The organism is Buttiauxella izardii (assembly GCF_003601925.1).
GTDB classification, from domain to species: Bacteria; Pseudomonadota; Gammaproteobacteria; order Enterobacterales; family Enterobacteriaceae; genus Buttiauxella; species Buttiauxella izardii.
Window position 1 is genome coordinate 1 of record NZ_QZWH01000004.1, and the last position, 57,671, is coordinate 57,671.

A 57,671-nucleotide genomic window follows, 5' to 3' on the forward strand; every position below is an offset into this window, starting at 1 on the left:
CTCCCGGCGATCGCACCCTCCAGCCGTTCCCGACGGCTGGACCCGGCCACCTGGAGTCAAAATGGAGGCGATTGAAGCCGGAACCAGAGGTCAACGTCAAAACCTAAAGACAACACCGAGCCGGTTTTGACCTTGTTCCCGGTATAAATTGCCCCAGTGTTCCCCATAAGTCAGGGTTGAGCTGCCGGGAGCAGCGAAAGAGAGCGATCCGCCGGGAGCGAGTCGCGAACGACCCTGATGTTGGGGATAAGCTGGGGTTTACCGCGCAGCGGCAATTTAATCACCGGGCGACGGGGTCGCCAGGGGGATGTCGTTATCCCACTGGCACGTTCACCGTTTTCTGGAATTAAAGAGATAACTGAACGCACGGGTGAACGGAAAATCAGCAAGGCTTGCAAATCTCACCCTGACAAGATTGCCAGGGTGGACTTGTAACTCCCCAGGGAGAACGAGAAAACGTAGGGTGATGGCCAATTTCAGACATAAAAAAAGCGGCGACCTAAGGTCACCGCTTTTTATTTGAACAGTCGATTATTCGCGGAACATTTACTCGCGGAACAATGCTTCGATATTCAGACCTTGAGTCTGCAAAATTTCACGCAGACGACGCAGACCTTCAACCTGAATCTGACGAACACGTTCACGAGTCAGGCCAATTTCACGACCCACATCTTCCAGTGTTGCAGCTTCATAGCCTAACAGTCCAAAACGACGAGCCAGCACTTCACGCTGTTTGGCGTTCAGTTCAAACAACCACTTAACGATACTTTGCTTCATATCGTCGTCTTGCGTGGTGTCTTCCGGGCCGTTGTCTTTTTCGTCAGCCAGAATATCCAGCAGCGCTTTTTCAGAATCGCCACCCAGCGGGGTGTCGACTGAAGTAATGCGCTCGTTGAGACGCAGCATACGGCTAACATCATCAACCGGTTTATCCAGTTGCTCGGCGATTTCTTCTGCACTCGGCTCATGGTCGAGCTTGTGAGAAAGTTCGCGAGCGGTACGCAGATAAACGTTCAGCTCTTTGACGATATGAATCGGCAAACGAATCGTACGGGTTTGGTTCATGATTGCCCGTTCGATGGTCTGACGAATCCACCATGTTGCATACGTCGAGAAACGGAACCCACGTTCTGGGTCAAACTTCTCAACAGCACGAATCAGCCCCAGATTCCCCTCTTCAATCAGGTCCAGCAGAGCCAGACCACGATTGCTGTAACGACGGGCAATCTTTACCACCAGACGCAAGTTACTTTCAATCATGCGACGGCGGGAAGCGATATCACCACGCAGAGCGCGGCGGGCAAAATACACCTCTTCTTCGGCTGTCAATAACGGGGAATAACCAATCTCCCCAAGATAAAGCTGAGTCGCGTCAAGCACACGCTGAGTGGCCCCTTGTGACAACAACTCCTCTTCGGCTATGTCGTTATCACTGGGTTCCTCTTCTACGAGGACTTTTTCGTCAAAGACCTCAACTCCATTCTCATCATATTCCGCGTCTTCATTTAACTCGTTAACTTTCAGCGTATTCTGACTCATAAGGTGGCTCCTACCCGTGATCCCTGGGCAAAATACTCACACGAATGTCAGCATTTTGCCGGCTTATCGCTGCGGTAAATAACGCAGCGGGTTGACGGATTTCCCCTTGTAACGAATTTCAAAATGTAAACGTGTTGAACTGGTTCCGGTGCTACCCATGGTAGCTATCTTCTGCCCCGCCGTGATTTCTTGTTGTTCCCGGACCAGCATTGTATCGTTATGGGCGTAGGCACTCAGGTAATCATCATTGTGTTTAATGATGATCAAATTACCGTAACCACGCAGCGCGTTACCGGCATAAACCACTCGCCCGGAGGCGGTAGCAACAACAGCCTGGCCTTTGCTGCCTGCGATATCGATCCCTTTATTGCCACCTTCGGTAGCAGCGAAGTTCTCAATAACCTTGCCTTCAGTCGGCCAGCGCCAGGTCGAAATTGGCGCGCTATCGGACGTGCTGCTGGCAGTTGGTACAGTAGTTGTAGAGCTAACCACAGGTGCCGTAACCGGTGCTGTGACGACTGTCGCAGTACCTTTATTATTCGGCAACATTTTGTTAGCACTCTGTTCACCTGAATCCTCAGAATACGTAATTACAGGTTTAGAAGCAACCACCGTGGTGGTATTTTGCGCAGCGATAGGCGCAACGCCTTGCGCATTGGCATCTGCCGTGGTTACGGCATTGCCACCGGTAATTGGCGTACCCGATGCGTTACCGATCTGCAGCGTTTGCCCTACATTCAAGCCATACGGTGCCGGTACATTGTTGCGCTGGGCTAAGTCACGGAAATCGTTTCCGGTAATCCATGCGATGTAGAACAGCGTATCGCCGCGTTTAACGGTATAAGTGCTGCCGCCGGTGTAACTGCCTTTCGGAATATCGCCATATTTGCGGTTATAAACGATGTGGCCGTTTTGAGTTTGTACCGGCGTGGAAGCGACCGGCACCGGCTGCGTTTGCATTGGCTGAATCGTCGGTTGCTGCTGTACGGGTTGAATTTGTGGAGTCTGACTTTGGGTGGACATTTTCGGTGGCTGGGTTATCAGCATGCCACCAGAAGAACTGCTGCTGGCATCGCTGTTGCCGCCCACAGAACTGATAGGCGCCTGGCTGTTATTGCTGGTACATCCAGCTAACCACAAGCTCACCAGCGATAACGCTGCAATACGGCGTAAAGTAAAAGTTGGGCTTCCCGCGCTCATTAATCCCCCAAAAACTATCATATGCTTATGTGTGAAAATACGGCAGAACTGGCGCTTGCGGCCAGTTATCAAAAATCTCGCTGCGCGTAACGTTACGCCAAAATCCTTAGAAAAAAAGCAGGATATTTCCGGGTTATGCCAATTCGCCTTTCACTAAAGGAACAAAACGAACGGCTTCTACCGTATCAATAATGAATTCTCCACTCAGTCTGCGGACACGTTTCAAAAACTGCCTGTCTTCGCCAACCGGGAGAACTAAAACACCACCTTCATCCAGCTGAGACAACAGTTCAGTTGGAATCTCTGGCGGAGCCGCCGTAACAATAATAGCGTCAAATGGGCTGCGCGCATGCCAGCCCTGCCAGCCATCACCGTGACGGGTGGAGATATTGTGCAGATCGAGCTGCTTTAAACGTCGCCTTGCGTGCCATTGCAGGCCTTTGATGCGTTCAACTGAACAAACATGATGCACCAGATGCGCCAAAATGGCCGTTTGATAACCAGAACCGGTGCCGATTTCCAGCACGCGCGACTCGGGCGTCAATTCCAGCAGCTCGGTCATTCTGGCAACCATATAAGGTTGTGAGATGGTTTGGCCGGAGCCAATGGGCAATGCGGTGTTTTCCCAGGCTTTGTGCTCAAACGCTTCGTCGACAAATTTTTCTCGGGGCACCTGCGCAATCGCATCCAGAACTTTTTCGTCCGTAATGCCTTGATGGCGAAGCTGATCGAGAAGGGCTTGTACGCGTTTGCTTACCATTGCTCATCCACTCCTGATTTATTCAACCAGTGGCTGACAACCTCACGAGCGCTGTGGGCGGTGAGATCAACATGCAATGGCGTCACCGACACGTAGCCTTCATCAACGGCGGCGAAATCGGTATCCGGGCCTGCATCGAATTTGTCCCCCGGAGGCCCAATCCAATACAGCGTATTTCCACGGGGATCTTCTTGCGGAATGACTTTATCTGACGGATGGCGGCTGCCACAGCGCGTCACGCGAATACCCTTGATTTGATCAAGCGGCAAGTCCGGCACATTAATATTCAAGATACGACTGGTGCGCAGCGGCTCACGCATTAGCGCGCGCAAAATAGTGCACGTCACCGCGGCTGCCGTTTCATAGTGCTCATGACCGTTGAGTGACACAGCCAATGCTGGAATACCTAAGTGCCGCCCTTCCATTGCCGCCGCAACGGTGCCGGAGTAAATAACGTCATCACCGAGGTTTGGCCCGGCGTTGATACCGGAAACCACCACTTCGGGAGCGGGACGCATCAACGCATTCACGCCAAGATAGACACAGTCCGTCGGCGTGCCCATTTGCACGGAAATATCACCGTTAGGCAAAGTGAAAGTTCGTAATGAAGATTCGAGCGTCAGTGAGTTTGAAGCCCCACTGCGATTACGGTCAGGGGCGACAACCTGCACTTCGGCAAATTCCCTTAGTCGGGCCGCCAGAACTTGAATGCCCGGCGCATTGACCCCGTCATCGTTACTCAAAAGTATTCTCATATTGAATTTACAAAGCTTCTTATTGTTGTATCCCAGTGAGCTGATTTTAGTGCAGCCGTCATGAAATTGTTGCTGTTTTTGTAACATTCACAACAAAGATCTGTCCAGGATTACTATTCGGCAATATCGGCGTAGCCGCCTGGAGCGTTCATCAGTTCACGCACCACACTGGTGGCAAAGCTTCCGGCTGGCAGCCAGAATTTCAGCTCAACGGTCGCGTCATCCCACCAGTCCCAGCTTAACTCTTTCGGCATCACCAACATGGCACGGCGAGCGGCTTCTACGCGCTCACGTACCAGCAAACCCTGCAAATCCGTTTCCTGCGCGACACACTCTTGCTCAAATGCGAGTGCAGCATTTAGCGTGCCCCACGCGCCATCGCCCGGCAATGGTGCGGTAATCAGCAATTCACCCGCATCGACACGCTGTTGCAACTCTGGCATTTCTTCCGGCGTTGCTACAAACCAGCTTCCGCGCCCGGCGAGCTGCAAAGCGTCACCGTCGATGACCTGGTTAAAGTCCGGCTTTTTCAGCCTTTCGCTGACAATCTGGTTAAACATCGCGCTGCGAGCCGCTGACAAATAAAAGCTGCGTTTGTTGCGGTCACGAATGGGCGCATTACTCTGCGCCCAGCGTACGGCCTGATGCAAGTTATTGCCTGCGATGCCAAAACGCTGGCTGCCGAAGTAATTCGGCACACCGTTATGCAGAATCGTATTCAGACGCTGCTCAAGCTCAGCGCGGTCGCTCACGTTACGCAACACCAGCGTAAAGCTATTGCCTTTCAGTGCACCGAGGCGCAGTTTGCGACGGTGACGGGCATATTCCAGCACCTGGCAGCCTTCAAGCTGGAAGGCTTTCATAACTGGCATTTCTTTGCCCGGCAGACGCACGCAGAACCATTGTTCGGTGACCGCATGTTTGTCTTTCTGCCCTGCAAAACTGACTTCACGCGCAGGAACTTTCAAAAACTTCGCCAGCGCATCCGCCACAAAACGCGTGTTACAGCCGTTTTTCAGGATGCGCAACAGCAAGTGTTCGCCATCGCCATCCGGGCCAAATCCTAAGTCTTCGATAACCACAAAGTCTTCTGGATTGGCTTTGATTAAACCGGTGCCCTGCGGCTTACCGTGCAGCCAGGTCAGATTCTGCATATCCATTATTTGCGAGCCTTATGCAGTAGCGCGACCGCTTCGCACGCAATGCCTTCGCCACGGCCAGTAAAACCGAGCTTTTCGGTAGTTGTCGCTTTGACGTTCACATCATCCATATGGCAGCCGAGATCTTCAGCAATAAACACGCGCATCTGCGGGATGTGCGGAGCCATTTTCGGTGCTTGCGCAATAATCGTCACATCGACGTTACCCAGCGTGAAACCTTTCGCCTGAATACGACGCCACGCTTCGCGCAGTAATTCACGGCTATCCGCGCCTTTAAACGCCGGGTCGGTGTCCGGGAATAATTTACCGATATCGCCTAACGCCGCCGCGCCGAGCAGAGCATCCGTTAATGCGTGCAGCGCCACATCGCCATCTGAGTGAGCGAGCAGCCCTTTTTCGAACGGGACACGCACGCCGCCAATGATAATCGGGCCTTCGCCGCCAAAAGCGTGTACATCAAAACCATGTCCAATACGCATTATTCAGTCTCCGTTTGGGTTAACCGCGTGAGGTAAAACTCCGCCAACGCCAGGTCTTCAGGACGAGTCACTTTGATATTATCGGCGCGGGCGCTAATTAATTCGGGATGGAAGCCACAATACTCAAGAGCCGAAGCTTCATCAGTAATTGAGGCGTGTTCATCGAGCGCACGCTGCAAGCAGCTGCGCAGGAGTTCCAGAGGGAAAAGTTGCGGCGTTAAAGCGTGCCAGAGGTCTTCACGATCGACAGTATGGGCGATGAGATTTTTGCCCGGTTCGCCGCGTTTCATGGTGTCGCGCACCGGAGCGGCCAGAATACCGCCGATTTTGCTGGTTTCAGTAATCGCCAATAAACGCGCTAAATCATCCTGATGCAAACACGGGCGCGCGGCATCGTGCACCAAAACCCATTGCGCACCTTGCACCACATTTAAGCCAGCAAGCACCGAATCAGCACGCTGCGCGCCGCCTTCAATCACCGTCACATTGGGGTTTGAAGCAAGGGGCAAAGAGGCAAACCAGGTGTCGGTTGGGCTAATGGCGATCACGACATGAGCCACGCGTGGATGGGCCATCAGGCTCGCCACCGCGTGTTCAAGAATAGTTTTATTGCCGATTTTAAGATATTGCTTAGGACATTCCGTTTGCATGCGGCTGCCGATACCTGCTGCCGGCACCACGGCAATTACGTCCGGGGAGGAGTCTGCCATGTAGTTTCACTTACGCTTGATTATCGATTGTTCTGCCCGGCATTGTTGCCTAAGCGCTTAGAGCTATCGGGTACCAGGCGGTAGAAGGTTTCACCCGGTTTAGTCATGCTGAGTTCATTACGTGCGCGTTCTTCAATGGCTTCCTGTCCGCCATTAAGATCGTCGATTTCCGCAAAAAGCTGATCGTTACGCGCTTTGAGTTTAGCGTTCGTCGCCTGTTGAGCGGCAACGTCGTCATTCACTCGCGTGTAATCGTGTACGCCGTTTTTTCCAAACCACAGCGAATACTGCAACCAGACCAACAAGGCCAGCAATAGCAGCGTTAGTTTACCCATCCTGCCCCCTGAAAAACGGCACAATCATCGCACAAAATTTTATCGAGTCTCGCTCCGGGTACAAAGCGACCCTGCGTATTTGCGGCAGAATTTATCACAGATAGCGGCAACATGCGCGTTTGCAGGTGAGTTAGCGAACTTACGGTCATAAATAGTCTGTTACGGTTTGTTGAATATTTAGCGGTTAGCCCATAAGCCACAAGAATAAGATGCCGAACATCAGTGCCACGGCTAACACAGTCGCCGCGCAGCTATACACCACGCGTCCACGCAACAAGGAGTGCAAAGCAATCCCTACGACCACCGCAACAGGTAACAGCGCAAGGAAGAATGGCCAGGTATAGAGGAAGAAAAACAGGGTGTTAGGGCCATAGACCAGAAATGGAATGCCCAGCGCCAAGAGCCACGACAAAAACCCGATAAACGCCCCAGCCAATGACCAGGTCGTTTCTTCGATGTCAGAGCCAGCTTCAGCCGATGTAATAGCGATGTTGGAACTATTGCGCATAACAAATCCATAACCCTGCAAGCCAGGCGCGAAACGGCCCTGGCAATGTCTTAGGTTTTGATAATAACGTCACGCCGCAACAGGTCTAATAATTGCGCAACCAAATTTGTTACTAATTGTTCGCCGCCTAAGTGTATTTCCGGGTTCACTGGCGCTTCGTAAACCGAATCAATTCCGGTGAAATTGCGCAGCTCACCGGCACGGGCTTTTTTGTACAAACCTTTCGGGTCGCGGGCTTCGCAAATAGAAAGCGGAGTATCAACAAACACTTCGATAAACCGCCCTTCTCCAACGAGGTCGCGCACCATCTGGCGTTCTGCACGATGAGGCGAAATAAACGCGGTCAACACCACCAGTCCCGCGTCGGCCATTAACTTAGCCATTTCACCCACACGGCGGATGTTTTCCTTACGATCGGCATCGCTAAAACCCAGGTCGCTGCACAAACCGTGGCGCACGTTATCGCCATCGAGCAAATACGTGCTGACGCCCAGTTTGTGTAACGCCTCTTCCAGCGCGCCTGCGACGGTGGATTTACCCGAGCCGGAAAGCCCGGTAAACCACAGCACCGCGCCGCGATGCTGATGAAGTTCTTCGCGTTGCTCAACCGTGACCGGATGCGCATGCCAGACGACGTTTTCGTCGTGCTCAGCCATTATTTGCCTCCCAGCAAATCGCGCGCGCCCCAGTGAGGGAAGTGGCGACGCACCAGCGCATTCAGTTCCAGCTCAAATGCGCTGAAGGCTGAAGGTTCCTGATACACCTCTTCTTGCGGCTCACGCACCATACCGGCACCGACCGTGACGTTGGTCAGTCGGTCGATGAAAATCAGCCCGCCAGTTACCGGATTTTCCTGGTATTTATCCAGCACCAACGGTTCGTCAAAGGTTAAATCCACCAGGCCGATACCGTTGAGCGGCAGGCTTTCGACCGCGCGCTGGGTCAGGCTGTTAATCTCAACCTGATAGTGAATGTTATCCACGCGCGCGCGGGTTTTCTTGCCTGCGACTTTGATGTCGTAGCTTTGGCCCGGCACCAGCGGCTGCTCCGCCATCCACACCACGTCGACTTTCGCGGTTTGCACCGCAGGCTGTGAATCAGCAGCATCCACCAGCAAATCGCCACGGCTGATGTCGATTTCATCTTTCAGCACCAGCGTAATCGCTTCGCCCGCAGCGGCTTGTTGCAAATCGCCATCGAAAGTGACGATTCGCGCAATGGTTGATTCAACGCCCGACGGCAGTACTTTCACGCGCTGCCCGACGTTCACCACGCCAGATGCGAGCGTTCCCGCATAACCACGGAAATCCAGATTCGGGCGGTTCACATACTGAACCGGGAAACGCATCGGCTGTTGTTCAACGATACGTTTCACTTCTACGGTTTCCAGAAGCTCCAATAAAGTTGGGCCGGTGTACCACGGCATACTCGCGCTTTGGGTCGCGACGTTGTCGCCTTCAAGGGCGGAAAGCGGCACAAAACGAATATCCAGATCCGACGGCAGTTGCTCAGCGAAAGTCAGGTAATCCTGTTTGATCTGCTCGAATCTTTCTTCGCTGTAATCCACCAGATCCATTTTGTTCACCGCGACCACCAGATGTTTGATCCCCAACAGCGTGGAGATAAAACTGTGGCGGCGGGTTTGATCCAGCACGCTTTTACGGGCGTCGATCAATAAGATCGCCAGATCGCACGTCGAAGCGCCGGTCGCCATATTACGGGTGTACTGCTCGTGCCCCGGCGTGTCGGCGATAATAAACTTACGCTTTTCCGTCGAGAAATAACGGTAAGCCACGTCGATGGTAATGCCCTGCTCGCGCTCGGCTTGCAGGCCGTCCACCAGCAAAGCGAGATCCAGTTTTTCGCCCTGCGTACCGTGGCGTTTGCTGTCGGTATGCAGTGAAGAAAGTTGATCTTCATAAATCTGGCGCGTGTCATGCAGCAGGCGGCCAATCAGCGTACTTTTGCCGTCATCGACGCTGCCGCAGGTCAGGAAACGCAGCAGGCTTTTGTGTTGTTGCGCGTGCAGATAGGCTTCAACGCCGCCTTCATCAGCAATTTGTTGTGCAATCGTAGTGTTCATCTGGCGGCTCCTTAGAAATAACCCTGGCGTTTTTTAAGCTCCATGGAGCCTGCCTGGTCGCGGTCAATTGCCCGCCCTTGACGTTCACTGGTGGTTGAAACCAGCATCTCTTCGATGATTTCCGGCAGCGTCTGCGCTTCGGACTCAACGGCCCCCGTCAGCGGCCAGCAGCCCAGGGTACGGAAGCGCACCATTTTCTGCTCGATCACTTCACCAGGTTGTAAATCGATGCGGTCGTCATCAACCATCAACAACATGCCATCACGTTCCAGCACCGGACGCGGTGCGGCCAGATACAACGGCACGATCTCGATATTTTCCAGGAAGATGTACTGCCAGATATCCAGCTCCGTCCAGTTAGAAAGTGGGAACACGCGAATGCTCTCGCCTTTGTTAATCTGGCCGTTGTAGTTGTGCCACAGTTCCGGGCGCTGGTTTTTTGGGTCCCAGCGGTGGAAACGGTCACGGAAAGAATAGATACGTTCTTTCGCACGAGATTTTTCTTCATCACGACGCGCACCACCAAAGGCGGCATCAAAACCGTACTTGCTCAGCGCCTGCTTCAGCCCTTCAGTTTTCATGATGTCGGTATGTTTGGCGCTGCCGTGCACGAACGGGTTAATCCCCATCGCCACGCCTTCCGGGTTTTTATGCACCAGTAACTCGAAACCGTAGTTCTTCGCGGTACGGTCACGGAAATCGTACATCTCGCGGAATTTCCAGCCGGTATCAACATGCAGCAGCGGGAAAGGAAGCGTGCCTGGGTAGAAGGCTTTACGGGCCAAATGCAACATCACCGAGGAGTCTTTGCCGATGGAATACATCATCACCGGATTGGAAAATTCGGCGGCAACCTCACGGATGATATGGATGCTTTCTGCCTCCAGTTGCCGTAAGTGAGTAAGTCGTTTCTGGTCCATAACCTTCCCTAACCGAGGTTTAGTACGGCGGGGACGCCGCCCCACCGTTTAAAAATTCATTGGACGACTATACGGCTGAGGTTTCTTCGTTATGAAATTACGATTTGGCATGAGTAGTTCCAGAAAGGAATAACGCGCTGGCAATGCAAATCACAAAATGTGCTTTAGCCACGAGAGAATGCGGGTTTCAGAGCAATTGAAATTGTGTAACGCCCATCACAGTTTCATACTATGCGGGCAAAATTTTTCCTCTTTGAAAGGGACCCACTATGTTTTCCGCATTGCGCCACTCGCTGACCAGCCTGGCGCTAGGCATTTGCTGTACTTTGCCAGCCTTTGCAAGTAGCTCGCCTATCGGCGAAATTGCCAGTCAACAAACGCGCCACATTGCGACGGTATACCAGGGGCGAATGGCCGGTAGCCCTTCGGAAATGCTGGCTGCGGATTACATCAAACAGCAATTTGACCAGCTAGGCTACCAAAGCAATATTCGCCGTTTTAATACCCGCTACCTTTACACCACCAAAGACGGTCATCAGAACTGGCATAACGTTAGCGCAAGCTCAGTGATTGCTGCCCGTGAAGGAGTTGAGCCACAACAAATTATTATCATGGCGCACCTCGATACCTACACGCCGCTCAATGATAACGACGTCAATAACAACCTCGGTGGTTTAACGCTGCAAGGTGTGGACGACAACGCTTCTGGCCTTGGCGTGATGCTTGAAATCGCAACCCGCATGAAAGACATTCCCACGCTGTACGGCATTCGTTTTATCGCCACCAGCGGTGAAGAACTGGGCGCGTTGGGCGCGGAAGATATCCTCAAACGCATGAGCGCCAACGAGAAGAAAAACACGCTGCTGGTGATTAATCTCGACAACTTAATTGTCGGCGACAAACTCTACTTTAACAGCGGTAAATCCACGCCGACCGCCGTCAGCAAATTAAGCCGCGACCGCGCGTTAAAGCTGGCACATCAGCTGGGCGTTCCGGCCACGACCAATCCGGGCCTTAATGCCAAATTCCCAAAAGGCACCGGTTGTTGTAGCGATGAAGAAGTGTTTGATGAAGCGGGCATTCCGGTGCTTTCCGTCGAAGCCACTAACTGGTCGCTGGGCGAAAAAGACGGTTTTCAGCAACGCGCAAAAAGCAAAGCCTTCCCGGATGGGACCAGCTGGCATAACGCCCTGATTGATAATCAACAATATCTCGATAAATGGCTGCCGCATCGTATCGAAAAACGCAGTCATGACGTGGTACGCGTGATGCTGCCGCTGGTGAAGGAACTGGCTAAGGTCAGGCATTAAGCCTTCCCTGATTGAAAGGCCGGTGCTTAACGCACCGGCCTTTTAGTATGACTAATAAAGACGCAATTTTGTGACTCACCCGACTCATTTAGCCTTTCATTCTGGACATAACCGCGACTCCGAAACTTAAATAGTCATACTAATAAGTATCAGAGAGAAGATTATGCCTGCCTGCTCCCCGCTGTTTATTGATAACGACGATGCCGCCGCACTGCGCATCCATTTAAAGCGTCATTCTCTGCTGGGCGACACCTTGCGCCATCAACAGCAACAAGTTGAGCAATGGTTGAATGCGCCGCTGTCAGTGCCTGGACATGGTGAAGGCGGCGGGCCGGAACACGCTCAGCACAAACTGAATTACCAGATGATGAATCTGGCTGGGCGTTTGTGGCTCATCACTCATGATGCGCGTTACAAAGAGCGGGTGATTCAGATTCTCAGCGCTTATGCCGACCTTTATCCGCAATTAGGCGACGCCATCAGCCATGACTCCAACCCGCCAGGGCGTTTATTCCATCAGACGCTCAATGAACATATGTTTTTGCTGTATGCCGCTGAAGCCTGGCACTGCGTAAAAGCGGAATCGACGCCGCAGCAAATCCAGAATATTGAAAACAATTTGCTGCGTTTAATGGTGCAAGACGCCACGCATACTCACGCCGCGACCTTCGATATCGTGCACAATCACGGCATGTGGTCGGTTGCTGCCGTGGCGATTTGTGGCTACGTGCTGGGCGATGACGAAATGGTACTGGACTCGCTTTATGGCCTGGCGCGAGACAGCGTCAGCGGCGGCTTCTTCGCACAACTCGATCAGCTTTTTTCATGCGATGGCTATTACATTGAAGGGCTTTATTATCAGCGTTTTGCCCTGCGCCCTCTTCTCTTATTAGCCGAAGCCATTTCACGACGCCAGCCTGAGCTTGATATCTGGGAATATGGCCAGCGTATTATTCAACGCGCTTGCTACACGCTGTTCGCGCTGGCCTTCCCTGACGGCACGATGCCCGCGTTGAATGACGCCTCAAAAACAATGGATTTACGCGATGAAGGTGCGGTTATCGCCGTCAGCCTTTGCTGGCAGCATTACGGCGCGGACTCCCGCCTGGCTGAATTAGCTCGCTGGCAATCAATCGTATGGCCTGGGCGCGGGGCGTTATCACTTTGCGATCATCTTGAAACCTCACCACCGCAATCTTCCTCCTGGCCGAGCCAGTTAGTGCGTGACGGGCAAGAGGGTGAGCGCGGTGCCATCGGCGTGTTGCGTGTGCGGGATAACCAACAAGACGACAATATGGCGCTGATGTATTGGGGCGGGCACGGCAATATCGCCGGAATGCATTCGGCATTAAATCATGGGCATTTCGACAGCTTACACCTGAGCCTTTTTAACCGTGGCCGCGAATTTTTACGCGATTACGGTTTCGGGCGTTGGGTCAATATCGAACCGAAATTTGGCGGGCGCTACATCCCGGAAAACAATAGCTACTGCAAGCAAACCGTCGCCCACAATACCGTGGTGGTGGATGAAGGCTGCCAGCATTATTTCGATAAAGACCAGGCCGCACTGCATCATGGCGAAACGCACTTCTTTATTACAGACAACCCACACGGCCAGGGCATGAGCGCCCGGTGTGATAACTACTGGCCTGGCGTCCGTCAGCAACGCACGGTGTTATTACTTAATGTGCCGCAGTGCAAAAAACCACTGGTGCTCGATTTGTTCAGTCTGAGCAGTAGCGATCAACATCAGTATGATTATTGCCTGCACGGGCGCGGGCAACTGATCAACGCGTCAATGCCGCTGAATAGCAACAAATCATGGCAGCCATTAGGCGAGAAAAACGGTTATCAGCATTTATGGGATTGTGCGCGTGGCGAGATAATTACCGGTGAAAATGGGCAACTCACCTGGCTTGATGGCGATACTTTTTATACCGCAACGGGAGCATTACCCAACGGTGGCGAGCTGATTGTGGCTCAAACTGGAGCCAGCGATCCGAACTTTAATTTACGCGTGGAACCGGCGTGGTTATGGCGCACCCATGGCGACAACGTATTGTTTGCTACCGCGATTGAAAGCCACGGCTACTTTGATGAAGCCAGCGAAACTTCGCGCAATGCGCGTGGGCAAGTCAAACGAGTGGAAGTGCTTGAGCATGATTTGAATTCGCAAACGAAAGTCGCGATCTATTTTGTGGAAGGTGAAGCGCTGGAAATACGCGTCGATAACCGCCCAGGGTTTGGGCAGTTTTCGGTGCAACCTTTATAGGCGGTGCTTGCTGGCAGTCATCAACGCCAGCGATGCTTCATAGGCGGCGTCACCATCGCCAATCATAATTGCGCGATAAATGCGGTGATGGTCTTCCAGACACATGCCGCCTTCTTTTGAGGAATGGCTGATAAACCATTTAAAGACGGTAGTCAGCACATTGCCAAACGGGGCGTAGAAGCAGTTGCCCGAGGCCAGGAAAATAGCGCGGTGGAAGCGAGTATCCACATCAACCCAACGGTCGGGGTCGAAGTCTTTCGCCACAATACACATTTCTTCATGCACGCGGGACAGCTCAATACGCTGTTCGCTGGTCGCATTCAGCGCTGCAAGGCGTGTCGCATGCGGCTCAATAACGCGGCGGAACTCGAGAAACTGGTGATACATTTCCAGCGTCCCTTCCATACCGTTCATCCACTCAAGCAACTGAACATCAAGAATGTTCCAGTTATTACGCGGACGAACGCGGGTTCCCACTTTCGGACGCGATTCCAGCATCCCTTTTGATGACACAAGTTTTAACGCCTCACGCAATGCTGTGCGGCTCACGCCGAGTTGTTCGCAAAGCTCCACTTCGCTGGGCAAAATATCACCCGGCAAAAGTTGCCCGGAAAGGATCTTGCGGGCGATATCGCTGGCAATAAGTCCGTCCAGACCGCGTTGCGTCGAAGCAATGGTTGTGAATTGCATGCTTTTGTCATACCTGAAATGGGAAGGAAAATAGTGTATCACTAAATTGTGGAGGCTCTAAATGCCTCCACATATCGCCGTTATGGTGCCATTTGGCCGCCATTCACATCTAAAATCTGGCCGGTAATGTAGCCACTCATTTTATGAGACGCAAAGAACAGGAAGCTCGGCGCAACCTCTTCACTGCGGCCAAAACGCCCCATCGCAATGGAACCAGCAATTTTGTCGCGCAACTCCTGCGGCTTATCTTCATGGAAAGCAGTGTCGATAGTGCCCGGTGAAACGATATTGAAACGGATATTGTCTTTGGTGAACTCTTTCACCCAGTTGCGATGGATGTCGTGCAACCAGGCTTTTGATGCAGCGTAAATCCCCGCGCCAATACCACCGCCTTCGCGCCCTGCAATGGAACCGGTGCTAATGACCGAGGCAGTTTCACCGCTGATTTTTGCGGATTCACGCAGGTGAGGAATGGCATATTTGGTCATCATTAATGCCGAGCGTGCGTTCAAGTTCATAACGCGGTCATAGAAGTCGTCGTCGATGCTTTCAAGGCCAGCACGCCCGCCTAAACCCCCGGCGTTATTGATAAGCACATCAAGCCCACCAAATTGTTCGACAAAAGCGCTAACCAGTTGCTGACAGGCGTCTGACTGAGATAAATCAGCCGGGAAATAGCAAACTTCGCCACCCAATGCGCGAAGCCCGGCAAGCTGCGGTTCCATCTCCTGCGCTGAACGACGGCCATTAATACCCACTTTTGCGCCACAGCGTAAAAATGCCTCTGCCGCAGCCAAACCCACACCTGCCGAAGCACCAGTGATTAACACGCGTTTATTCCGTAAATCAGAAAACATCGGATCACCTCTATTTGTCATTTAGTATTACAAATACTACCAACCCCATTCTCTTATGCAAACGAAAAGCGCCCGATAAAAGGCGCTTTTGCGAGTCAGAGCGTATGTTTCGCTTGTTGCGGGGAATCCTGCACCACCCGGCAACTCAGGCGCAGCAAATAACCCACGAGGAATATCGCCGCCGCACAGCCCAGGAACAGCAATCGCCCCCACATTGGGTTGGGAATCAGCACCATCAACACCATACCGCCACTCATTAACATCGTGATAAAACCGATCTTTTCGCGTTGCAGTCGATCAAACTCACTCTGCTGAGAGTCTTCCACCACTTCGGTTTCGATGTTCTTGAAGAAGGTTTCAATCTGCTGCTGCTCTTTCGCAGAATATGACGTTTCGCGGTAGAACAATTTGGTGCAGATAAAGAATCCCCCGGTGAGAACCAAATGCGCAACGATGTTAATGATGACGTTGATTTCGCTCAGTTCGCGTTTGGTAAACTCAATTCCCAGCAACTGGCCGAGCGCTTTCGAGGTCAGCACATCCATACACAGCCACGACACAAAGATACCGAAAACCACCGTTCCCCAAGCCGCCCAGCTCGGCGTGCGCTTGATAAACATGCCGAAGAACAGCGGCACAAGTAGCGGAGCCTGAGCAAGTGTTGAAACCGACATCATGAGGTCAAACAAACTCATGCCTTCAAGATGACTGAAGAACAGCGAAACAATAATCACCAGCAAGCCATTCACAATGCAGAACATTTTCCCGGCAAACAGTTCTGCACGGTCACTGATCTTTTTGTTACGGCAAACCACCGGCACCCAGAAGCTGCGCACGAAAATGCCACTGTTACGGTTCAACGCTGGATCCATTGTCGACATGGTGGCGGCAAATAAACCAGCGACCAGTAAACCCACCGTTCCCGCAGGCATTGCACGTTCTACAAAGCTCAAATAAATGGTATCCGAAGCTTTATTTCCAAGTGCGGCATATTGTGCAGTGGCATCTGGATAAAGGCTTGCAGACACCCACGGCGGAATAAACCAAATTAGCGTCCCCACAGCCATTAATATCATGGCAAAGAAAGCTGCCTTTTGGGCATTCTTCGAGTCTTTGGCATTCAGGAAACGGTAAGAATCCTGCATGTTATTTATATTCTGTAATTGTTTAACAATAAAGAATATCACCGAGCCTAATATCACCACACCGTAATTCATATTCGGGCCCATAATAAAGCCAGAAGGGAAATGAGTGATCATATTAACCGGCCCGCCGACATTCACTAATGCAACAATGGCACAGGCAACAGAGATAACCGCAACAATTAATGTCTGCACAAAGTCGGAAGCGACAACACCCCAGGCCCCGCTTAATAATGAGATCATTAATACCACAATGCCGGTTACCCAAATAGTAACCGAAAGATCCCAGCTAAATACGGTACTCACAAATATCGCCAGCGCATTCATCATTACCGCGCCGCTCAGTATACTCAGCGGAATAATCACCCATGTGAAGAAGTGTTCATTCTGTGAACCAAAGCGATGACGAATCACTTCTGTGGCCGTATCAACGCGTACCTGGCGGAAACGTTTAGCAAACCATAACCAGGAAATTCCGTATGCGATGGTATTCCCGAGGAATATGGCTGCCACCATAAAGCCATCGCTAAACGCTTTCCCGGCGGCTCCGGTAAAAGTCCAGGCGCTAAACTGCGTCATAAACGCCGTCGCCCCCACCATCCACCACAACATACGGCCACCGCCACGGAAATAATCACTGGAGGATTTACTGGCCATTTTTTTAAATATAAAACTGATCAACACCATTAAGATGAAATAACCACAAATTACAGCGGTATCATAGATCATAATCGTACCCTTAGGTCAGAGGATTACCAGTTCCAGAGCGTTCCGTCTTCGAGGCGGCTAACAGGAAGATAAGATCTGACATAGGGATAATTCCCCATGGCGGCTTCATCTATATCTATTCCCAAACCTGGTTTGTCAGAAACCAACAACATTCCATCCTTGAGGGGCAATTCATATTTAAAGATATTGTTTACTTCAGGTGTGCCAAAACCAACAAATTCCTGGATACCAAAATTCGGTGCCCAACTATTAAGGTGAAGATGAGCCATTGTTGAAATAGGCGATAAATCCGGTGCGCCGTGCGGTGCCATACGCACATGATAAAGATCGGCGAAGGCACTGAGTTTACGCATTGGTGTTATTCCACCACCGTGGGAAACCGCAGTGCGGATATAATCTATCGATTGCGTTTCAATTAACTCTTTTGCATCCCAGATGGTATTGAATATTTCACCCACTGCCAGCGGCGTCGTAGTGTGCTGGCGAATGATTTGATAACCCGCTGGGTTTTCTGCCGTAACGGTATCTTCTAAAAACAGCAAGTCATACGGCTCGAGCAATTTACCCAGGCGCGCCGCTTCTATTGGCGTCAGACGGCTATGAACATCATGTAATAAATCAATGCCATAACCAAAACGCTCGCGGGCTGCTTTAAATAGCTCCGGGATAAAATTCATATATTTGCGCGTTGACCACGATTGTTCCGGTGGCAATGGGCGATTGCCTTGCAACTCGTAGTAATTTTTCTTCCCTTCCAGCGTGCCGTAAGTGCCTTTGGTAGAAGGAATAGCGCATTGCAGACGGATGGCTTTATAGCCCTGTTCAATATAATTTGCTGCGTTATCCAGCACTTCGTCGATGCTTTCGCCGTTGGCATGAACATACACCGTCACACCCTGGCGGCTTTTCCCGCCCAGCAGTTGCCAGACTGGCAGCCCCGAGTGTTTGCCCAGAATGTCCCACAATGCCATATCGATTGCGCCAATCGCCGTCATCGTCACCGGGCCTTTACGCCAGTACGCACCGCGATAAAGGTACTGCCAGATATCTTCGATATTACGCGGATCTTTGCCGATAAGACACGGAGCAATATGCTCTTCCAGATACGCTGCGACGGCCATTTCCCTGCCATTCAATGTGGCATCACCCACACCATAAATCCCTTCGTCCGTTTCAATCTTTACCGTAACAAAATTCCGTCCAGGCCGGCTCACCAGCACTTTGATGCGTTCGATCTTCATAGCGACTCTCGTAAGGTAGAGAAAAGACAGGGTCAGTAAATTATTCTATTTGTCGTACTATAGTATTTATAAACTGATTATTGTGTGAACAATGTCGTAGTTTTTAAGTTACGGAACGAGGGATTATTTGTTGCTAAATAGTAAATATTAGCGATATTTATGAATGCGCCTGCAGTAAATCCAGCTAACACATTGATTTTATTGGTTGATATTTAAACCAGTTAGAATGCTGAATTTATAATGGCGAGGGGATTTGTGAAGTGTTCTGAATTAATTAGTATGACTAATAGAAATATCCATGCATTATGATGCATAAAAAAAGCCCTTCTGCAGTGCATGAAGGGCTTGGGGATTATTGTGCTTTCTGGGGTCACTCGTGCAAACCGCACTCACGTTTCAAACCAAAGAAACGCGTTTCTTCTTCCGCCATGCCTTCTTCCCACTTACGTGTCGTGTGGGTGTCGCCCACGGAAAGGTAGCCTTGATCCCACAACGGATGGTATTTCAGGCCGTTGGCGGTGAGGTATTGGTAAACCTGGCGGTTGTCCCAGTCGATGATCGGCAGAATTTTGAAGACTTCACGTTGAATCGCCAGCACCGGTAAATTCGCGCGGCTGCCAGATTGCTCGCGGCGCAGGCCAGCGAACCAGGTTTGCCCGTTTAGTTCACGCAGCGCACGGTTCATCGGCTCGACTTTGTTGATGTCATTGTATTTCTCAATGCCTTCAACGCCCTGCTCCCACAGCTTGCCGTAACGCGCTTCCTGCCACGCCGCACTTTCCTTCGCGCTGAACACTTTCAGGTTCAGTTTCAGCTTGTCGGTTAGCTCATCGATAAACTGGTAGGTTTCCGGGAACAGATAACCGGTGTCGGTGAGAATAACCGGGATATCTGGAAACTGTTGAGTGACCAGATGCAGGCTCACCGCCGCCTGAATACCAAAGCTTGAGGAGAGCACAAACTCACCCGGCAGGTTTTCCAGCGACCAAGTTACGCGCTGCTCCGCAGTGAGTTTTTCAAGCTGGCTGTTGACCTCGCCCAGCGCCATGATGCGCTCGACTTTTGGGAGTTCATTCAGCGCTTTTAGATCGAGTACTGACATAGGAGCCTCGCTTTGTTGCTAAATATCATGGTGGACTTGTCCACCCTACAACGGCTTTTCGTAAGTCGGATAAGCGTTAGCGTCATCCGACATTAAATGGCTAGTCCCACAAATCCCGAGCGGGATCCAACACCGGGCGAACAATCCCGGCACGGATGGTGAAATCGCCAAAGCCTTCATCGGCCTCACGCTCTTTCGACCAGCGCCCTACCAGCTCATCAATCGAAGCCAGGATTTCCGGCTCGGTGATGTTTTCACGGTACATACGCGGAATACGCGTGCCGATGCGGTTGCCGCCGATGTGCAGGTTGTAACGCCCAGGCGCTTTCCCCACCAGGCCGATTTCCGCCAGCAACGCGCGGCCACAGCCATTCGGGCAGCCGGTCACACGCGTGACGATGTGTTCATCTGGCACGTGATGTTTTTCCAGCACTTCTTCAACTTTAGTCACAAACTGCGGCAAGAAGCGTTCTGCTTCCGCCATCGCCAGCGGGCAAGTCGGGAATGCCACACACGCCATCGAGTTTTCACGCTGCGGTTTCACCGCGTTCATCAGGCCGCTTTCTTTGGCAATCTTCTCGATTGCGGCCTTCTCGCTGGCCGGAACGCCAGCCACGATCAAGTTCTGGTTGGCAGTCAGGCGGAAATCACCTTTGTGGATCTTCGCGATTTCCATCAGGCCGGTTTTCAGCGGACGATCCGGGTAATCCAGGATACGGCCGTTTTCGATAAACAGCGTCAGATGCCATTTGTCGTCGATGCCTTTTACCCAACCGATGCGATCGCCACGCCCGGTAAATTCATACGGGCGAATCGGCTCGAATGTGATGCCCGCGCGGCGTTCAACTTCCGCTTTGAACACGTCAACGCCGACGCGCTCAAGGGTGTATTTGGTTTTGGCATTTTTACGATCGGTACGGTTGCCCCAGTCGCGTTGTGTGGTGACAACGGCTTCAGCTACCGCCAGCGTATGCTCCAGCGGAATGTAGCCAAACTCGCTGGCGGTGCGGGCGTAAGTCGCTTTGTTGCCGTGTTCGATAGACAAACCACCGCCGACTAATAAGTTGAAGCCCACCAGCTTGCCGTCTTTGGCAATCGCGATGAAGTTCATGTCGTTGGCATGAAGATCGACATCGTTCTGCGGCGGCACCACAACGGTGGTTTTAAACTTACGCGGCAAATACGTTTCACCGAGGATCGGCTCTTCGTCGGTGGTCGCTACTTTCTCTTTATCCCACCAGATCTCCGCGTAAGCACGGGTGCGTGGCAGCAAATGTTCAGAGAGTTTTTTCGCCCATTCATAGGCTTCCTGGTGCAGTTCAGACTCCACCGGGTTGGACGTACACAGCACGTTGCGGTTGACGTCGTTGGCGGTTGCCAGCGCGTCCAGCCCGACTTCATGCAGCATTTCGTGCGCCGGTTTCACGTTCTTTTTCAGAATGCCGTGGAACTGGAAAGTCTGACGGTTAGTCAGGCGAATGCTGCCGTAAATGGTTTTATCTTCGGCGAATTTGTCTATCGCACGCCACTGCTCGGTGGTGATAATCCCGCCCGGAAGACGGCAGCGCAGCATCATGGCGTGGCGCGGTTCGAGCTTTTGCTCAGCACGTTCTGCACGGATATCGCGGTCGTCTTGCTGGTACATACCGTGGAAGCGAATCAGCAGGAAGTTGTCGCCTCGGAAGCCGCCGGTCAGCCCGTCCTGCAAATCTTCTTTGATAGTCCCGCGCAGGAAATTACTTTCGCGTTTCAGGCGCTCGGCATCACTCAATTTGCCTTCGACCACTAATGGTCCTGGGTGTTTTTCGCTCATTAGTAGACATCTCGCTGATAACGGCGCTCAACGCGCAGCTCACTTAAAAATTCATCTGCCGTTTCGAGGTCCATGCCACCGAACTCGGCTACCACTTCCAGTAATGCTTGCTCGACGTCTTTTGCCATGCGATTCGCATCGCCGCAGACGTAAATGTGGGCACCTTCATTAATCCAGTTCCACAGTTCCGCGCCTTTTTCGCGCAGTTTGTCTTGTACGTATATTTTATGTTGCTGGTCGCGAGACCAGGCCAAATCGATGTTGGTCAGCAGGCCGTCTTTGACGTAGCGCTGCCATTCAACCTGATACAGGAAATCATCGGTAAAGTGCGGGTTGCCGAAGAACAGCCAGTTTTTGCCGCTCGCCCCGTCGTTTTCACGCTGCTGCATAAAGGCGCGGAATGGCGCGATACCGGTGCCTGGGCCAATCATGATCACCGGGGTTTCCGGGTTGGCTGGCAGGCGGAAGTTGTCGTTATGTTCAATGAACACGCGCACTTCGCCATCTTCTTCCAGACGGTCGGCCAGGAAGCCCGATGCGCCACCCGTGCGGGCGCGGCCTTCGATGTCATAACGCACCACGCCAACCGTAATGTGCACTTCCGTTTCGGCTTCCGCCTGGGAAGAAGCGATGGAGTACAGGCGCGGCGTCAGCGGGCGCAGTAAATCAATCAGTTGTTCGGCATTTAATTCAGCCGGAGCGTAACGCACCATGTCGACAATCGGTGTGTTCTGGGCAAAGTGTTGCAGCTTGGTTTTATCGCCAACCAAGTCCAGCAGCGCCGCATTGCGCGTGATTTGCGCGTATTTCTCAACGATGTTGGCGGTGTTGATGGTCAGCTCGAAATGCCATTCCAGCGCTTCACTTAACGGCAGCGTTTTGCCATCAACCGTGACGCTTTCGTCACCTTTCAGCCACAGCAGTTCGACCAGTTCTTTGACCAGAGCGGCATCGTTTTGATACCAGACGCCCAGCGCGTCGCCCGGCTGGTAACGCAGGCCGGAATCGCCGAGATCAATTTCAAAATGGCGCACGTCTTTTTCAGAATCGCGACCGGTGATTTTCTGGTTAACCGCAAGCGTCGCCGTGAGCGGCGCTTCTTTGGTGTACGGGCTGGTGAAGACTTCGTTAACCACGCCCGTTGCCGTCACCGCCGCTTGCGCCGGAGTTTCTGCCGGAACGCGAGATTTCAGCACTTCGACAATTTTTGCCCGCCATTGCGTAGCGGCTGGCTGGAACTCAACATCGGTATCGACGCGGTCAAGCAGGCGTTCGCCGCCCAGTTCGGCCAGTTTGGTGTCAAAATCTTTACCGGACTGGCAGAAGAATTCGTAAGAAGTGTCGCCAAGGCTGAATACCGCAAACGCGGTGCCTGCGAGTTTTGGCGCTTTTTTCGAGAACAGGAACTTGTGCAACGCCACGGCTTCTTCAGGCGGCTCGCCCTCGCCTTGTGTGGAAGTCACCACGACCAGCAGTTTTTCCTGGGCAATTTGTTTGAATTTATAGTCGCCCGCGTTAACCAGGTTAACGTTCAGTTTTGCTGCCAGCAAATCGTCACGCAGTTGCTCGCTGACGCGGCGCGCGTTGCCGGTTTGGGATGCAGAAATCAGAGTAATCACCGGCACTTCAGCAGCCGCAGGCTGTGGCGTGGCGACTGCGCCCGGTTGTTGATTAATCATTCCCCAGAAATAGCCGGATAACCAGGCCAGTTGTGTCTGCGAGAAATCCGTTGTCGCCGCCTGGAGGCGTGCCAGTTGCTCCGGGGTAAGCGGCAGCAAAGCGGTCGGTGGAGCCTGAGTTGTCATGCGTTTTGAGTTCCAGTAGCAAAAGGTCCGTTTCAACAATCAACGGTAAAAAGCATTCATAGGTGTAAGGTTAACCATCGGGATAATAACAATTAAAGAAGGGATAGAAATATGAAATAACCAAAATGACTAACCGCTTTTACGGGTAATGGATAACGTAAAAAGTGGTTAACTAACCCACTGAAAGATAACGACTAAAACAACAAAAAATATCAGTAACAAGCCTTTGGGAAAGGTCGCAGGGTATTGTTGATGCGTGAAATAGTCATTTCCTGTACTATGCCGCGGTTATTTTGTATGAAAGAGACTCAATCATGTCCACCACCCTGTTTAAAGATTTTACCTTCGAAGCCGCTCACCACCTGCCGCATGTGCCGGAAGGCCACAAATGCGGTCGCCTGCACGGCCATTCATTTATGGTGCGTCTGGAAATCACCGGCGAGGTTGATCCTTATACCGGCTGGATTATGGATTTTTCAGAGCTGAAAGCGGCGTTTAAACCGACTTATGATCGTCTGGATCATTACTATCTGAATGATATTCCAGGGCTTGAGAATCCAACCAGCGAAGTGCTGGCGAAATGGATTTGGGATGAAATGAAGCCACTTGTGCCGCTGCTAAGCGCGGTGATGGTGAAAGAAACCTGTACCGCCGGTTGCGTGTATAAGGGTTAATTAAGTTTCCCCATTCCCTCTCTTGCCTGAGAGGGAACTAAATCGTTGTGCCCCCCTTCAAATAAATCATTTCTTATCAATGCTATGTTGAGCCATTGCCTCACAAGGTTATCAAAATGGACACAACAGACTTTGATGTTATTGTCGTTGGCGCAGGGATGGCAGGCTCCAGTTGCGCATTGCTTTGCGCGCGCGCCGGGCTTTCAGTTCTGCTGCTGGAACGCGCGACGCAACCCGGCGGCAAAAACCTCTCTGGTGGGCGGCTTTATAGTTACGCCCTGGAAAGTATTATTCCTGACTTTGCACAACACGCCCCGCTAGAACGCGAAGTGATACAGGAAAAAATCTCGCTACTCAGTGGGCACATCGCCACAACATTTGATTATCGCCACCTGCCGTTTTCTCCCGCATCCACTTCCCATACTATTTTGCGCGCACGATTTGATCCCTGGCTTGCACAGCAAGCTGAGCTGGCGGGAGCTGAATGCCTGAACAGCGTGATGGTCGAAGAATTATTGATGGAAGGAGAGACCGTTCGCGGTGTGAAAGTGGGCGGCGAAGTGCTGCGCTGCAAAACAGTGGTATTGGCTGAAGGCGCAAATAGCCTGCTGGCTGAGCGCCACGGGTTAATCCCAAAACCCACGCCGCACGATATGGCGCTGGGGATTAAAGAGGTTTTGACGCTGCCACAAGATGTCATCGACAGCCGCTTTTCTCTTGAAGCAAATGAAGGAACAGCGTGGTTGTTCAGCGGCGAGCTAAGTGAATCACTACCCGCTGGTGGCTTTCTGTATACCAATAAAAACACCCTTTCACTGGGGATTGTTGCCCCGCTTTCTACCATTCAAGCATCAGCCGTCGCTGCCCCACAATTGCTGGAAAACTTTAAACAACATCCTTTGTTGCGCCCGCTGCTCAAGCAGACTGAATTACTTGAGTACGGAGCGCATCTGGTGCCAGAAGGCGGTTTAAAAAGCGTTCCTAAAAACCTTGCGGGAAAAGGCTGGATGATTGTCGGTGACTGCGCCCGTTTTTGCGTGAATACCGCCCTGACTATTCGCGGAATGGACTTAGCGATCCTCTCAGCAAAAGCGGCGGCGCAAACTCTGGCGGTTCAAGCAAGTGCGGGTTCATTGCGTGAGATTTACCACCAACAATTGCACACCAGCACACTTTGGGCAGTGTTAAAACGCTATCAGCATTTGCCTGATTTGTTGCGGACTTCCGCGCTCTTTTCAGCTTATCCACAACTGCTGGCGGAGTTGCAACGCGAGCATTACGAAGTGGGGGAAATTAGCCCTGAATTTCTGAGAAAACGATTGTGGAAACACACGCGAAAGCAAGGAATTGCCAGCGTGCTCACAGACCTTGTAAAAGGTGCCAAAAACATATGAATGCGGATCATAAAGTTGCTAAAAATCACTATCAGCCAGAGGCACAAGCGCACATCATTCCTGCTGCAAACCTTGACCCAGAAACAATGGCGCTGCTGGTGAAATGCTGCCCTGCCGGGTTGTATCACATTATGGGAGACGGCAGCCTGCGGGTCGATGTTCATGGCTGCCTCGAATGCGGAACCTGCCGAATGCTGGTAGATGAGCAGGCGCTAAAACTCTGGCGTTACCCTGCCGCAGATTACGGCATTCATCTACGCTTTGGCTGATTGATTATGGAGAACTTGCTGTGCCCTTAATTCATTTATTAAAACAGAATCCTGTTATTGCGGCGGTCAAAGATCAGGAGAGTTTGCAGCTCGCGTTGCAATCCGACAGCCTGTTTATCTCGGTGTTGTACGGCAACATTTGCACCATCACCGGTATTATTCAGCAGATCAAGAAAGCGAAGAAATACGCTTTTATTCATGTCGATTTGCTGGAAGGCACCTCGAATAAAGAGATTGTGATTAACTTTCTCAAAATGGTGACCGACGCGGACGGGATTATCAGCACTAAAGCATCGATGGTAAAAGCCGCCCGCACGCAGGGTTTCTTCGCCATTCACCGCATGTTCCTGGTGGATTCAATTTCGTTTCACAATATTGATAAACAAGTTGCCCAATCGAACCCGGACTGCGTGGAAATTCTGCCGGGTTGTATGCCAAAAGTGTTGGGTTGGGTGGCGGAGAAAATCAATTTGCCGATTATTGCCGGGGGCCTGGTTTGCGATGGCGAAGATGCAAACGTGGCGCTAAGTGCCGGGGCGCTGGCTATTTCAACCACCAACCGAGGTGTCTGGGAACTGGCAAGTTCACTGCGTTGAATATTCTGCCAGTGCCTCCAGCACTGGCATCATTTCATCAACAATCACCACGTCAGCCTGAGAAAAAATAGCCGCGTTTTCGTCGTTGTTGATAGCCACAATCAGAGTGCTGTCTCGAATCCCTGCGCTGAATGCCGCAGCACCTGAAACACCCGCAACAATGCAAACATCCGGGGAAATCATTGCCCCTGACATCCCGATAAGCCGGTCCATTTCGCACCACGCATTCATCACGACCTGGCGGCTGGCCCCAGTTTCGGCACCCAGTTTTTGCGCCAGCACTTTTACCCGTTCCATATTATGCAAAGTTTCAACGCCTTGCCCCACTGCCAGTACGCATCGGGCGCGCTGGAGTGCCGGGCGGGGAATATCCTCAAGGCGATTTATCTCCAGCAACCACGGCGGAAAATCATTACTTAGTTGCAGCATTTTTTGAGTAGCAGCAGCAGGAAGAGCGCCAGGCCGCGACGAGCGGGAAACGCAAACACACCACGGCTTTTCACCCGCGCTAAAACACCCCACCATCGCGTTACCGTAAATCGGGCGTGAAAACGTGACTTGTTCAGCTGAAATCATCTTTGTTGCGCCACAAAACGCCAGCCCTTGCAGCCGGGATGCGAGGCGCGTCGCAAGTTCCGTTCCGCGCAGGCCGGAGGGAAAGAGTAATAAATCTTGTGGCGCGGTGAGAAAATGAGTTTCCAGGGCGACGAGATTGTTTTCTGCAATCCAGGGAGCCGCCCCTGCCAGCCGCCAGATTTCAAATTCAGGGTCAACCAGTTCAGATTGGTTAATAAAATAACTGATTTCCCCCAACTGGCGTTCGCCCAACTCCCCCTGAGCGGTAATGATTAAAGCTATTTTCATCGCGGTAATCTCTCACGCAGGAAATTTTCATACAGTAATCGGGCTTTCTCTTGAGGAGTTGCACCGTCAATTTTTTGTGCGCGGCGTGAATAGTGCTCGCGGGTTAGCACCACATTTGGCGATGAATTTGCAGCGTGCTTCGCTGCGGCTGCCGTAATAATTGGCGCTTTGCTGGCGGCAAGTTTCTGGCGAATACCGGGTATACGCAGACTGTAGCGCCCATCGTTCATGACGATAAGCACCACCGGTAGCGCCACGCGGCAGCGCAACCGTTCGCCATCCTGAAGCAGTTCGACTTCGAGTTGATGATTGGCAGCGTCCACCACAAAATCCACCACGCCTGCAAGAACAGGCCAATCCAGCCGTTCCGCAAGCAAAAAACCGGTTTGTGCGTTGTTGCCTTCACTGCTCTGGCTGCCTGTTAAAACAAGTGTTTGCGGGTGTTGTTTCACCCATTGAGCCAGCGCGTCTGCCACCTGTTTGGGTGAAAATCGTAAATCGCACGCACTTTGAGGCTCAAGCCGCGCCAAATGGCTAAAACCCAATGCGTTAAGCTGGCGTAAAAACGGCTCACTGTGCGCGCCACCCAGTGTCAGTGCGGCCAGGTTAACAGCCTGCGAATGTGTAAGCTGGCGCAGCGCAAGTTCAGCTGCCACTTGTTCATCCAGCCCTATTTGATAGCGGGCGTAACTGAGATCAAGCGGCCCGGATGTGGCTTCTTGCCATGCCTGTTCCGGCAACATGGAAAGATCAGGTTCCGCTTTAAATGCCAGAAGTATGTTCATTGATTTCCCCCGGTAACTTCTCCTTGTTTCCTGAGGCTGCAACCAGCGTCAGATCCTTAGTTTCTGGTGCCCAAAGTATCGAGACAACCAGCCCGAGCAGCAGAACGCCCGCCAGTATCAGCATTGTGTGTTGCAAGCCCCACGCCGCAAGCGTTAATGGCAGCAGGCCAGTGCTAATCGCTGAACCTAAACGGCTCATGGACGTGGCAAAACCCACGCCGAGGGAGCGAATATCCGTCGGGAAGCTCTCCGCAGGCAACACGCCTACCAGGTTGCTAATGGCGGAAATCGTGGCGGTAAAGGTGATAAACAGCGCGAAAATCAGCGAGGTATTGGTGAGAGACGTGAATGCCAGCGCAATCAGGCAAAGAGAGAGAATGGCAAATCCGTTAATCAACAGACTACGCCGGGAGCAATATTGCGTCAGCACTAAGCCCACTACCGCGCCCACCACCAGCAGAAGATTCAGCAGCAGATTGGCCTGAAGCGAATGCTCGAAACCCACGGTCTGCATGATTGTCGGCAGCCAGGTGTAAATCACAAAATAAGGGATCACGAGGCAGACAAAAAACAGGCTGTTAAACGCCGTGCGCCGCCAGTATCGCGATGAAAATAGCGTGCGTATGTGGCGCGAAGTGGAAACTGCCATTTCGTCGCCCAGCAAGACATTCGGCCCAAGGTGGCGACGCACAATGGCATGAGCTTCCCGGAAACGCCCCTGGCGCATCAACCAGCGTGGTGATTCCGGCGTCCCCCAGCGTAACAGTGTGATGATTGCCGCAGGCAGCGTTGCTGAGGCAAGCAACCAGCGCCAGATGTCAGGGGAAAAATCAGCAAAATAGTGGCCAACGAGATTGGCAATAACATAACCCACGGTCCAGACCACGCTGAACGCGCCCAGCAATGTACCTCGATGACGGCGTGGCGCAAATTCCGCCAGTAAAGTGTGACCAACGGAATAATCACCGCCCAACCCAATCCCCACCAGAACGCGGAGCCAGAAGAGTTGCTGCGCGGTTTCGGCAAAAAATTGTAAAAACGAAGCTAAAGTGATCACGACAAAACTGAAGGTAAATATTTTCTGGCGACCCACAAAATCAGAAACCCATCCCAGCACCAGGCTGCCAAAAAACAGCCCAAATAGCGCCGCGCCGCCGATCATCCCTTCCTCCAGGGTGGTCAACGAGATTTGTGATTTCAAAGAGATAAGTGCAAAACCAATAATACCCAGCACATAGCCGTCAGTGAGATGAGCGCCGAAAGTCAGACCGGCAATGCGACAATGAAAACGGTTGAGCGGCAGATCGTCCATGCGGACTGTTGATGCAGACATAGCAGCTTCCTTCTGACTCACGGCCAGCAGAAGTGCGGCCTCAAACGAGACCGCACAATATCCTATTTTTCAATAGGATAAATCGTTCCTGTATTCATAATGCCATTCGGATCAAATTGTTCTTTCAGTCCTTTGAGAAGCAGATATGCGCTGCCGTGCTCAAGCTTCGTCCATTGGGTACGATGCTTGCCGATGCCGTGGTGATGCACCATCGAACCGCCCTGCCGAATCGTCTCTTCAACGATGATTTTATTAAGCGGATTATGGTACTTATTGATCTCATCTTCCGGCTTGCAGTCCACCACGTTGTAGTCGTACACGAAGTACATATTGGTGCCGTTAATGTAGCTGTGCGATGAGTGACCGCCGAGCATGGTGATGTCGTCTGCATGCGGGAATTCATTGCGGATACGGTCAATAACACGATGGTAAATCTCGTTAATGCAGCTCCAGCTTCCTGAGACTTCGGTGGTAAAGCCCATGTTGCCGGTATTCATAATCTGCACGCGTTCTGCAGCCACTTTTTCCGGCCCCCAGTTCAGGTTATTGAACCAGTTTTCGATCAGTTTACTGTCGACACGTTTGCATTCAGGATAGCGGGCCACAACTTCTTCAATGCCTTGACCCGTGGCTTGCGCCAGGCGTTTGGTGCCTTCGGCCATGAAAATCAGCACACATTTTCCATCGGCAAAATGTGTGAAGTGTTGGGTGCCATCTTCGGCGTCATATAAACGCGCAATCGACGGACGATACCCTTCCACCATCACTTCGCGCAGGATGTTGAAGCCGGTTTTCATGTTGTCGAGAATGTAGCCGTAGAACAGATTATTTTCCGGCATATATTTGAAGATTTTCACTGTGACTTCAGTGATATAGCAAAGCGCACCTTCGTTACCGATGATGATGTGGCGGATATCAGGGCCAGCCGCGCGGCGTGGAACATTTTTGATGCGCGTGATAGTGCCATCCGGCATCACGGCTTCCAGCCCGACCACCATGTCTTCAATCGCGCCGTACAAAGTAGAGAATTGCCCGATGCTACGTGTAGCCACCAGACCGCCCATTTGTGCCAGCGGTTTGGACTGTGGCGAATGCCCGGTAGTGTAACCTTTGGCACGTAGCGCGTTTTCCAGCACTTCAAGCGGTACGCCACACTGCGCGGTGGCCTGCATGTTTTCGATATCCAGGCTGATAATTTTGTTCAGTCCTGAACCATCGAGCACCACCGAATTTCTGACAACAGTTTCTAACCCCCCTTCAGTAGCAGATGCGCCAGTACGCGGCACGCAGTTAATATGGTGCTTATTCAAAAAGGCGAGAACCCGTGAAACCTGCTCGGCGCTGGTTAATTTAACTACCGCAGCGGGAAGCGGCAGCGTAAATACGCCATGGATATCGGCATATTTTCTGAAACGATCGATACTATTTTTTTGCAGCACTTTCTCGTCGGTAATAACCTGCTCAGGGCCAACAATTTCCTGCAAATGTTCAACTATCGCTTCTCGATTTAAAGACATGACTTGACCTTCCTGCAACGTGAATGGAATTATTAAATAATAAAGTTGGGGATATTAAGCTATCTCACTAAATAACCGCCATCGACAACCAACAAATGCCCATTAACATAATCAGATGCACGACTTGCCAAAAATACCATTGCCCCCATTAAGTCCTGAGTTTCACCCCAACGATTTGCCGGAATATGGTCAAGTACGCGTTTATTGGTTTCAGGATTTTTACGAGTTTCAGTGGTGATTTCTGTTGCGTAATAACCTGGGGCAATCCCATTGACCTGAATATTATATTGACCCAACTCATCACAATAGGCTTTGGTAAAACCAGCCAGAGCATGTTTGGTCGCGGAATAAGCCGGTGACCATTGCCCACCTAAATAGGAGAACAAAGAACAGATATTAATTATCTTTCCGGATTTTTGCGGAATCATTAATTTTGCCGCCTCGTAGCTCAGCTCAAATGCCGCAGTCAGGTTGATGTCAATCATCGGGTCCCAGTCTTCGCGCCCGAAGTCCAGCACCTTGTTTAGCTTACAGATCCCGGCGTTGTTAACCACAATATCCACGCGACCAAATCGTTCTTTACAGGCTGCGATAACACGAGCGGGCGCACCTTTTTCAGTAATGTCTACCTGCATAATTTCGACGCTAACACCTTGTTGCTCAATGATTTCCTTTGTCTCGCCGTTATCCAGAATAAAGCTTGGAATAAACACATTCGCACCACCTTTGGCCAGTGCGACAGCAAATGCCTGCCCTAGTCCACTGTTGCCGCCAGTAACAATCGCGGTTTTGCCTTTTAACGAGAAGAAGTCGAGTGAAAATTCATTCAGTAAATTCAGTGACATACATCACCCCATAAGATTAAGGACAAAAAAAATGAGAAAAGCAATCTCCCCCCTGAAGGGAAGCTACTTTTCTCATCGTCTCTAGTAACTGGCTTAAATATTTAACACAGCCGCGAAATCAATTACGTGACTTCTATCACACTCTTTTATTTCCCCCATTACAAAACACGTATCTGTCGTTATTAATTTTAATTCGTGATAATTCTCACACTAAAAGACTAATTGCTGTGATACTAATTTTAGATATTACTAGAGACCCCGAGAAAAGTAATCCGCCCGCAAGGGTTGATTCCTTTTCTCTTTTTTTTGCCTGTAAATAACGCTATCAACGACGAGAAAACAACATGCAACAATCAAATTTTCGCCGCTGGGTCACCCTGGCAATAATAAGTATTAGTGGTGGTGTTAGTTTTGACTTGGCCTATCTTCGCTATATTTATCAAATTCCGATGGCAAAGTTTATGGGTTTTTCCAATGTAGAAATCGGATTAATCATGAGTACCTTCGGAATTACCGCAATTATTCTCTACGCGCCAAGTGGAATTATTGCCGATAAATTCTCCCACCGTAAAATGATGACTAGCGCGATGATCGCAACCGGAATATTAGGTTTCATCATGGCATCATATCCCCCGTTATGGGTAATGCTGGCTATTCAGGTCGCCTTTGCGATTACCACAATTTTAATGCTGTGGTCGGTGTCGATAAAAGCAGCGTCATTGCTGGGCGATCACCGTGAGCAAGGCAAGATTATGGGCTGGATGGAAGGGCTGCGCGGCGTAGGTGTGATGGCGCTGGCCGTTTTCACCATGTGGATATTTTCGCGCTTTCACCCCGATAACAGTAACAGCCTGAAGACCGTCATCCTGATTTACAGTGGTGTTTATATCGCGCTGGGGATTTTGTGCTGGTTCTTTGTCACCGACGGTTTTACCGCTCGTGAAGCCAGTGCCGAAGAGGTCGCAAAGCCGGCGTTTAAACTGAGCGATATTATCGCGGTGCTAAAAATTCCGACCACCTGGTATTGCAGCATGATCATTTTTGGCGTCTATACCATTTACGCCATTCTCAGTTACTCCACGAACTATCTTACTGAAATTTATGGCATGTCCCTGGTTGCTGCCAGTTATATGGGCATTGTCATCAATAAGATTTTCCGCGCGATGTGCGGCCCACTCGGTGGACTTATCACGACATACAGCCGTTTTAAATCGCCGACCAGGGTCATTCAATTTTTAGCCTTAATCGGCATTATTACGCTGGTTGCACTGCTAATAACCAACCAGAACCCGCAATCGGTAGCGGTCGGAATCGGGCTAATTTTACTGCTTGGCTTTACCTGTTATGCCTCGCGCGGGCTGTACTTCGCCTGCCCAGGGGAAGCCCGCACGCCAACATTCGTGATGGGGACGACCGTCGGAATTTGTTCGGTCATTGGCTTTTTGCCGGACGTATTTGTGTACCCCATTGTCGGTCACTGGCAAGACACGTTGCCCGCCGCCGAAGCCTATAAAAACATGTGGTTGATGGGATTGGGCGCGCTTTGCGTGGTGGTGGTCTTTACCTTTTTGCTGTCCCAGAAAATACGACATCAGCAGCCGCGTGAGCATGTTGAATCATTACAGGAGAATGGAAATGCCTAAAAAATATATCATCGGAATTGATGGTGGGAGCCAGAGCACTAAAGTCGTGATGTATGATTTACAAGGAAATGTGGTGTGCGAAGGCAAGGGTTTGCTGCAACCGATGCACACTCCAGATGCTGATACGGTTGAACATCCTGACGACGATCTCTGGACGTCTTTATGCGACGCGGGAAAGGATCTGATGAGTCAGTTTAAAGGCGATGCCGGGGATATTCTCGGCATTGGGCTTGGATCGATTCGTTGTTGCAGAGCTTTGCTAAAAACCGATGGCACGCCCGCCGCACCGTTAATTAGCTGGCAAGATGCCCGTGTAACACGCCCTTATGAGCATACCAATCCCGAAGTGGCTTATGTCACTTCGTTTTCAGGGTATTTGTCGCACCGCTTAACGGGCGAGCGTAAAGACAACGTTGCCAACTATTTTGGCCAGTGGCCGGTGGATTATAAAACCTGGGCGTGGAGCGACGATCAGGAAGTGATTAAGAAATTTAATCTCCCACGCCATATGTTATTTGATGTGCAAATGCCGGGCACTGTGTTAGGTAAAATCACTCTCGAAGCATCGCTTGCGACCGGTTTCCCGGAAGGCTTGCCTGTCGTGTGCAGCACCAGCGATAAAGCCGTTGAAGCGCTGGGTGCAGGATTGCTGGATGACGAAACAGCAGTGATTTCATTGGGCACCTATATCGCGTTGATGATGAACGGCAAGGCGTTACCAAAAGATCCGACCTGGTATTGGCCGATTATGTCATCCATTCCTGAAACGCTAATTTATGAAGGATATGGCATCCGCAAAGGGATGTGGACGGTCAGCTGGTTGCGAGACATGTTGGGCGAGTCCCTCATTAAAGATGCACAAGCGCAGGGGCTTTCGCCGGAAGATTTGCTCAATCACAAAGCAGCCAAAGTTTCTCCGGGTTGCGACGGTTTAATGACGGTGCTGGATTGGCTGACTAACCCGTGGGAACCGTATAAAAGAGGGGCGATGATCGGTTTTAACGCCAACATGAATTACGCCTGGATTTATCGCTCTATTTTAGAAAGCGTGGCGCTGACCTTAAAAAATAACTACGACAATATGTGCGGTGAAATGGGTCGCCATGCGAAGCACATCATTATTACGGGCGGCGGCTCAAACAGTGATTTGTTTATGCAAATCTTTGCCGATGTATTTAACCTACCCGCAAAACGAAATGTGATTAACGGCTGTGCAAGCCTCGGGGCGGCCATTAACACCGCCGTTGGTCTGGGCGTTTATTCCTCCTGCGAGCAGGCGGTGGAGAAAATGGTGCGGGTAAAAGATACTTTTGTGCCAGTCGAAAAAAATGCCGCGCTGTATGAAGCGATGAATAAGGAAATATTCAAGGATCTCACCAAACACACCGATGTGATATTGAAAAAATCCTATGAAGTGTTTCATGGCAATTTGAATGAAGTGGATTCGATTCAGAGTTGGTCGAACGCGTAACGGGATAATGTTGTTTTGTCGGGGGCGCTGCGCTTGCCCGACCTACGAAAACGACTATGGTTTTGTAGGGCGGATAAGTGCAGCTTCTTCTATCATTTTCTAAGCGATATTCAAATACTTATGCGTTTGCATCGAAAACCGCCAGTTGCGGGCGATACAGGTTTCAATGCACAGACGCGTGGCGTCTTCTTTCTGGCTGATAGGCTGGAGCGCAATCACCCGCTTTTTATCATCCACCAGCGTTGCCAGTAGCTCATCCAGCGCTTCAATATCTCGCATACGCCCGACCGGATGCTTAATTTCATCCGCGCGTTCTAACGCCTGAGACAACACGTCGTAACCGCCGCGCATGTTCACTTTCGGGGAAACGGTGACCCATGTGTCTGCGGTGCAGCGCACTTCGTGAGTGCCGCTGGTTTCAATCTGGCAGCTATAACCGTGGTGCTCAAACAGCGACGTTAACGGCGTGAGATCGTGAATACACGGTTCGCCGCCAGTAATCACCACATGGCGCGCGGTGTAATCCTGGCGCTGGAAAATCGCTAACAGGTCTTCAGCGCTGGCGCTGCCCCATTTATCGGTTTCTTTGGTTTTAGCCAGAATACTGAACAGAGAGACTTCACGATCCGCGAGTTTATCCCAGGTGTGTTTGGTATCGCACCACGCGCAGCCCACCGGGCAGCCTTGCAGGCGAATAAAAATGGCGGGCACACCAGTAAAATAGCCCTCCCCTTGCAGGGTCTGGAACATCTCGTTAATCGGATACTGCATAGTCATCTCAAAATAGGTGTAAAGAGTAATTATCGCAGAAGTGACGGTTGAGATCATGCGTAACGCGGCTGCGAGGGCTATTTGTTCTGCAATAAGCGCCTCATCCCCGCCGAGATACCCATAAAATAAACATGGCCTTTGTGCTTACCATCACAACATTCGGACTTATCTCAGCTCTTAGCCCTCTGGCTTGATCATCATCATATTCCAGGTGCCCCCACGCTCTTAGCATCAACCCTGAATTATCCCCTCACAATCACATAAGGAAGTGAAATATGGAAAGTTCTGTTGATACAGACACGCAACGCGTCGGGCCGGGTGCCTATATCGCGCTGTTGTTCGCAATGGTGTTTTTCTCTGGCCTGTTGGGTGGCAAAGAGTGGTACGGCGTCTTCGATTTCACCACGCTAAACGGTGCGTTTGGCAAAGTGGTCACCGATGTCAATCTTTCGGGCGATGCAATCGACGCCGCCAAAAGTGCTTTTCGCGGTAAGGGCGGGCATGGCGCAATGGACGGGTTCCTGTTTGCCTTTGGCTTAATTCCCGCAGTCATGTTTGCGTTGGGGATGATCAACGTACTTGAGCATTACGGCGCGCTGAATGCGGCTCGTAAACTGCTGACCCCGCTATTACGCCCGCTTCTCGGCATTCCTGGTTCAACCGGCCTTGCGCTGATTGGCAGCCTGCAAAGTACCGACGTCGGCGCATCGCTGACTCGCGTATTAGCCGATGAAGGGCAGATAACCGAGAAAGAAAAAACGGTTTTCACCATGTTCCAGTTTTCAGCCGGGGCCATGATCACCAACTTTTTCTCCTCCGGTGCGGTGCTGTTTACGCTGGTGGCGATTGACGGAACGAGTGCCGTTCCCGCATCCATCGGCCTGTGTGTGGCGGTGATGTTCATTATGAAAATTGTCGGGGCGAATGTGATGCGCCTGATTCTGAACGTTTCAGAGCGCAAACAGAGTGTGGAGGTGCAACATGGCTGATACCGCTAAACCGATGATCACCGACGTTTTCGTTGCCGGTGCCCGCAAAGGCTGGAATATCGCGACCACCAGCACGCTTCCTAACGTGTTGATGGCCTTCATTATTATTTATGCACTGCAAATTACCGGCGCGCTGGATGGCCTGGCGTGGATATTTGGCCCATTGATGAAAGTGTTTGGCCTGCCGGGTGAAGCGGCTGCCGTGCTAATCGGTGGCTGGATGTCGATGGGTGGCGCAATCGGCGTCGCTGTCACTCTGTTTGAAAAAGGTATTCTCACCGGCGCACATCTTGCGATTCTTGCTCCCGCCATTTATTTGATGGGCTCACAAATCCAATATGCAGGCCGCATTCTTGGCGTTGTCGGCATCCCGGCAAAACGTATTCCCTTAATGATCGCAATTTCGGTGCTGAACGCCTTTGGCGCCATGTTAATTATGCGACTTTTGATTCTGGAGTAAGACATGGATTTAAAACAGTATCTTCACGAGCTCAAAAAGCTGGTCAATATCGACTGTGGAACAGCAACCATTGATGGCGTTGAGGAAGTCAGCCAGATTATTCAACAGTGGTATCAGAACGAAAATTGGCATTGCGACCGAATCAGCCTTGGCGAAAAAGTCGGGCCGGGATTATTTGCTACCAACAAACCTGACGCTGACCGTTTTGATGTGTTGCTGGTCGGGCATATGGACACCGTATTCCCGGTGGGAACCGTGGCTGAGCGCCCGTTCAGCATCGAAGGCAACCGAGCTTACGGGCCTGGTGTTTCAGATATGAAAAGCGGGTTGCTGAACATTCTCTGGGCGCTACGTGGGATGGATAAAGCCACGCTTGCGCGTTTATCCATTGGCGTAGCCATGAACCCGGATGAAGAAACAGGCTCGGCGCATTCGCATCACTGGATTGGCGAACTGGCAAAACGCAGCCGCTGCGTGCTGGTGTGTGAAGCCGCAAGAGCGGATGGCTCGCTGGTGAAAGCGCGAAAAGGCATCGCGGGCTATAAGTTGACGTTTAAAGGTGTGGCGGCACATGCGGGTAATGACCCGGAAGCGGGTCGCTCGGCGATTAAAGCGCTAGCGCGGGCGGTGCTGGAAATCAGCGAACTGGCCGATATGGCCAAAGGCACCACCATCAATACCGGCGTCATTTCCGGGGGCGTGGGGGCGAATATCGTTCCGGAACATGCGGAGATGATTGTTGATGTTCGCTTCCAGGATAACGACGAATATGCGCGTGTGCATGCCGCCATTCAGGCTTACGGCCAGCGGGAATTTGAACGCGATGTGAAAACTACCGTTCACCAGCAAGCGCATAAACCGGCGATGGCACCGACGGCGGATACTGAAGAGCTGATGCGAATGGTTGAGCAAGCCGGTGTTGCGGAAGGTGTCGATGTGCGCTGGAAGTCCGTCGGCGGCGGTTCTGATGCCAATCATACCGCAGCGTTGGGCATTCCTTCACTGGATGGTTTCGGCCCGATTGGTGCCGGTTTCCACAGCGCATCAGAATACCTGGAAATCGACAGTATTGAGCCACGTATTCGCTTGCTTAAGCGGGTGATTCAGTCGCTTTAAACGCTCCTGGTTAAAACAGATGGCCGGGGAAATCCCGGCCAAATTTAATGCTTCTTACTTCTTCGTTTTAAAATCAATTACCATGCGGCCTTTGATTTTACCCTCTTCCATTTCCTTGAAAATGGCATTGATATCTTCAAGTGGGCGCATCGTCACTTTAGGCACCACTTTGCCTTCGGCGGCAAACTGGAAGGCCTCCGTCAAATCCATACGCGTGCCGACCAATGAACCGACAACTTCAATACCATCCAGCACCAGGCGTGGAATATTCAGGCTCATGGACTCAGAAGGCAGGCCGACCGCCACAATGCGAGCGCCGGCACGAACGGCATCGACCGCCGAGTTGAACGCCGCTTTCGCCACGGCAGTGACGACCGCCGCATGAGCGCCGCCCACTTTTTCCTGGATAACCTTCGCCGCATCTTCGTTTCGCGAGTTGATGACTAAATCCGCCCCACACTCTTTAGCGAAATCGAGCTGGGCGTCATTCACGTCGATGGCAATGACTTTGGCGTTAAAGACGTTCTTGGCATATTGCAGCGCAAGGTTGCCCAGCCCGCCGAGGCCATAAATCGCAATCCACTGACCCGGCTGAATATGGGAAACTTTTACCGCTTTATAAGTGGTGACGCCGGCACAGGTCACGCTACTGGCAGCGGCTGATTCGAGGCCGTCAGGGACTTTCACGGCGTAATCGGCGACGACGATACATTCTTCGGCCATGCCGCCATCAGCGGTGTATCCTGCGTTCGTCACGCTGCGGCACAGCGTTTCGTTGCCGGTATTGCAATATTCACAGTTGCCACATCCGCGGAAGAACCAGGCGACGCTTGCACGATCCCCGACTTTCAGCGATGTCACGCCAGGGCCGATGGACTTCACCACCCCGATCCCTTCATGGCCCAGAGTGATGCCAGTAACATCCCCAAAGTCTCCGTTTTTCACATGTAAATCGGTGTGGCAAACACCGCAACACTCCATTGTCAGTAATGCCTCGCCGTGTTTCAGTGCACGAACGGGTTTATCAATGATGCCGACAGAGTGGTCTTTGTTAACAACTGCAGCTTTCATGGCGGTCTCCTGACCTGTGAGTGAAATAACCCGGTAATCCTGGTCGAGAGAAGGAGCAACCGCAAACTGCATTCCCGGTTTATGCGAGAGTGGCTCAGGTTTCGCCAAATAATAGGCACAAAAAAACCCACCGAAGTGGGTTTTTTAATCAGAATTTAAAGCAGTAACGAATTACTGACCTTTAACTTCTTTCAGACCGTTGAACGGAGCTGGTGTGCCCGCAGCAGCCAGAGCTTCTTCGATACGAATCAGCTGGTTGTACTTAGCAACACGGTCAGAACGGCTCATAGAACCAGTTTTGATCTGGCCTGCAGCAGTACCAACAGCCAGGTCAGCGATGGTCGCATCTTCAGTTTCGCCTGAACGGTGAGAGATAACTGCAGTGTAGCCAGCATCTTTCGCCATTTTGATCGCAGCCAGAGTTTCGGTCAGAGAACCGATCTGGTTGAATTTGATCAGAATGGAGTTAGCGATACCGTTGTCGATACCTCTTTTCAGGATTTTGGTGTTAGTAACGAACAGGTCATCACCAACCAGCTGAAGTTTGTCGCCCATGACTTTGGTCTGGTATGCGAAACCATCCCAATCAGACTCGTCCAGACCGTCTTCGATAGAAACGATTGGGTACTGTTTGGTCAGGTCTTCCAGGAAGTGGGTGAATTCTTCAGAGGTGAAAGCTTTGTTGCCTTCGCCAGCCAGAACGTATTTACCGTCTTTGTAGAATTCAGAAGCAGCACAGTCCATAGCCAGAGTAACGTCTTTACCCAGCTCGTAGCCTGCAGCTTTAACCGCTTCAGCGATTACAGCCAGTGCTTCAGCGTTGGAACCCAGGTTTGGCGCATAGCCACCTTCGTCACCAACAGCAGTACCCATACCTTTAGATTTCAGAACTTTAGCCAGGGTGTGGAAAACTTCAGAACCCATACGGATGGCTTCTTTCAGAGTTTTCGCGCCAACTGGTTGAATCATGAACTCTTGGATATCAACGTTGTTATCAGCGTGCTCGCCACCGTTGATGATGTTCATCATTGGCAGAGGCATAGAGAATTTGCCTGGGGTGCCGTTCAGTTCAGCGATGTGTGCATACAGCGGCAGGCCTTTAGAGGCAGCAGCAGCTTTAGCAGCAGCAAGGGAAACAGCCAGGATTGCGTTAGCGCCGAAGTTGGATTTGTTTTCGGTACCGTCCAGGTCGATCATGATCTTATCGATGTTTGCCTGGTCTTTCGCATCTTTACCAGTTACAGCCGCAGCGATCGGGCCGTTAACTGCAGCAACGGCTTTCAGAACGCCTTTGCCCAGGAAGCGAGATTTGTCGCCATCGCGCAGTTCCAGCGCTTCGCGGGAACCAGTTGAAGCACCTGATGGTGCAGCAGCCATACCTACGAAACCGCCTTCCAGATGAACTTCAGCTTCAACAGTCGGGTTACCACGGGAGTCGATGATTTCACGACCGATGACTTTAACGATTTTGGACATTAGATTTTCCTCAGTACAAGTTAAACTAAAACTCCAGACAAACAACGCGCGAAACATTCGCGCGTTGTCGTTCTAACTATCTCTTACTTCGCTTGACGCTTCTGGAACTCACCGGCAGCTTTCACAAAGCCTGCGAACAGTGGGTGCCCATCACGCGGAGTAGAAGTAAATTCCGGGTGGAACTGGCAAGCAACAAACCACGGATGATTTGGCACTTCGATGATTTCTACCAGTTGGTCATCACCGGAACGGCCCGCAACGCGCAGACCTGCTGCTTCAATTTGCTTCAACAACATGTTGTTGACTTCATAACGATGGCGATGGCGCTCAGTAATTGTCGGTTCACCGTACATCTGGCGCACCAGACTACCATCGGTCAACTGACACTGCTGGCCACCAAGACGCATGGTGCCGCCTAAGTCGCTCTTTTCAGTACGAACTTCAACGTTACCTTCTTCGTCGCGCCACTCGGTGATTAAGGCGACCACCGGGTATTTACAGTCTGGCACAAATTCAGTTGAGTTGGCGTTAGCCATGCCTGCAACGTTTCGTGCGAACTCGATAAGCGCGACCTGCATACCTAAGCAAATGCCCAGATAGGGAATGTTTTGCTCACGAGCATAACGCGCGGTGGCGATTTTGCCTTCCACACCACGGTAACCAAAACCGCCAGGGATAAGGATAGCATCCAATCCCTTCAGCACTTCTTCAGCACCGCGAGTTTCAACATCCTGCGAATCAATCAGCTTGATGTTGACGGTCAGACGGTTTTTCAAACCACCGTGTTTCAATGCTTCAATCACAGATTTGTAGGCATCTGGCAGTTCAATGTACTTGCCAACCATACCAATCGTGACTTCGCTTGTCGGATTCGCTTCTTCATAAATAACTTGTTCCCATTCGGACAAGTTAGCTTCAGGAACGTTCAAGCTGAATCGTTTACAAATATAATCGTCCAGACCCTGTGATTTCAACAGACCTGGAATTTTATAGATGGAATCGACATCTTTTAGAGAAATAACCGCTTTCTCCGGGACGTTACAGAACAATGCAATTTTTGCACGTTCGTTAGCCGGAACAACGCGGTCAGAGCGGCAGATCAGCACATCTGGCTGAATACCGATAGAAAGCAGTTCTTTTACGGAGTGTTGAGTCGGTTTAGTTTTCACTTCACCGGCAGCAGCCATGTACGGCACCAGAGTCAGGTGCATATACAAAGTGTGCTCACGACCCACTTCAACCGCCATCTGACGAATCGCTTCGAGGAACGGCAGGGATTCGATATCACCTACCGTACCGCCGATTTCAACCAACACGACATCGTAGCCTTCGCCACCTTCAAGGATGCGTTCTTTGATTGCGTTCGTGATGTGTGGAATAACCTGAACGGTTGCGCCCAGGTAGTCGCCACGGCGCTCTTTACGCAGAACTTCTGAGTAAATACGGCCAGTGGTGAAGTTGTTACGACGCGTCATTTTGTTGCGAATGAAACGCTCGTAGTGACCTAAATCCAGGTCGGTTTCAGCGCCGTCTTCTGTAACGAACACTTCCCCATGTTGAATAGGGCTCATGGTACCCGGATCGACGTTGATGTACGGATCGAGTTTCATGATGGATACGTTGAGGCCACGGGCTTCGAGAATAGCTGCGAGGGAGGCTGCGGCAATGCCTTTACCCAGAGAGGAAACGACCCCGCCGGTCACAAAAATATAGTTCGTTGTCATGCTGAACCTGAAGAGTTAGGTTTAAAGACGATGGAAGTACCAGGACGGGAAAGTAGTATACCCGAACAGTATCGGCGCCACAAACTTTCATTCTGTCTGCAAAGCCGTGACCTCGCGCTTTGTCAGGGCAATGAAAATAGCCCGTCTGGTATAAATGTTTTTGACGTAAATCAAGCGCTTGTTAAATTGAAATTGCCATTAAAAGCGCTTGACCACAAAAATGCGTTAAATTTCAGTTTCCTGGCGTTTAACCTGTTGCCAGACTTGTTCCATGATTTCCAGGTCAACTCCAGTCATTGTCAGCCCTCTGTCGGCAATAATCCTTTCCACTTCGCGGAAACGTCGCTCAAATTTCAGGTTGGCTTTTTGTAATGCTGTCTCAGCTTTGGTGCCTAAATGGCGCGCCAGATTGACGGTGGCGAACAATAAATCACCGACTTCTTCTTCCAGTTTTGCTTCATCGACGACGACTTGTTTTGCTTCATGCATCACTTCGTCGATCTCTTCATAGACTTTGTCTAAAACCGGGCCAAGTGTGGTCCAGTCAAACCCCACCGTCGAACAACGCTTCTGGATTTTGTGCGCCCGCATTAATGCCGGCAGCGCGTGAGGAATGTCATCAAGTGCGGAATGCTGTGCTTTTTCCGCACGTTCATCACTCTTGATTTGCTCCCAGCGCTCCAGCACTTCGGTACTGTTTTGCGCCGTGCCGTCTGCAAAAATGTGTGGGTGGCGACGTTCGAGTTTGTCGCTAATTGATTTGCAGATATCGTCGAAATCAAAGCGCCCTTCTTCCTGTGCCATTTGGGCGTAGAACACCACCTGGAACAGCAAATCACCAAGCTCACCGCGCAAATCATCAAAATCTTCGCGATTGATAGCATCAAGCACTTCGTAGGTTTCTTCCAGGGTGTACGGCGCGATAGTGGCGAAGGTTTGCTCTTTGTCCCACGGGCAACCGGATTCCGGGTCACGCAGGCGCTTCATGATGCCCAGTAGGCGGGTAATTTGATTCATTTTGGATCCTTGTGAATAAAACAACCCTCACCCTAGCCCTCTCCCTGAGGGAGAGAGAACAAGCTTTCCCCCTCGCCCCTTTGGGGAGAGGGTCGGGGCGAGGGGCAATCAATCAGCCGTGCAACCGCCTCGCGTCGATAATATCCGGCACCTGGTTCAATTTACCCAGTACGCGCCCCAGCACCTGCAGGTTGTAGATCTCGATATTCATATCGATGGTCGCCAGTTGCTGCTTGGTGTCGCTGCGGCTGGCAACGCCCAGTACGTTCACCTTTTCATTCGCCAGAATGGTTGTTATGTCACGCAACAAACCACTACGATCGTTGGCTGTGACGCGCACCACCAGCGAATAACCGCTGGAGTAGCTTTCGCCCCATACTGCATCAACGATACGTTCCGGCGCGTGGGATTGCAGTTCAGCAAGCTGGTCGCAGTCTGCACGGTGAATCGAAATACCGCGCCCTTGCGTGATAAAACCAACGATCTCGTCACCCGGAATCGGCTGGCAGCAGCGCGCAATGTGGTGCATCAGGTTGCCAACCCCTTCCACTACGACACGTCCATTGTCTTTGCTGCGCGACTGCGGCGTGTAGGATTTCTTCTCCAGTTGGCGAAGCGCTTGCTCATCCTGTTCCGCAGCAGTCGGCTTGTTAAACTGCGATTGCAGGTAGTTACTCATCTGGTTAAGACGAATATCCCCGCCGCCGATGGCCGCCAGTAACTCTTCAACATCATTGAAGTTATAGCGCGGCAACAACGATTTCTCGGCCTCTTTCAGGCTGATCCCCAGATGTTCAATTTCATCATCAAGGATCTGCCGCCCGGCCAGGATATTTTTGTCACGATCCTGTTTGCGGAACCAGTTGTGAATTTTAGCTCGCCCACGGCTGGTGGTGATGTAGCCAAGGTTCGGGTTCAGCCAGTCGCGGCTTGGGTTCGGCTGCTTCTGGGTGATGACTTCAATTTGGTCACCCATTTGCAGTTGATAGGTAAACGGCACAATGCGCCCACCGATTTTCGCGCCAATGCAACGGTGCCCAACATCGCTGTGAATATGGTAAGCAAAGTCCAGTGGCGTAGAGCCAGCCGGTAAATCTACCACGTCGCCTTTTGGCGTAAACACATACACGCGGTCATCAAACACCTGGCTGCGCACTTCATCCAGCAGCTCGCCGGAATCCGCCATCTCTTCTTGCCAGGCGATCAGTTTACGCAGCCACGCGATGCGATCTTCATGACTGGAACTGCCGCTCTTGGCATTGCCCTCTTTGTATTTCCAGTGAGCCGCAACGCCGAGTTCTGACTCTTCGTGCATCTGCTTGGTGCGAATCTGGATTTCAATGGTTTTGCCGTTTGGCCCCAGCACCACGGTGTGAATGGATTGGTAGCCATTCGGTTTCGGGTTGGCGACGTAATCGTCAAATTCGTCCGGCATATGGCGATAATGCGTGTGCACAATACCGAGTGCGGCATAGCAATCCTGCAAACGCTCAGCCACCACGCGCACCGCGCGCACGTCAAACAGCTCATCAAAGGCGAGAGATTTCTTCTGCATCTTGCGCCAGATGCTGTAAATGTGTTTCGGGCGGCCATAAACTTCTGCCTTCACGCCCTCTTCTTTCATCGATTTGCGCAGCGCACTCACGAACTCGTCGATGTAATGCTCACGGTCGATGCGACGCTCGTGCAGCAGTTTGGCGATACGTTTGTATTCAGCAGGATGCAGATAACGGAAGCAGTAATCTTCCAGCTCCCATTTGAGCTGGCCAATACCCAGGCGGTTAGCAAGCGGCGCATAGATATTGGTGCACTCTTTCGCCGCCAGCACACGTTCATCTTCCGGCGCGTCCTTCACTTCACGAAGGTGCGCGATACGTTCGGCGAGTTTGATCACCACGCAGCGGAAATCATCAACCATCGCCAGCAACATGCGGCGAACGTTATCGACCTGTTCCGCAGAGACAGAATCGGTATGTGCGGCTTTCAGCTGACGAATGGCAGCCATATCGCGCACGCCGTGAATCAGCGTGACGACCTGGTTATCAATGCTTTCGCGCATCACTTCTTCGGTGACTACGCCCGCATCCGCCAGCGGGAACAGCAAAGCGGCACGCAGCGTGTCGTTGTCCATGCTCAGCATCGACAGGATTTCTACCATCTCGACGCCGCGCCACAGCAACAACTCCGCGTTAGGATGGCCTTTCGTCTGTTGCTCGCAATACCGCCAGGTTTCGGCTAAGCGTTCACATGACTGCTGGTTGGTGATCCCGAGGCTCGCAATCCATCTGTCGGGCGCAAATTCGCCAGCTTTATTGAGATGTGCACTTCTTACCGCAACCATTGTCCTCTCCTGTCGGGTACTCGCTTCAGGCCTGGCCTGATTAATCGCTTAAATGCGCTCAAAAAGCGCCATAGACTCAAGGTGCCCTGTGTGCGGGAACATATCGAGCATTGCCAACTGGCGCAGTGTGTAACCTGCTGCCAGCAATGCCTCGCTATCACGGGCAAGTGTCGTCGGGTTACAAGAAACATAGACCACTCGCTCAGGGGCAAGTGCAATCACATGCTGCATGACACCCGGTGCTCCCGCTCTCGCGGGGTCGAGCAATATCTTGTTGAATCCCTGGGCTGCCCAGGGCTGGCGCGTTACATCATCTTCCAGGTTTTCATGGAAGAATGTGACGTTTTTCAGGGAATTACATTCTGCATTATATTCACCTTTCGCCACCAGCGCAGCAACGCCTTCCACTCCTACAACACTTTGGGCGCGTGTAGCGAGCGGGAGCGTAAAGTTTCCCATTCCGCAGAACAGGTCAAGCACGCGGTCGGTGGGCTGAATATCCAGCCATTCAATCGCACGAGCGACCATCTGCTGATTCACGCCATCGTTCACCTGGATAAAATCACGCGGGCTGAACGTTAAGCGTAGTCCGTCTGAATGATAGCTGGGCTGGACGTCATCCAGGGCTGTGAGTGTCTCACTGTCTGGCGCTAAAAACAGCGCGACGCCATGAGAATGCGAAAAGCGTTCCAGTTTTTGCTTATCATCATCATGAAGTGCATCTAAATGACGCAATACCATCAACGGGCCATTATCGGCATGAACCAATTCAACATGCCCTAAACGCCGAACGGCTTTTAATTCCGATAGACATTGGTGCAAGGGTTCCAGCAATGCCTCAAGTTGGGGCACCAGAACCGGGCAACGACGAATATTGATCAGTTCGCTGTCCTGCGATTTACGAAAACCCATCTGTAAGGTTTGCGTTTTAGGCTGATAATTCAACCCTAAACGCGCACGACGGCGATAACCCCATGGCGTTCCGGAGATAATTTCGTTGACCACCGCCGGAGTTTCACGCGAGCCCATCATGCGGGCCAGCGCCCTGGATTTTGCTTGCTGCTGCAATTCAACACTAGCGTGTTGTTGTTGGCAGCCACCACAAACGCCAAAATGCGGGCAACGCGGCGCAACTCGTTGCGGGCTATCATTTAAACGTCGCTTAACTTTCGCCTGGGAAAAGTTACGTTTATCTTCGGTAATCGTAATTTCGACCTGTTCGCCAGGCAACGCGCCCTGGATAAAAACAGCCTTACCGTTGTGACGTGCCACGCCCTGACCAAACGGGTCAAGGTCGTTAACCGTCACGGTTATGATCTGACGAGTCGTAACCCGTCGCTTTGCAGAGTAGAATTGCGCCATGAGCCAGAATGCTCTCTCAAAATATTAACTATTGCTTCAATTGTCCCATATCGGAACCCCATGACCAACTACAGCCTGCGCGCACGCATGATGATCCTGATTCTGGCGCCGACATTAATGATCGGTTTATTGCTCAGCATCTTTTTTGTCGTCCATCGTTACAATGACTTGCAGCGTCAATTAGAAGATTCCGGCGCGAATATCATCGAGCCGCTGGCGGTTGCGAGTGAATACGGCATGAGTTTCCACAGCCGCGAGTCGATTCGCCAGTTGGTCAGCGTTTTGCACCGCCGCCATTCCGATATCGTGCGGGCGATTTCAGTGTTCGATGAACACAATAAATTGTTTGTTACTTCTAATTATCAACTCAATGCTTCCGCACTCAAGTTGTCGAACAACGAAAAACCGCCGCACAGCTTAAGCATCACGCGCTACGGGGATTCGATTATCCTGCGCACGCCGATTATTTCTGAGAGCTATTCACCAGACGAATCAGAAGTGACCGACGCCAAACCGGCGGGTAACTCGCTCGGATACGTCGCGATTGAACTGGATTTGAAATCCGTTCGCTTGCAGCAATACCGGGAAATTTTCATCTCGACGCTGATGATGTTGTTCTGTGTCGGTATCGCGATGCTGTTTGCTTACCGCCTGATGCGCGATGTCACCGGGCCGATTCGTAATATGGTGAACACCGTTGACCGAATCAGGCGCGGGCAACTCGACAGCCGGGTGGAAGGTTTCATGCTCGGTGAATTAGATATGCTGAAAAACGGCATCAATTCGATGGCGATGTCGTTGACGGCGTATCACGAAGAGATGCAGCACAACATCGATCAGGCAACGTCTGACCTGCGCGAAACGCTCGAACAGATGGAAATCCAGAACGTCGAGCTGGATCTGGCGAAGAAACGCGCCCAGGAAGCGGCGCGCATTAAGTCTGAATTCCTCGCGAATATGTCTCACGAGCTGCGCACGCCGTTAAATGGCGTGATTGGTTTTACCCGGTTGACGCTGAAAACTGATTTGAACGCTACCCAGCGTGACCACCTGCATACCATTGAGCGCTCGGCGAATAACTTGCTGACGATTATCAATGACGTACTCGACTTCTCGAAGCTGGAAGCGGGCAAACTGATCCTCGAAAGCATCCCCTTCCCGCTGCGTAATTCGCTGGACGAAGTGGTGACGTTACTGGCGCATTCGGCCCACGACAAAGGCCTGGAGCTAACGCTCAACATCAAAAATGATGTGCCGGATAACGTGATTGGCGACCCGCTACGATTGCAGCAAGTGGTAACGAATCTGGTAGGTAACGCGATTAAGTTTACCGAAAGCGGCAACATCGATCTGGTGGTCGAAAAACGCTCGCAGGGCAACAATAAAGTCCAGGTAGAAATGCGCATTCACGACACCGGCATCGGTATTCCTGAACAGGAACAATCGCGTTTGTTCCAGGCATTTCGTCAGGCAGATGCCAGTATTTCCCGTCGCCACGGCGGCACCGGGCTGGGGCTGGTGATTACCCAGAAACTGGTCAGAGAAATGGGTGGCGATATTTCATTCCATAGCCAGCCAAATCAAGGCTCGACCTTCTGGTTCTATATCAATCTGGATTTGAATTCCAACGCGGTTCTGGACGGTTACTCCACCGAAAACCTCGCGGGCAAGCGCATTGCGTATATCGAACAAAACGCCACTGCCGCGCAAAGCACGCTCAATATTCTGGCCAATACACCGCTTGAAGTGATTTACAGCCCGACGCTTATGACTCTCGCCGAAGCGCACTACGACATTATGTTGTTTGGTTTGCCGGTGGCATTCCGCGATTCGCTTTCCATTGCCAATCCGAAACTGGCGAAAGCCGTCACCATGACCGACTGCCTGATTCTGGCGCTACCCAGCCATTGCCAGGTCGATGCAGAATCGCTTAAAAAAGAAGGCGTTGCGGGCTGCCTGCTGAAACCCGTTACCTCGACACGTTTGCTGCCATTGCTGGCCGAACACACCTTTGATGCCGACCCGGCGCTTGTAAACAGCAATGAAAACAAAAAGCTACCGCTGACGGTAATGGCCGTAGACGACAACCCGGCAAACCTGAAACTGATTGGCGCACTGCTTGAAGATCATGTGCAGAGTGTTGAACTGTGCGGCAGCGGAGCGCAGGCCATTGAACGGGCGAAACAGATGCAGATAGACATCATTTTGATGGATATCCAGATGCCGGAAATGGACGGCATTCGCGCCTGTGAACTGATTCGCCAGATGCCACACCACCAGCAAACGCCGGTGATCGCCGTGACCGCCCACGCCATGGCAGGGCAAAAAGAGAAACTGTTAAGCGCCGGGATGAATGACTATCTCGCCAAGCCAATCGAAGAGAAAAAATTATATAGCCTGCTAATGCGTTATCAGCCGGGGGCAATTACCGCGCCAACATTAGTGGCAAATGTGGAAACCACCGCGCAAACCCGCGATCAAAACCAGACGCTGGACTGGTCGCTGGCGCTGCAACAGGCGGCTAACAAGCCGGACCTGGCGCGCGATATGCTGCAAATGTTGTTAGCGTTTTTACCTGAAGTGCGCAACAAAGTTGAAGAGCAATTGGTCGGGGAAAACCCGGAAGGGCTAGTGGATATCATTCATAAACTTCACGGCAGTTGCAGTTACAGCGGCGTGCCAAAGTTGAAAAATTTGTGCCGACAGCTGGAGCATGAGTTGCGCAGTGGAGTGAAGCCCGAGGATCTGGAGCCTGAGCTTCTTGAGTTACTTGATGAAATGAATAACGTTTCGAAAGAAGCCCAGCGAATGCTCAGTTAAACGAGTTTTTCGTAGGGCGTCCGTCGCTTTTTAGATTATCTAACCATACAAGGGCGTTTGTTATTAAACGCCCAATTTGGGATCAAGAACTGCATCGCCATCGCATCATCACGCGCACCTAAACCATGCTGCTGATAAAGCTCATGCGCTTTCATTACTTGATCCATATCCAGCTCAACGCCAAGCCCCGGCGTTTTCGGCACTTGCACCATACCGCCTTTAATTTCAAACGGTTGTTTGGTCAGACGCTGGTTACCTTCCTGCCAAATCCAGTGCGTGTCAATGGCGGTGACTTTGCCCGGAGCCGCAGCGGCAACGTGGGTGAACATCGCCAGTGAAATGTCGAAGTGGTTATTGGAATGCGAACCCCAGGTCAGGCCAAATTCGTGGCACATTTGTGCGACGCGTACCGAACCCTGCATCGTCCAGAAATGCGGGTCAGCCAGCGGGATATCCACCGATTGCAGGGAAAGCGTGTGGCCCATCTGACGCCAGTCGGTGGCAATCATGTTGGTGGCCGTTGGTAAGCCCGTCGCCCGGCGGAATTCAGCCATAATTTCCCGGCCTGAATAACCCTGCTCGGCACCGCACGGATCTTCCGCATACGCCAGAACACCACGCAATTGCTTACCAATACTAATCGCTTCATCGAGCGACCAGGCACCGTTCGGGTCCAGCGTCACGCGGGCTTGCGGAAAGCGCTTTGCCAGCGCCGTTACCGCTTCGGCTTCTTCTTCACCCGCTAATACGCCGCCTTTGAGTTTGAAATCATTAAAGCCGTATTTGTCGTATGCCGCTTCCGCGAGGCGCACCACCGCATCCGGCGTCATCGCTTCATCGTGACGCACGCGATACCAGTCGCATTTGTCATCGGGCTGGCTTTGATAAGGCAAAGGCGTTTGTTTGCGATCGCCAACGAAGAACAGATAGCCAAGCATTTCCACTTCACTGCGCTGCTGCCCGTCGCCCAGCAAAGACGCCACGTTCACGCCCAGATGCTGGCCGAGCAAATCGAGCATGGCGGATTCTATGCCTGTAACAACGTGAATGGTGGTGCGCAAATCAAAGGTCTGCAAACCGCGCCCGCCGGAATCCCGGTCAGCAAATTCCGCACGCACTAGATTCAGGATATTTTTGTATTCGCCCAGCGTTTTGCCAATCACCAACGCCGACGCGTCTTCCAGCGTCTGGCGAATTTTCTCGCCGCCGGGGATTTCCCCCACGCCGGTGTGGCCGGAGTTATCTTTGACAATCACAATATTACGGGTGAAAAACGGCGAGTGCGCACCGCTCAGGTTCATCAACATGCTGTCGTGGCCCGCAACGGGAATAACCTGCATCGCGGTGACTTTTGGGGTAATCGTTGTCATGTTACTCATTCCTTGTCGTCAAGATGAATTAGTTGCGGCCAAATGCCGGACGTTTGCGATCAAACTTCCAGCCCGGCACCAGATATTGCATCGCCGTAGCATCATTGCGCGAGCCGCCTGGCAGGGATTTATACACCTCGTGGGCTTTTTGCACCTGCTCCCAGTCAAGCTCAATGCCTAAGCCTGGCGCATCCGGCACCGCGATTTTACCGTTCACGATTTGCAGCGGGGATTTTGTCAGGCGCTGGTCACCCTCCTGCCAAATCCAGTGGGTGTCGATGGCGGTCGGTTTGCCCGGTGCCGCAGCGCCAACATGGGTGATCATCGCCAGTGAGATATCGAAATGGTTATTAGAATGACAGCCCCACGTCAGGCCCCATTCGTCGCACATCTGCGCCACGCGAACCGCCCCGCTCAGCGTCCAGAAATGCGGGTCGGCAAGGGGAATATCCACGGCATTAAGCATGATGGCGTGGTTCATTTCGCGCCAGTTGGTGGCAATCATATTGGTGGCGACCGGCAGCCCCGTGGCGCGACGAAATTCAGCCATTACTTCACGCCCGGAATAGCCTTGTTCCGCACCGCATGGGTCTTCGGCATAGGTCAGCACGTCGCCCATCCCTTTGCACAAAACAATGGCTTCATCCAGCAGCCAGGCGCCGTTCGGGTCAACGGTGATCCGCGCATCCGGGAACCGTTTTTTCAGCTCGCGTGCGGCATCGAGTTCTTGCTCTCCAGGCAATACGCCACCTTTCAGTTTGAAATCTTTAAAGCCGTAACGATCTTGCGCCGCTTCGGCGAGTTGCACAATCGACTCGCTATTCAGCGCTTCTTGATGACGTAATTCATACCAGGCGTGACGGGCGTTTTTCCCATCCAGATACGGCAAATCCGTTTTGTTACGGTCGCCGATGTAAAACAGATAACCCAACACGGTGACTTCATCGCGCTGTTTTCCCGGTCCTAAAAGCTCGCAAACCGGGACGTTCAGCGCTTTGCCGAGCAAATCAAGCAACGCGGCTTCAAGTGCCGCAACCGCATTAACGCGCAGCTCGAACGTCCACGCGCCTTTGCCGAAGGTATCAAAATCTGCCGACTGATTGCCTTTATGAACGTTCTGCACCACGCGATTCATGCGCGCGATTCCCTGGCCGACCACCTGAGGAATAGCGTCGACCAGCGTCTGGTAAATCACTTCGCCGCCGGGCGCTTCACCCACGCCCGTATTCCCGGCATTATCGGTCAGTACCACAATATTGCGCGTGAAAAAGGCCCCGTGCGCACCGCCGATGTTGAGCAGCATGCTGTCATGCCCCGCCACCGGAATGACTTTCATATCAGTAATCTTCGGGCTTGCCTGAGTATTCATGATTAGTGCCCTGTTATTGTGGATTTGAGTTCGACTGGTTTGAGTTCGATGCGTTTGATGTCACCGACAATCACCAGATAGCTCAGTACCGCAACAATCGCGTGAACGCCAACGTAAATCAGCGCGCCGTTGAACGAGCCGGAAGTGCCGACAATGTAGCCGATAGCGATTGGTGTCACGATGCCGGAGACGTTACCGAACATGTTGAACAGGCCGCCGCTCAGGCCGCTGATTTCTTTCGGCGCGGTATCCGCCATCACCGCCCAGCCCAGCGCACCGATGCCTTTGCCGAAGAATGCCATCGCCATAAAGCCGACCACCATCATTTCGGACTCAACATAGTTACAGAACACCATGCTCACGGAGAGTAGCATCCCGAGCACGATTGGCGTTTTACGGGCGATGTTTAACGAACCGGTGCGGCGCATCAGGTAGTCAGAAATCACGCCGCCAAGCACCCCGCCGATAAATCCGCACACTGCCGGAACGGACGCCACGAATCCAGCTTTCAGAATCGACATGCCTTTTTCCTGCACCAGATACACCGGGAACCAGGTAATAAAGAAGTAGGTCAGCGCGTTAATGCAATATTGGCCGATATAAACGCCGATCATCATGCGCGAGGCGAGCAGCTGTTTGATCTGGCCCCATTTCTGCGCCATCGGAACTTTTTCCTGGGTTTTTGCCTGATCCATATTGATCAGCGCCCCGCCTTCAGCGATGTAATCCAGCTCTTTCTGGTTTACCCCCGGATGATTATTCGGCTCGTGAATCACTTTCAGCCAGACAAAGCTGATGATGATGCCCAGCCCGCCCATAAAGAAGAACACGTGCGACCAGCCCACTTCGTGCGTCAGCCAGCCCATGATTGGCGCGAAGATCACCGTCGCGAAATATTGAGCGGAGTTAAAAATAGAAACCGCCGTGCCGCGTTCCTGTGCCGGGAACCACGCAGCGACAATTCGGCTGTTGCCGGGGAAGGAAGGCGCTTCGGCCAGGCCCACCAGGAAGCGCAAAGTAAACAGCGCGATGATGATGCCAAAACCGCTGAAGATATCGACGAAGCCTTGCAGCAAGGTAAACAGCGACCAGATGAAAATTGACCAGAAATAAACGCGTTTTGAGCCGAAGCGGTCTAGCAACCAGCCGCCGGGGATTTGGCCGATAACATAGGCCCAGGAGAACGCAGAGAACACGTACCCCATGCCAATCGCATCAAGGCCGATATCTTTTGCCATTTCCGAACCGGCAATGGATAACGTGGCGCGGTCACCGTAGTTAAACGAGGTGACGATGAAGAGCATGACTACTATCCAATAGCGAGCGTTGGTCCTTTTCTCGGCGACGCTCGCCGTCTGGCTAATCGAATTCATGTTGCACTCCTGAATCATAGCTTTTAGCTACAGTTCATTCTGGATTTGTAGGGTTTTCAGAATGAGTTATCGGCCTACCCGCAGTATTTTGGTGAGGCTGAATCTGCGGTTTATTGTTTGCCGAGGGAAAGTATATGAAGGGAGTCAGAACGCCTCATCGTGCAAAGACACAAGTTTAATGAACACAATGTGAGCAGTTTATGGCATACGTCCAACGCGCTGGGGGATGGTTCACGATTTTTGAAACAAACCTGAGAAATATGTGGGATTTGTGAGGTGGCGGGGAGTGTGGGAAAGTAAGTCTTTAAGTTGATATAAAAGCATTCTGGATATATTTCACAAATATTCATTTCGGCGTTGCATTTTATACATTTGCATTTCGCCTTATTAGTATCAATTTATTTAATTGGAACAAATAGCTAATTCTAAATGTTATTATTAATACAGGTTTATTTGTTGAGCTTTGAAAATAACGCGAGGTGAAGTGCAGCAAACACCTTCAACCCCACTCACCGCAACAACTAATTAGACTCGGCTTAAAGTACGCGTGATACCCGGTTGCTTAGTGCTGACCGCACAAGAACCGATTGTTATTCCTGCGCCACCGGAAGAGCCGGAAATTATGAAAATATTGCGTAAGGCCTGTAACCTTCCGCGCCGCAAGCAAATCCACGTTACGGATTATGTTGAGATGATCATCGAAAAATAAGACATAAAAGATGTCGCTAAATATATATTAGACAAATCAATCCCGATGGATTTATCGGGATTTCCCATATTCCTATGAGCCCCATGAGCAGTTAATAATAAATTATTCTCAGATACTATTTTACCCCCAGAAACCCAACGGGCAAATATTATCCGTCCAGGTATCCGCTTGGCCATTTGTAGCTGTGAGGTCTTTAATTGTTATTGAATAGTCACCAATAATTAAATCGTAATCATGATTTGCCTGCGGAGCCAACTTTTTTGAAAACTCGCGTTGATATGTTCCTAAAGAAGCATAGTGAGTTACAGTTAATTTCTGATCAGGTTTAATACTATATTCTTTAACTATCAATCCCCTTACGTCACTAGATGAACGCATACCCGAAACTTTTTTATCACCCGTAGTAGGAACACCCATAACAGATACCGGGGAAGTTAATCTTCTTTCATAATCCTTAACATAACAATCTCCTTCTTTTTTATAAACCCGGATAACTGTATGACCCAAATCCTCAATTCTGAGATGTGCTGCGTCTGTGCCAGTATAGTCATCAAGTACAGGACGAAGACTAAAAGAACAACCAGTAACCATTGAAGATAAAGCCAAGGTTATAAGTAGTTTAAATGCTAAATTCATTTTCCAATCCATCGTGTATTATTAAATTTATGGGGTAAATAAAATTAACTTAATCCCATTTTCGATTAAAGCATTTCGTATGCTTGATATAAAACATTAATAACCAGAGAGGAATATCATCCACTCTGGTTAAAAATAAATTAGAAGCGGTAACCCACGCCAATATTAAAACCATTCACTGAATGATCGCTCGCGCCATCGTCCAGATTAGAACCTTCATAAGCCAAATCGATAACCATATTTTCTACTGGATTTATCTGAACACCTGCGCTATATACCAGGGACGTTGAATCGTTTTTACCACTGTAGTTACCCATATCAACATAACCACGGTCACCTTCGTAATTTTTCCAGTTATAGTTATATTTAACTTTGCTATAGCTGGCACCCAGAAGCCCATAAACACTGACTAATTCATTAATACGCCACGCTGGCCCCGCTGTCAGAGAGTAATATTTTACATTAGCGCTGTTATCAATAATATCGCGTTCGACATTATAAGAATAACCTTTAGAGCCAGACATAAACGAGAAAGAAGTCATAACGCTTACTGGTGACTCCCACTCATATCGGTATTTTAAGTTCATCCCATTGATATTTTTAAAATCCTGAACGTGAGCCTGTGCATAACCAGCGGTGATACTTTGAGTATCCGCTTGTGCCACAGATGTAGCACCCAGCGCAGACAAAAGAACAGCAGTTAAAAAAGTGTATTTCATTGACATGATTCATCCTTAATTTTAATGATTGAAAACCCTCTAGTACTGGAGGGTTTGGTTGGTACTTTATATACAGATGCCAACCACAAAACACCTGGCAACTAAATTCTTGGTTATTAATTATAATGCTAGTATAACAATCACTTCCGGCTTGATAGCCGGGGTAATTTGCTTGCTGAGTATATCTATTGAAACATTTCTAGTATCAAAAATACCTTATAGATACTCACAACAAGATCAAAGTCTTTTATGATGTGTCTTGCTGATCCATAATCTCCAAGGGTCAATACCTTTTCATCCGACTGAGTTAAATTAGGAAGAGTCATAACCTCCTCATCTTCATTCAAAAAACAACCACATATAGTTCTTTTTCCACTCTCACCTAAATTTCTGCGACTTAATAACCTTCACCATCCAATTTATCCAATGTCATACAACCACTAGACAATCTGACATTATTTAATGAGTTACTAACATCCTCCCAGTAATCAGGTTTCTTAGTGCCATCTTTTGGCAAGCAAGACCAAGAGAGGAATAATTCACTCATCATGGACTCCTTTAATGCGGAAGCCCTTTTGTCAAAGTAAAACTAACACTACATAAGTTATAATGACCTACATAACAGTTCGAAAATAACTGTAAAAAGCGATCAAGTACAAAACTCTGACACCCCACAAAATAGCCCCAAAAATCCCTGATGGGTTATTCAACAGTAACAATCCAAAAAACTTAGAGCCTTTCAACTCCCTTGTATATATCCTTCGTTGAAAGCATCTAAAAACAAAGCACACAACCCACGCACAAATAATAAATGGAAAGAACTCAGCACCAGTCCCTTTAATACAATAGATATATAAATATAAGACAGGTATGCCTAGTAGTAACGCCACTCTAGCAAAAATGACATAAACATCGCTGTTTCGTAAGAAACAAATAGCATCCCAGAAATAGCTCATACTTTCAGGAGCCATAAGGGATATTTTTCCTCTTTTACAATAAAGGTAGAAAGAAGGAAAAATAATCATCATTATGATAGCACTTAATATGGTTTCCATGCTTACCATCCAATTATTAATAGTCATAATGATAAACTTCTTTGCCCGAAGAAGCGTTCATATCTAATTCACCTTTAGATATACCACTCCAGCCCCAAGAAGGCCCTGCGCCAATACTCAAACCTATGCCGTCTTTACCATAGTTTACTTCACCTCCCCATAACCCCAAACCAAAGCTCAATGAACTATTCCTATCAGTACTTCCTATATTGGAAAAATAGGGACCAAATTGTACACCTATTTGACCAGAAGCTCTCATGCCAATAGCCATAGTTTCACCACGATTGATAGAAAATTGTGAGTTATCAGACCCTGCATCATAATAATAACCAGGGCCAAATCCCGCAGCAGCTTCGGTTTTTGCATAAGGTTTAACCTTATAAGTTCCCCCCCACGATGGTCCTTCTCCAATAGAAATACTATCCAACCCAGCCTGGGTCTGTTCAGGCGTCAGATTATTTTCCACCGCGTACTTATCCCAGGAAGCTGCTG

The 57,671-nt window shown here is 51.0% G+C and carries 53 protein-coding genes; 14 read left to right on the forward strand and 39 right to left on the reverse strand.

Annotated elements, in window-relative coordinates; translation table 11 throughout:
- Positions 1-237: 237 nt before the first annotated feature.
- Positions 238-435 (forward strand): hypothetical protein, encoded by a 198-nt coding sequence (locus tag D6029_RS22385; RefSeq protein WP_147365212.1) that lies wholly within the window; start codon positions 238-240, stop codon positions 433-435.
- A gap of 111 nt (positions 436-546) precedes the next feature.
- Here the strand turns inward: D6029_RS22385 and rpoS are convergent, their stop codons facing one another.
- The 12 genes from rpoS to cysD form a co-directional block, all read right to left on the reverse strand.
- Positions 547-1,539: an RNA polymerase sigma factor RpoS gene (gene rpoS / locus D6029_RS01960; protein WP_115627494.1), complete on the reverse strand. Its 993-nt coding sequence runs from the start codon at positions 1,537-1,539 to the stop codon at positions 547-549.
- 63 nt (positions 1,540-1,602) lie between these two features.
- Positions 1,603-2,739, reverse strand: coding sequence for a murein hydrolase activator NlpD (gene nlpD / locus D6029_RS01965; protein ID WP_120063153.1), 1,137 nt, complete (start codon positions 2,737-2,739; stop codon positions 1,603-1,605).
- A gap of 133 nt (positions 2,740-2,872) precedes the next feature.
- The gene (locus D6029_RS01970) at positions 2,873-3,499 is read right to left on the reverse strand and encodes a protein-L-isoaspartate(D-aspartate) O-methyltransferase (RefSeq protein ID WP_120063154.1); all 627 of its coding nucleotides are present in this window, start codon (positions 3,497-3,499) and stop codon (positions 2,873-2,875) included.
- On the reverse strand, positions 3,493-4,254 hold the full coding sequence (gene surE, locus D6029_RS01975) for a 5'/3'-nucleotidase SurE (protein ID WP_120063275.1): 762 nt from the start codon (positions 4,252-4,254) through the stop codon (positions 3,493-3,495). The genes D6029_RS01970 and surE overlap by 7 nt, the downstream gene beginning before the upstream one ends.
- A 113-nt stretch (positions 4,255-4,367) precedes the next feature.
- Positions 4,368-5,414, reverse strand: coding sequence for a tRNA pseudouridine(13) synthase TruD (truD, locus tag D6029_RS01980; RefSeq protein WP_418230235.1), 1,047 nt, complete (start codon positions 5,412-5,414; stop codon positions 4,368-4,370).
- Positions 5,414-5,893 (reverse strand): 2-C-methyl-D-erythritol 2,4-cyclodiphosphate synthase, encoded by a 480-nt coding sequence (ispF, locus tag D6029_RS01985; protein WP_034497950.1) that lies wholly within the window; start codon positions 5,891-5,893, stop codon positions 5,414-5,416. The genes truD and ispF overlap by 1 nt, the downstream gene beginning before the upstream one ends.
- Entirely contained in the window at positions 5,893-6,603 is a 711-nt protein-coding gene (ispD, locus tag D6029_RS01990; RefSeq protein WP_120063156.1) for a 2-C-methyl-D-erythritol 4-phosphate cytidylyltransferase, read from the reverse strand. Before ispD ends, ispF begins: the two co-directional genes overlap by 1 nt.
- A gap of 20 nt (positions 6,604-6,623) precedes the next feature.
- A complete protein-coding gene (gene ftsB / locus D6029_RS01995) occupies positions 6,624-6,938 on the reverse strand; it encodes a cell division protein FtsB (protein WP_120063157.1) in 315 nt (104 codons plus the stop codon).
- Between the two features lie 184 nt (positions 6,939-7,122).
- Entirely contained in the window at positions 7,123-7,446 is a 324-nt protein-coding gene (locus tag D6029_RS02000; protein WP_120063158.1) for a DUF3561 family protein, read from the reverse strand.
- A 50-nt stretch (positions 7,447-7,496) separates the two neighbouring features.
- The gene (gene cysC / locus D6029_RS02005) at positions 7,497-8,102 is read right to left on the reverse strand and encodes an adenylyl-sulfate kinase (protein ID WP_120063159.1); all 606 of its coding nucleotides are present in this window, start codon (positions 8,100-8,102) and stop codon (positions 7,497-7,499) included.
- Positions 8,102-9,529 carry a sulfate adenylyltransferase subunit CysN gene (gene cysN / locus D6029_RS02010; protein ID WP_120063160.1) on the reverse strand — a complete coding sequence of 476 codons (1,428 nt, stop codon included), beginning with the start codon at positions 9,527-9,529 and terminating at the stop codon, positions 8,102-8,104. The genes cysC and cysN overlap by 1 nt, the downstream gene beginning before the upstream one ends.
- A gap of 11 nt (positions 9,530-9,540) precedes the next feature.
- Positions 9,541-10,449 (reverse strand): sulfate adenylyltransferase subunit CysD, encoded by a 909-nt coding sequence (gene cysD / locus D6029_RS02015; RefSeq protein ID WP_064543893.1) that lies wholly within the window; start codon positions 10,447-10,449, stop codon positions 9,541-9,543.
- A gap of 269 nt (positions 10,450-10,718) precedes the next feature.
- Between cysD and D6029_RS02020 the strand changes: the two genes are divergently transcribed.
- Together D6029_RS02020 and D6029_RS02025 are read left to right on the forward strand one after the other, a co-directional pair.
- Positions 10,719-11,759 carry an aminopeptidase gene (locus D6029_RS02020; protein ID WP_120063161.1) on the forward strand — a complete coding sequence of 347 codons (1,041 nt, stop codon included), beginning with the start codon at positions 10,719-10,721 and terminating at the stop codon, positions 11,757-11,759.
- A gap of 163 nt (positions 11,760-11,922) precedes the next feature.
- On the forward strand, positions 11,923-14,031 hold the full coding sequence (locus D6029_RS02025; protein WP_120063162.1) for a heparinase II/III domain-containing protein: 2,109 nt from the start codon (positions 11,923-11,925) through the stop codon (positions 14,029-14,031).
- Here the strand turns inward: D6029_RS02025 and D6029_RS02030 are convergent.
- From D6029_RS02030 to cysJ, 7 genes are all read right to left on the reverse strand, one after another.
- The gene (locus D6029_RS02030) at positions 14,026-14,721 is read right to left on the reverse strand and encodes a FadR/GntR family transcriptional regulator (protein WP_120063163.1); all 696 of its coding nucleotides are present in this window, start codon (positions 14,719-14,721) and stop codon (positions 14,026-14,028) included. The two genes, D6029_RS02025 and D6029_RS02030, sit on opposite strands and share 6 nt — an antisense overlap.
- A gap of 80 nt (positions 14,722-14,801) precedes the next feature.
- Entirely contained in the window at positions 14,802-15,578 is a 777-nt protein-coding gene (locus D6029_RS02035; RefSeq protein ID WP_120063164.1) for an SDR family NAD(P)-dependent oxidoreductase, read from the reverse strand.
- Positions 15,579-15,673: 95 nt separating this feature from the next.
- On the reverse strand, positions 15,674-17,449 hold the full coding sequence (locus D6029_RS02040; RefSeq protein ID WP_120063165.1) for a sodium:solute symporter family transporter: 1,776 nt from the start codon (positions 17,447-17,449) through the stop codon (positions 15,674-15,676).
- A 23-nt stretch (positions 17,450-17,472) separates the two neighbouring features.
- Positions 17,473-18,690 (reverse strand): D-mannonate dehydratase ManD, encoded by a 1,218-nt coding sequence (manD, locus tag D6029_RS02045; RefSeq protein WP_120063166.1) that lies wholly within the window; start codon positions 18,688-18,690, stop codon positions 17,473-17,475.
- A 370-nt stretch (positions 18,691-19,060) separates the two neighbouring features.
- Positions 19,061-19,792 (reverse strand): phosphoadenosine phosphosulfate reductase, encoded by a 732-nt coding sequence (gene cysH, locus D6029_RS02050; protein WP_120063167.1) that lies wholly within the window; start codon positions 19,790-19,792, stop codon positions 19,061-19,063.
- 100 nt (positions 19,793-19,892) lie between these two features.
- Entirely contained in the window at positions 19,893-21,605 is a 1,713-nt protein-coding gene (gene cysI / locus D6029_RS02055) for an assimilatory sulfite reductase (NADPH) hemoprotein subunit (RefSeq protein WP_120063168.1), read from the reverse strand.
- Positions 21,605-23,410 carry an NADPH-dependent assimilatory sulfite reductase flavoprotein subunit gene (gene cysJ, locus D6029_RS02060; RefSeq protein ID WP_120063169.1) on the reverse strand — a complete coding sequence of 602 codons (1,806 nt, stop codon included), beginning with the start codon at positions 23,408-23,410 and terminating at the stop codon, positions 21,605-21,607. Before cysJ ends, cysI begins: the two co-directional genes overlap by 1 nt.
- Positions 23,411-23,721: 311 nt before the next feature.
- Between cysJ and queD the strand changes: the two genes are divergently transcribed.
- The 4 genes from queD to D6029_RS02080 all read left to right on the forward strand — a co-directional run bounded on the left by queD (position 23,722) and on the right by D6029_RS02080 (position 26,343).
- Positions 23,722-24,084 carry a 6-carboxytetrahydropterin synthase QueD gene (queD, locus tag D6029_RS02065; RefSeq protein ID WP_208642658.1) on the forward strand — a complete coding sequence of 121 codons (363 nt, stop codon included), beginning with the start codon at positions 23,722-23,724 and terminating at the stop codon, positions 24,082-24,084.
- Positions 24,085-24,200: 116 nt separating this feature from the next.
- Positions 24,201-25,478, forward strand: a complete 1,278-nt coding sequence (locus D6029_RS02070) for an FAD-dependent oxidoreductase (RefSeq protein ID WP_120063171.1) — start codon at positions 24,201-24,203, stop codon at positions 25,476-25,478.
- Positions 25,475-25,747, forward strand: a complete 273-nt coding sequence (locus D6029_RS02075) for a ferredoxin family protein (RefSeq protein WP_120063172.1) — start codon at positions 25,475-25,477, stop codon at positions 25,745-25,747. The genes D6029_RS02070 and D6029_RS02075 overlap by 4 nt, the downstream gene beginning before the upstream one ends.
- A gap of 20 nt (positions 25,748-25,767) precedes the next feature.
- On the forward strand, positions 25,768-26,343 hold the full coding sequence (locus tag D6029_RS02080) for a glycerol-3-phosphate responsive antiterminator (RefSeq protein ID WP_120063173.1): 576 nt from the start codon (positions 25,768-25,770) through the stop codon (positions 26,341-26,343).
- Here D6029_RS02080 and D6029_RS02085 read toward each other — a convergent pair.
- The 5 genes from D6029_RS02085 to D6029_RS02105 form a co-directional block, all read right to left on the reverse strand.
- The gene (locus D6029_RS02085; protein WP_120063174.1) at positions 26,332-27,207 is read right to left on the reverse strand and encodes an electron transfer flavoprotein subunit alpha/FixB family protein; all 876 of its coding nucleotides are present in this window, start codon (positions 27,205-27,207) and stop codon (positions 26,332-26,334) included. The two genes, D6029_RS02080 and D6029_RS02085, sit on opposite strands and share 12 nt — an antisense overlap.
- On the reverse strand, positions 27,204-27,992 hold the full coding sequence (locus D6029_RS02090; protein WP_120063175.1) for an adenine nucleotide alpha hydrolase family protein: 789 nt from the start codon (positions 27,990-27,992) through the stop codon (positions 27,204-27,206). Before D6029_RS02090 ends, D6029_RS02085 begins: the two co-directional genes overlap by 4 nt.
- A complete protein-coding gene (locus D6029_RS02095) occupies positions 27,970-29,325 on the reverse strand; it encodes an MFS transporter (RefSeq protein ID WP_120063176.1) in 1,356 nt (451 codons plus the stop codon). Before D6029_RS02095 ends, D6029_RS02090 begins: the two co-directional genes overlap by 23 nt.
- A 62-nt stretch (positions 29,326-29,387) precedes the next feature.
- Positions 29,388-30,842, reverse strand: a complete 1,455-nt coding sequence (locus D6029_RS02100) for an FAD-binding oxidoreductase (RefSeq protein WP_120063177.1) — start codon at positions 30,840-30,842, stop codon at positions 29,388-29,390.
- Between the two features lie 59 nt (positions 30,843-30,901).
- Positions 30,902-31,687: an SDR family oxidoreductase gene (locus tag D6029_RS02105; RefSeq protein WP_120063178.1), complete on the reverse strand. Its 786-nt coding sequence runs from the start codon at positions 31,685-31,687 to the stop codon at positions 30,902-30,904.
- A 344-nt stretch (positions 31,688-32,031) separates the two neighbouring features.
- On the opposite strand from D6029_RS02105, the gene D6029_RS02110 reads away from it, so the two are divergent.
- Both D6029_RS02110 and D6029_RS02115 read left to right on the forward strand, forming a co-directional pair.
- Entirely contained in the window at positions 32,032-33,330 is a 1,299-nt protein-coding gene (locus D6029_RS02110) for an MFS transporter (protein WP_120063179.1), read from the forward strand.
- On the forward strand, positions 33,323-34,801 hold the full coding sequence (locus tag D6029_RS02115) for an FGGY-family carbohydrate kinase (protein ID WP_120063180.1): 1,479 nt from the start codon (positions 33,323-33,325) through the stop codon (positions 34,799-34,801). Before D6029_RS02110 ends, D6029_RS02115 begins: the two co-directional genes overlap by 8 nt.
- A 99-nt stretch (positions 34,802-34,900) precedes the next feature.
- On the opposite strand, the gene queE is transcribed toward D6029_RS02115, so the two are convergent.
- Positions 34,901-35,572 carry a 7-carboxy-7-deazaguanine synthase QueE gene (gene queE / locus D6029_RS02120; RefSeq protein ID WP_120063276.1) on the reverse strand — a complete coding sequence of 224 codons (672 nt, stop codon included), beginning with the start codon at positions 35,570-35,572 and terminating at the stop codon, positions 34,901-34,903.
- 275 nt (positions 35,573-35,847) lie between these two features.
- Here queE and D6029_RS02125 point away from each other — a divergent pair, with 275 nt between their 5' ends.
- The 3 genes from D6029_RS02125 to D6029_RS02135 are packed head-to-tail and all read left to right on the forward strand — an operon-like array spanning position 35,848 to position 38,137.
- Complete coding sequence (locus tag D6029_RS02125; protein WP_120063181.1) at positions 35,848-36,561, forward strand: nucleoside recognition domain-containing protein; 714 nt, start codon at positions 35,848-35,850, stop codon at positions 36,559-36,561.
- Positions 36,554-37,021, forward strand: coding sequence for a YjiG family protein (locus tag D6029_RS02130; protein WP_120063182.1), 468 nt, complete (start codon positions 36,554-36,556; stop codon positions 37,019-37,021). The genes D6029_RS02125 and D6029_RS02130 overlap by 8 nt, the downstream gene beginning before the upstream one ends.
- Before the next feature lie 3 nt (positions 37,022-37,024).
- Entirely contained in the window at positions 37,025-38,137 is a 1,113-nt protein-coding gene (locus D6029_RS02135) for a M20 family metallopeptidase (RefSeq protein WP_120063183.1), read from the forward strand.
- A 54-nt stretch (positions 38,138-38,191) separates the two neighbouring features.
- Here the strand turns inward: D6029_RS02135 and adhP are convergent, their stop codons facing one another.
- From adhP to rlmD, 6 genes are all read right to left on the reverse strand, one after another.
- The gene (gene adhP / locus D6029_RS02140; protein ID WP_034497982.1) at positions 38,192-39,208 is read right to left on the reverse strand and encodes an alcohol dehydrogenase AdhP; all 1,017 of its coding nucleotides are present in this window, start codon (positions 39,206-39,208) and stop codon (positions 38,192-38,194) included.
- Positions 39,209-39,379: 171 nt separating this feature from the next.
- The gene (eno, locus tag D6029_RS02145) at positions 39,380-40,684 is read right to left on the reverse strand and encodes a phosphopyruvate hydratase (RefSeq protein ID WP_064560559.1); all 1,305 of its coding nucleotides are present in this window, start codon (positions 40,682-40,684) and stop codon (positions 39,380-39,382) included.
- Between the two features lie 83 nt (positions 40,685-40,767).
- Positions 40,768-42,408: a glutamine hydrolyzing CTP synthase gene (gene pyrG, locus D6029_RS02150; RefSeq protein ID WP_034497987.1), complete on the reverse strand. Its 1,641-nt coding sequence runs from the start codon at positions 42,406-42,408 to the stop codon at positions 40,768-40,770.
- Positions 42,409-42,633: 225 nt separating this feature from the next.
- The gene (gene mazG / locus D6029_RS02155; protein ID WP_120063184.1) at positions 42,634-43,425 is read right to left on the reverse strand and encodes a nucleoside triphosphate pyrophosphohydrolase; all 792 of its coding nucleotides are present in this window, start codon (positions 43,423-43,425) and stop codon (positions 42,634-42,636) included.
- Positions 43,426-43,537: 112 nt separating this feature from the next.
- Positions 43,538-45,766 carry a GTP diphosphokinase gene (gene relA / locus D6029_RS02160; RefSeq protein ID WP_120063185.1) on the reverse strand — a complete coding sequence of 743 codons (2,229 nt, stop codon included), beginning with the start codon at positions 45,764-45,766 and terminating at the stop codon, positions 43,538-43,540.
- Positions 45,767-45,814: 48 nt separating this feature from the next.
- Positions 45,815-47,128 (reverse strand): 23S rRNA (uracil(1939)-C(5))-methyltransferase RlmD, encoded by a 1,314-nt coding sequence (gene rlmD, locus D6029_RS02165; RefSeq protein ID WP_120063186.1) that lies wholly within the window; start codon positions 47,126-47,128, stop codon positions 45,815-45,817.
- 60 nt (positions 47,129-47,188) lie between these two features.
- Between rlmD and barA the strand changes: the two genes are divergently transcribed.
- Entirely contained in the window at positions 47,189-49,948 is a 2,760-nt protein-coding gene (barA, locus tag D6029_RS02170; protein WP_120063187.1) for a two-component sensor histidine kinase BarA, read from the forward strand.
- Between the two features lie 35 nt (positions 49,949-49,983).
- Here barA and gudD read toward each other — a convergent pair whose 3' ends face one another.
- Genes gudD through D6029_RS02185 form a run of 3 tightly spaced genes read right to left on the reverse strand, consistent with a single transcriptional unit; the run spans position 49,984 to position 54,060 of the window.
- Entirely contained in the window at positions 49,984-51,327 is a 1,344-nt protein-coding gene (gudD, locus tag D6029_RS02175) for a glucarate dehydratase (RefSeq protein ID WP_120063188.1), read from the reverse strand.
- Positions 51,328-51,346: 19 nt separating this feature from the next.
- Positions 51,347-52,687 carry an enolase C-terminal domain-like protein gene (locus tag D6029_RS02180; RefSeq protein ID WP_120063189.1) on the reverse strand — a complete coding sequence of 447 codons (1,341 nt, stop codon included), beginning with the start codon at positions 52,685-52,687 and terminating at the stop codon, positions 51,347-51,349.
- Positions 52,688-52,689: 2 nt separating this feature from the next.
- On the reverse strand, positions 52,690-54,060 hold the full coding sequence (locus tag D6029_RS02185) for an MFS transporter (protein WP_120063190.1): 1,371 nt from the start codon (positions 54,058-54,060) through the stop codon (positions 52,690-52,692).
- Positions 54,061-54,625: 565 nt separating this feature from the next.
- Here D6029_RS02185 and D6029_RS22465 point away from each other — a divergent pair.
- Positions 54,626-54,769, forward strand: a complete 144-nt coding sequence (locus tag D6029_RS22465) for a SymE family type I addiction module toxin (RefSeq protein ID WP_167455958.1) — start codon at positions 54,626-54,628, stop codon at positions 54,767-54,769.
- 120 nt (positions 54,770-54,889) lie between these two features.
- Here the strand turns inward: D6029_RS22465 and D6029_RS02190 are convergent, their stop codons facing one another.
- The 5 genes from D6029_RS02190 to D6029_RS02205 all read right to left on the reverse strand — a co-directional run bounded on the left by D6029_RS02190 (position 54,890) and on the right by D6029_RS02205 (position 57,645).
- Positions 54,890-55,405, reverse strand: a complete 516-nt coding sequence (locus D6029_RS02190; RefSeq protein ID WP_120063191.1) for a hypothetical protein — start codon at positions 55,403-55,405, stop codon at positions 54,890-54,892.
- A gap of 140 nt (positions 55,406-55,545) precedes the next feature.
- The gene (locus tag D6029_RS02195; RefSeq protein ID WP_272482833.1) at positions 55,546-56,130 is read right to left on the reverse strand and encodes an Ail/Lom family outer membrane beta-barrel protein; all 585 of its coding nucleotides are present in this window, start codon (positions 56,128-56,130) and stop codon (positions 55,546-55,548) included.
- A gap of 179 nt (positions 56,131-56,309) precedes the next feature.
- Entirely contained in the window at positions 56,310-56,471 is a 162-nt protein-coding gene (locus D6029_RS22810) for a DUF6911 family protein (protein WP_418230236.1), read from the reverse strand.
- Between the two features lie 50 nt (positions 56,472-56,521).
- Positions 56,522-56,671: a hypothetical protein gene (locus D6029_RS22470; RefSeq protein WP_167455959.1), complete on the reverse strand. Its 150-nt coding sequence runs from the start codon at positions 56,669-56,671 to the stop codon at positions 56,522-56,524.
- Between the two features lie 524 nt (positions 56,672-57,195).
- Entirely contained in the window at positions 57,196-57,645 is a 450-nt protein-coding gene (locus D6029_RS02205; protein ID WP_167455960.1) for a polymorphic toxin type 25 domain-containing protein, read from the reverse strand.
- Between the last annotated feature and the right edge of the window lie 26 nt (positions 57,646-57,671).

Excerpts from the sequence above, each read along its gene's own strand:
- D6029_RS22385 (WP_147365212.1), top strand. The coding sequence starts at position 238 with ATGTTGGGGATAAGCTGGGGTTTACCGCGCAGCGGCAATTTAATCACC.
- rpoS (WP_115627494.1), bottom strand. The coding sequence starts at position 1,539 with ATGAGTCAGAATACGCTGAAAGTTAACGAGTTAAATGAAGACGCGGAA.
- nlpD (WP_120063153.1), bottom strand. The coding sequence starts at position 2,739 with ATGAGCGCGGGAAGCCCAACTTTTACTTTACGCCGTATTGCAGCGTTA.
- D6029_RS01970 (WP_120063154.1), bottom strand. The coding sequence starts at position 3,499 with ATGGTAAGCAAACGCGTACAAGCCCTTCTCGATCAGCTTCGCCATCAA.
- surE (WP_120063275.1), bottom strand. The coding sequence starts at position 4,254 with ATGAGAATACTTTTGAGTAACGATGACGGGGTCAATGCGCCGGGCATT.
- truD (WP_418230235.1), bottom strand. The coding sequence starts at position 5,414 with ATGGATATGCAGAATCTGACCTGGCTGCACGGTAAGCCGCAGGGCACC.
- ispF (WP_034497950.1), bottom strand. The coding sequence starts at position 5,893 with ATGCGTATTGGACATGGTTTTGATGTACACGCTTTTGGCGGCGAAGGC.
- ispD (WP_120063156.1), bottom strand. The coding sequence starts at position 6,603 with ATGGCAGACTCCTCCCCGGACGTAATTGCCGTGGTGCCGGCAGCAGGT.
- ftsB (WP_120063157.1), bottom strand. The coding sequence starts at position 6,938 with ATGGGTAAACTAACGCTGCTATTGCTGGCCTTGTTGGTCTGGTTGCAG.
- D6029_RS02000 (WP_120063158.1), bottom strand. The coding sequence starts at position 7,446 with ATGCGCAATAGTTCCAACATCGCTATTACATCGGCTGAAGCTGGCTCT.
- cysC (WP_120063159.1), bottom strand. The coding sequence starts at position 8,102 with ATGGCTGAGCACGACGAAAACGTCGTCTGGCATGCGCATCCGGTCACG.
- cysN (WP_120063160.1), bottom strand. The coding sequence starts at position 9,529 with ATGAACACTACGATTGCACAACAAATTGCTGATGAAGGCGGCGTTGAA.
- cysD (WP_064543893.1), bottom strand. The coding sequence starts at position 10,449 with ATGGACCAGAAACGACTTACTCACTTACGGCAACTGGAGGCAGAAAGC.
- D6029_RS02020 (WP_120063161.1), top strand. The coding sequence starts at position 10,719 with ATGTTTTCCGCATTGCGCCACTCGCTGACCAGCCTGGCGCTAGGCATT.
- D6029_RS02025 (WP_120063162.1), top strand. The coding sequence starts at position 11,923 with ATGCCTGCCTGCTCCCCGCTGTTTATTGATAACGACGATGCCGCCGCA.
- D6029_RS02030 (WP_120063163.1), bottom strand. The coding sequence starts at position 14,721 with ATGCAATTCACAACCATTGCTTCGACGCAACGCGGTCTGGACGGACTT.
- D6029_RS02035 (WP_120063164.1), bottom strand. The coding sequence starts at position 15,578 with ATGTTTTCTGATTTACGGAATAAACGCGTGTTAATCACTGGTGCTTCG.
- D6029_RS02040 (WP_120063165.1), bottom strand. The coding sequence starts at position 17,449 with ATGATCTATGATACCGCTGTAATTTGTGGTTATTTCATCTTAATGGTG.
- manD (WP_120063166.1), bottom strand. The coding sequence starts at position 18,690 with ATGAAGATCGAACGCATCAAAGTGCTGGTGAGCCGGCCTGGACGGAAT.
- cysH (WP_120063167.1), bottom strand. The coding sequence starts at position 19,792 with ATGTCAGTACTCGATCTAAAAGCGCTGAATGAACTCCCAAAAGTCGAG.
- cysI (WP_120063168.1), bottom strand. The coding sequence starts at position 21,605 with ATGAGCGAAAAACACCCAGGACCATTAGTGGTCGAAGGCAAATTGAGT.
- cysJ (WP_120063169.1), bottom strand. The coding sequence starts at position 23,410 with ATGACAACTCAGGCTCCACCGACCGCTTTGCTGCCGCTTACCCCGGAG.
- D6029_RS02070 (WP_120063171.1), top strand. The coding sequence starts at position 24,201 with ATGGACACAACAGACTTTGATGTTATTGTCGTTGGCGCAGGGATGGCA.
- D6029_RS02075 (WP_120063172.1), top strand. The coding sequence starts at position 25,475 with ATGAATGCGGATCATAAAGTTGCTAAAAATCACTATCAGCCAGAGGCA.
- D6029_RS02085 (WP_120063174.1), bottom strand. The coding sequence starts at position 27,207 with ATGAAAATAGCTTTAATCATTACCGCTCAGGGGGAGTTGGGCGAACGC.
- D6029_RS02090 (WP_120063175.1), bottom strand. The coding sequence starts at position 27,992 with ATGAACATACTTCTGGCATTTAAAGCGGAACCTGATCTTTCCATGTTG.
- D6029_RS02095 (WP_120063176.1), bottom strand. The coding sequence starts at position 29,325 with ATGTCTGCATCAACAGTCCGCATGGACGATCTGCCGCTCAACCGTTTT.
- D6029_RS02100 (WP_120063177.1), bottom strand. The coding sequence starts at position 30,842 with ATGTCTTTAAATCGAGAAGCGATAGTTGAACATTTGCAGGAAATTGTT.
- D6029_RS02105 (WP_120063178.1), bottom strand. The coding sequence starts at position 31,687 with ATGTCACTGAATTTACTGAATGAATTTTCACTCGACTTCTTCTCGTTA.
- D6029_RS02110 (WP_120063179.1), top strand. The coding sequence starts at position 32,032 with ATGCAACAATCAAATTTTCGCCGCTGGGTCACCCTGGCAATAATAAGT.
- D6029_RS02115 (WP_120063180.1), top strand. The coding sequence starts at position 33,323 with ATGCCTAAAAAATATATCATCGGAATTGATGGTGGGAGCCAGAGCACT.
- queE (WP_120063276.1), bottom strand. The coding sequence starts at position 35,572 with ATGCAGTATCCGATTAACGAGATGTTCCAGACCCTGCAAGGGGAGGGC.
- D6029_RS02125 (WP_120063181.1), top strand. The coding sequence starts at position 35,848 with ATGGAAAGTTCTGTTGATACAGACACGCAACGCGTCGGGCCGGGTGCC.
- D6029_RS02130 (WP_120063182.1), top strand. The coding sequence starts at position 36,554 with ATGGCTGATACCGCTAAACCGATGATCACCGACGTTTTCGTTGCCGGT.
- D6029_RS02135 (WP_120063183.1), top strand. The coding sequence starts at position 37,025 with ATGGATTTAAAACAGTATCTTCACGAGCTCAAAAAGCTGGTCAATATC.
- adhP (WP_034497982.1), bottom strand. The coding sequence starts at position 39,208 with ATGAAAGCTGCAGTTGTTAACAAAGACCACTCTGTCGGCATCATTGAT.
- eno (WP_064560559.1), bottom strand. The coding sequence starts at position 40,684 with ATGTCCAAAATCGTTAAAGTCATCGGTCGTGAAATCATCGACTCCCGT.
- pyrG (WP_034497987.1), bottom strand. The coding sequence starts at position 42,408 with ATGACAACGAACTATATTTTTGTGACCGGCGGGGTCGTTTCCTCTCTG.
- mazG (WP_120063184.1), bottom strand. The coding sequence starts at position 43,425 with ATGAATCAAATTACCCGCCTACTGGGCATCATGAAGCGCCTGCGTGAC.
- relA (WP_120063185.1), bottom strand. The coding sequence starts at position 45,766 with ATGGTTGCGGTAAGAAGTGCACATCTCAATAAAGCTGGCGAATTTGCG.
- rlmD (WP_120063186.1), bottom strand. The coding sequence starts at position 47,128 with ATGGCGCAATTCTACTCTGCAAAGCGACGGGTTACGACTCGTCAGATC.
- barA (WP_120063187.1), top strand. The coding sequence starts at position 47,189 with ATGACCAACTACAGCCTGCGCGCACGCATGATGATCCTGATTCTGGCG.
- gudD (WP_120063188.1), bottom strand. The coding sequence starts at position 51,327 with ATGAGTAACATGACAACGATTACCCCAAAAGTCACCGCGATGCAGGTT.
- D6029_RS02180 (WP_120063189.1), bottom strand. The coding sequence starts at position 52,687 with ATGAATACTCAGGCAAGCCCGAAGATTACTGATATGAAAGTCATTCCG.
- D6029_RS02185 (WP_120063190.1), bottom strand. The coding sequence starts at position 54,060 with ATGAATTCGATTAGCCAGACGGCGAGCGTCGCCGAGAAAAGGACCAAC.
- D6029_RS02190 (WP_120063191.1), bottom strand. The coding sequence starts at position 55,405 with ATGAATTTAGCATTTAAACTACTTATAACCTTGGCTTTATCTTCAATG.
- D6029_RS02195 (WP_272482833.1), bottom strand. The coding sequence starts at position 56,130 with ATGTCAATGAAATACACTTTTTTAACTGCTGTTCTTTTGTCTGCGCTG.
- D6029_RS22470 (WP_167455959.1), bottom strand. The coding sequence starts at position 56,671 with ATGAGTGAATTATTCCTCTCTTGGTCTTGCTTGCCAAAAGATGGCACT.